48 protein-coding genes, 5 pseudogenes and 1 riboswitch (1 of these 54 only partly in view) are annotated in these 56,991 nt (G+C 72.6%); of the genes and pseudogenes, 21 read left to right on the plus strand and 32 right to left on the minus strand.

The genetic code is table 11. The features are described from left to right. The first annotated feature begins 19 nt into the window (after positions 1-19). The 4 genes from QMZ92_RS14565 (at position 20) to QMZ92_RS14580 (ending at position 3,871) form a co-directional block, all read left to right on the plus strand. On the plus strand, positions 20-607 hold the full coding sequence (locus QMZ92_RS14565; RefSeq protein WP_283297791.1) for a carboxymuconolactone decarboxylase family protein: 588 nt from the start codon (positions 20-22) through the stop codon (positions 605-607). Between the two features lie 65 nt (positions 608-672). Next, positions 673-1,872 carry a Glu/Leu/Phe/Val dehydrogenase dimerization domain-containing protein gene (locus QMZ92_RS14570; RefSeq protein WP_283297792.1) on the plus strand — a complete coding sequence of 400 codons (1,200 nt, stop codon included), beginning with the start codon at positions 673-675 and terminating at the stop codon, positions 1,870-1,872. 430 nt (positions 1,873-2,302) lie between these two features. After that, entirely contained in the window at positions 2,303-2,923 is a 621-nt protein-coding gene (locus tag QMZ92_RS14575; RefSeq protein WP_283297793.1) for a TetR/AcrR family transcriptional regulator, read from the plus strand. Positions 2,924-2,953: 30 nt separating this feature from the next. Continuing rightward, complete coding sequence (locus QMZ92_RS14580) at positions 2,954-3,871, plus strand: carbohydrate kinase family protein (protein ID WP_283297794.1); 918 nt, start codon at positions 2,954-2,956, stop codon at positions 3,869-3,871. On the opposite strand, the pseudogene QMZ92_RS36025 reads toward QMZ92_RS14580, so the two are convergent. Further along, a pseudogene (locus QMZ92_RS36025) lies at positions 3,862-4,019 on the minus strand (DUF6745 domain-containing protein); the annotation flags it as partial. The gene QMZ92_RS14580 and the pseudogene QMZ92_RS36025 sit on opposite strands and share 10 nt — an antisense overlap. A gap of 8 nt (positions 4,020-4,027) precedes the next feature. On the opposite strand from QMZ92_RS36025, the pseudogene QMZ92_RS14585 reads away from it, so the two are divergent. Next, positions 4,028-4,642: pseudogene (locus QMZ92_RS14585) on the plus strand (STM4011 family radical SAM protein); the annotation flags it as partial. Positions 4,643-4,670: 28 nt separating this feature from the next. Here the strand turns inward: QMZ92_RS14585 and QMZ92_RS14590 are convergent. Then, complete coding sequence (locus QMZ92_RS14590; RefSeq protein ID WP_283297795.1) at positions 4,671-5,462, minus strand: SGNH/GDSL hydrolase family protein; 792 nt, start codon at positions 5,460-5,462, stop codon at positions 4,671-4,673. Positions 5,463-5,685: 223 nt separating this feature from the next. Then, the gene (locus tag QMZ92_RS14595; protein WP_283297796.1) at positions 5,686-6,654 is read right to left on the minus strand and encodes a M23 family metallopeptidase; all 969 of its coding nucleotides are present in this window, start codon (positions 6,652-6,654) and stop codon (positions 5,686-5,688) included. Between the two features lie 4 nt (positions 6,655-6,658). Next, a riboswitch (cyclic di-AMP (ydaO/yuaA leader) is annotated at positions 6,659-6,819 on the minus strand. 844 nt (positions 6,820-7,663) lie between these two features. Between QMZ92_RS14595 and QMZ92_RS14600 the strand changes: the two genes are divergently transcribed. Then, positions 7,664-8,479, plus strand: coding sequence for a tyrosine-protein phosphatase (locus QMZ92_RS14600; RefSeq protein ID WP_283297797.1), 816 nt, complete (start codon positions 7,664-7,666; stop codon positions 8,477-8,479). Positions 8,480-8,616: 137 nt separating this feature from the next. On the opposite strand, the gene QMZ92_RS14605 is transcribed toward QMZ92_RS14600, so the two are convergent. The 16 genes and pseudogenes from QMZ92_RS14605 to QMZ92_RS14680 all read right to left on the minus strand — a co-directional run bounded on the left by QMZ92_RS14605 (position 8,617) and on the right by QMZ92_RS14680 (position 27,982). After that, positions 8,617-10,002 (minus strand): aspartate aminotransferase family protein, encoded by a 1,386-nt coding sequence (locus QMZ92_RS14605; protein WP_283297798.1) that lies wholly within the window; start codon positions 10,000-10,002, stop codon positions 8,617-8,619. Further along, positions 9,999-12,049 (minus strand): annotated as a pseudogene (dxs, locus tag QMZ92_RS14610) (1-deoxy-D-xylulose-5-phosphate synthase). The gene QMZ92_RS14605 and the pseudogene dxs overlap by 4 nt, the downstream one beginning before the upstream one ends. Before the next feature lie 71 nt (positions 12,050-12,120). Then, entirely contained in the window at positions 12,121-13,143 is a 1,023-nt protein-coding gene (hpnH, locus tag QMZ92_RS14615; protein ID WP_283297799.1) for an adenosyl-hopene transferase HpnH, read from the minus strand. Positions 13,144-13,148: 5 nt separating this feature from the next. Then, positions 13,149-13,838, minus strand: coding sequence for a phosphorylase family protein (locus QMZ92_RS14620; protein WP_283297800.1), 690 nt, complete (start codon positions 13,836-13,838; stop codon positions 13,149-13,151). Further along, a complete protein-coding gene (shc, locus tag QMZ92_RS14625; RefSeq protein WP_283297801.1) occupies positions 13,839-15,869 on the minus strand; it encodes a squalene--hopene cyclase in 2,031 nt (676 codons plus the stop codon). A 137-nt stretch (positions 15,870-16,006) separates the two neighbouring features. Then, positions 16,007-17,107, minus strand: a complete 1,101-nt coding sequence (locus QMZ92_RS14630) for a polyprenyl synthetase family protein (protein WP_283297802.1) — start codon at positions 17,105-17,107, stop codon at positions 16,007-16,009. Further along, positions 17,104-18,528: a hydroxysqualene dehydroxylase HpnE gene (gene hpnE / locus QMZ92_RS14635; RefSeq protein ID WP_283297803.1), complete on the minus strand. Its 1,425-nt coding sequence runs from the start codon at positions 18,526-18,528 to the stop codon at positions 17,104-17,106. Before hpnE ends, QMZ92_RS14630 begins: the two co-directional genes overlap by 4 nt. 103 nt (positions 18,529-18,631) lie before the next feature. Further along, complete coding sequence (gene hpnD, locus QMZ92_RS14640; RefSeq protein WP_283297804.1) at positions 18,632-19,573, minus strand: presqualene diphosphate synthase HpnD; 942 nt, start codon at positions 19,571-19,573, stop codon at positions 18,632-18,634. Positions 19,574-19,581: 8 nt separating this feature from the next. Beyond that, entirely contained in the window at positions 19,582-20,505 is a 924-nt protein-coding gene (hpnC, locus tag QMZ92_RS14645) for a squalene synthase HpnC (RefSeq protein WP_502962056.1), read from the minus strand. Between the two features lie 396 nt (positions 20,506-20,901). After that, positions 20,902-21,702: an ABC transporter ATP-binding protein gene (locus tag QMZ92_RS14650; protein ID WP_283297806.1), complete on the minus strand. Its 801-nt coding sequence runs from the start codon at positions 21,700-21,702 to the stop codon at positions 20,902-20,904. Then, complete coding sequence (locus QMZ92_RS14655) at positions 21,689-22,618, minus strand: ABC transporter permease (RefSeq protein ID WP_283297807.1); 930 nt, start codon at positions 22,616-22,618, stop codon at positions 21,689-21,691. Before QMZ92_RS14655 ends, QMZ92_RS14650 begins: the two co-directional genes overlap by 14 nt. 92 nt (positions 22,619-22,710) lie before the next feature. Then, entirely contained in the window at positions 22,711-23,583 is an 873-nt protein-coding gene (locus QMZ92_RS14660) for a glycosyltransferase family 2 protein (protein ID WP_283297808.1), read from the minus strand. A gap of 5 nt (positions 23,584-23,588) precedes the next feature. Continuing rightward, positions 23,589-24,368, minus strand: coding sequence for a CDP-alcohol phosphatidyltransferase family protein (locus QMZ92_RS14665; RefSeq protein ID WP_283297809.1), 780 nt, complete (start codon positions 24,366-24,368; stop codon positions 23,589-23,591). Continuing rightward, positions 24,346-25,410 (minus strand): iron-containing alcohol dehydrogenase family protein, encoded by a 1,065-nt coding sequence (locus QMZ92_RS14670; protein ID WP_283297810.1) that lies wholly within the window; start codon positions 25,408-25,410, stop codon positions 24,346-24,348. The genes QMZ92_RS14665 and QMZ92_RS14670 overlap by 23 nt, the downstream gene beginning before the upstream one ends. Further along, positions 25,398-26,135 carry a phosphocholine cytidylyltransferase family protein gene (locus tag QMZ92_RS14675; protein ID WP_283297811.1) on the minus strand — a complete coding sequence of 246 codons (738 nt, stop codon included), beginning with the start codon at positions 26,133-26,135 and terminating at the stop codon, positions 25,398-25,400. The genes QMZ92_RS14670 and QMZ92_RS14675 overlap by 13 nt, the downstream gene beginning before the upstream one ends. Then, positions 26,132-27,982 carry a DUF5941 domain-containing protein gene (locus tag QMZ92_RS14680; protein ID WP_283297862.1) on the minus strand — a complete coding sequence of 617 codons (1,851 nt, stop codon included), beginning with the start codon at positions 27,980-27,982 and terminating at the stop codon, positions 26,132-26,134. The genes QMZ92_RS14675 and QMZ92_RS14680 overlap by 4 nt, the downstream gene beginning before the upstream one ends. A gap of 301 nt (positions 27,983-28,283) precedes the next feature. On the opposite strand from QMZ92_RS14680, the gene galE reads away from it, so the two are divergent. From galE to idi, 4 genes and pseudogenes are all read left to right on the plus strand, one after another. Beyond that, positions 28,284-29,309, plus strand: a complete 1,026-nt coding sequence (gene galE / locus QMZ92_RS14685) for a UDP-glucose 4-epimerase GalE (RefSeq protein WP_283297812.1) — start codon at positions 28,284-28,286, stop codon at positions 29,307-29,309. Between the two features lie 115 nt (positions 29,310-29,424). Next, on the plus strand, positions 29,425-30,366 hold the full coding sequence (locus QMZ92_RS14690) for a cation diffusion facilitator family transporter (protein WP_283297813.1): 942 nt from the start codon (positions 29,425-29,427) through the stop codon (positions 30,364-30,366). 289 nt (positions 30,367-30,655) lie between these two features. Continuing rightward, a pseudogene (locus tag QMZ92_RS14695) lies at positions 30,656-30,847 on the plus strand (transferase); the annotation flags it as partial. Between the two features lie 187 nt (positions 30,848-31,034). Next, positions 31,035-31,628: an isopentenyl-diphosphate Delta-isomerase gene (gene idi / locus QMZ92_RS14700; protein WP_283297814.1), complete on the plus strand. Its 594-nt coding sequence runs from the start codon at positions 31,035-31,037 to the stop codon at positions 31,626-31,628. Positions 31,629-31,664: 36 nt separating this feature from the next. On the opposite strand, the gene QMZ92_RS14705 is transcribed toward idi, so the two are convergent. Both QMZ92_RS14705 and QMZ92_RS14710 read right to left on the minus strand, forming a co-directional pair. Then, complete coding sequence (locus tag QMZ92_RS14705) at positions 31,665-32,135, minus strand: ATP-binding protein (protein ID WP_283297815.1); 471 nt, start codon at positions 32,133-32,135, stop codon at positions 31,665-31,667. Positions 32,136-32,272: 137 nt separating this feature from the next. Next, positions 32,273-32,929, minus strand: coding sequence for an HdeD family acid-resistance protein (locus tag QMZ92_RS14710; protein ID WP_283297816.1), 657 nt, complete (start codon positions 32,927-32,929; stop codon positions 32,273-32,275). Positions 32,930-33,092: 163 nt separating this feature from the next. Here QMZ92_RS14710 and QMZ92_RS14715 point away from each other — a divergent pair, with 163 nt between their 5' ends. Continuing rightward, a complete protein-coding gene (locus QMZ92_RS14715) occupies positions 33,093-33,869 on the plus strand; it encodes an enoyl-CoA hydratase/isomerase family protein (protein WP_283297817.1) in 777 nt (258 codons plus the stop codon). Positions 33,870-34,007: 138 nt separating this feature from the next. On the opposite strand, the gene QMZ92_RS14720 is transcribed toward QMZ92_RS14715, so the two are convergent. Together QMZ92_RS14720 and QMZ92_RS14725 are read right to left on the minus strand one after the other, a co-directional pair. Beyond that, positions 34,008-34,652 carry a DJ-1/PfpI family protein gene (locus QMZ92_RS14720; protein ID WP_283297818.1) on the minus strand — a complete coding sequence of 215 codons (645 nt, stop codon included), beginning with the start codon at positions 34,650-34,652 and terminating at the stop codon, positions 34,008-34,010. A gap of 164 nt (positions 34,653-34,816) precedes the next feature. Next, positions 34,817-35,779: a GlxA family transcriptional regulator gene (locus tag QMZ92_RS14725; RefSeq protein WP_283297819.1), complete on the minus strand. Its 963-nt coding sequence runs from the start codon at positions 35,777-35,779 to the stop codon at positions 34,817-34,819. A gap of 190 nt (positions 35,780-35,969) precedes the next feature. Between QMZ92_RS14725 and QMZ92_RS14730 the strand changes: the two genes are divergently transcribed. From QMZ92_RS14730 to QMZ92_RS14745, 4 genes are all read left to right on the plus strand, one after another. Further along, complete coding sequence (locus QMZ92_RS14730) at positions 35,970-36,833, plus strand: SCO6745 family protein (RefSeq protein WP_283297820.1); 864 nt, start codon at positions 35,970-35,972, stop codon at positions 36,831-36,833. A 259-nt stretch (positions 36,834-37,092) separates the two neighbouring features. Beyond that, on the plus strand, positions 37,093-37,227 hold the full coding sequence (locus tag QMZ92_RS14735) for an LPFR motif small protein (RefSeq protein WP_283297821.1): 135 nt from the start codon (positions 37,093-37,095) through the stop codon (positions 37,225-37,227). Positions 37,228-37,343: 116 nt separating this feature from the next. Beyond that, positions 37,344-39,725, plus strand: coding sequence for a Tex family protein (locus tag QMZ92_RS14740; RefSeq protein WP_283297822.1), 2,382 nt, complete (start codon positions 37,344-37,346; stop codon positions 39,723-39,725). A gap of 333 nt (positions 39,726-40,058) precedes the next feature. Then, a complete protein-coding gene (locus QMZ92_RS14745; RefSeq protein ID WP_283297823.1) occupies positions 40,059-40,577 on the plus strand; it encodes a hypothetical protein in 519 nt (172 codons plus the stop codon). Positions 40,578-40,799: 222 nt separating this feature from the next. On the opposite strand, the gene QMZ92_RS14750 is transcribed toward QMZ92_RS14745, so the two are convergent. From QMZ92_RS14750 to QMZ92_RS14760, 3 genes are all read right to left on the minus strand, one after another. Next, positions 40,800-41,216 (minus strand): hypothetical protein, encoded by a 417-nt coding sequence (locus tag QMZ92_RS14750; RefSeq protein WP_283297824.1) that lies wholly within the window; start codon positions 41,214-41,216, stop codon positions 40,800-40,802. Positions 41,217-41,228: 12 nt separating this feature from the next. After that, the gene (locus tag QMZ92_RS14755) at positions 41,229-42,866 is read right to left on the minus strand and encodes an ABC-F family ATP-binding cassette domain-containing protein (RefSeq protein ID WP_283297825.1); all 1,638 of its coding nucleotides are present in this window, start codon (positions 42,864-42,866) and stop codon (positions 41,229-41,231) included. Positions 42,867-43,048: 182 nt separating this feature from the next. After that, complete coding sequence (locus QMZ92_RS14760; RefSeq protein WP_502962057.1) at positions 43,049-43,288, minus strand: hypothetical protein; 240 nt, start codon at positions 43,286-43,288, stop codon at positions 43,049-43,051. Between QMZ92_RS14760 and QMZ92_RS14765 the strand changes: the two genes are divergently transcribed. Further along, a complete protein-coding gene (locus QMZ92_RS14765; protein WP_283297826.1) occupies positions 43,287-44,243 on the plus strand; it encodes an FAD-dependent oxidoreductase in 957 nt (318 codons plus the stop codon). The two genes, QMZ92_RS14760 and QMZ92_RS14765, sit on opposite strands and share 2 nt — an antisense overlap. 158 nt (positions 44,244-44,401) lie before the next feature. Here QMZ92_RS14765 and QMZ92_RS14770 read toward each other — a convergent pair whose 3' ends face one another. The 3 genes from QMZ92_RS14770 to QMZ92_RS14780 form a co-directional block, all read right to left on the minus strand. After that, the gene (locus QMZ92_RS14770; RefSeq protein ID WP_283297827.1) at positions 44,402-46,054 is read right to left on the minus strand and encodes a BCCT family transporter; all 1,653 of its coding nucleotides are present in this window, start codon (positions 46,052-46,054) and stop codon (positions 44,402-44,404) included. Between the two features lie 140 nt (positions 46,055-46,194). Next, positions 46,195-47,484: a M14 family metallopeptidase gene (locus tag QMZ92_RS14775; RefSeq protein ID WP_283297829.1), complete on the minus strand. Its 1,290-nt coding sequence runs from the start codon at positions 47,482-47,484 to the stop codon at positions 46,195-46,197. A gap of 164 nt (positions 47,485-47,648) precedes the next feature. Continuing rightward, complete coding sequence (locus tag QMZ92_RS14780; RefSeq protein ID WP_283297830.1) at positions 47,649-48,242, minus strand: hypothetical protein; 594 nt, start codon at positions 48,240-48,242, stop codon at positions 47,649-47,651. Positions 48,243-48,461: 219 nt separating this feature from the next. Here QMZ92_RS14780 and QMZ92_RS14785 point away from each other — a divergent pair, with 219 nt between their 5' ends. Together QMZ92_RS14785 and QMZ92_RS14790 are read left to right on the plus strand one after the other, a co-directional pair. After that, a complete protein-coding gene (locus QMZ92_RS14785; RefSeq protein ID WP_283297831.1) occupies positions 48,462-50,045 on the plus strand; it encodes a M1 family metallopeptidase in 1,584 nt (527 codons plus the stop codon). 110 nt (positions 50,046-50,155) lie between these two features. Beyond that, entirely contained in the window at positions 50,156-51,199 is a 1,044-nt protein-coding gene (locus QMZ92_RS14790; protein ID WP_283297832.1) for a LacI family DNA-binding transcriptional regulator, read from the plus strand. A 412-nt stretch (positions 51,200-51,611) separates the two neighbouring features. Here the strand turns inward: QMZ92_RS14790 and QMZ92_RS14795 are convergent, their stop codons facing one another. Next, complete coding sequence (locus QMZ92_RS14795) at positions 51,612-52,529, minus strand: oxygenase MpaB family protein (RefSeq protein ID WP_283297833.1); 918 nt, start codon at positions 52,527-52,529, stop codon at positions 51,612-51,614. Positions 52,530-52,816: 287 nt separating this feature from the next. Between QMZ92_RS14795 and sph the strand changes: the two genes are divergently transcribed. Both sph and QMZ92_RS14805 read left to right on the plus strand, forming a co-directional pair. Beyond that, entirely contained in the window at positions 52,817-53,818 is a 1,002-nt protein-coding gene (gene sph, locus QMZ92_RS14800) for a sphingomyelin phosphodiesterase (protein ID WP_283297834.1), read from the plus strand. 92 nt (positions 53,819-53,910) lie between these two features. Next, the gene (locus QMZ92_RS14805) at positions 53,911-54,990 is read left to right on the plus strand and encodes a cation diffusion facilitator family transporter (RefSeq protein WP_283297835.1); all 1,080 of its coding nucleotides are present in this window, start codon (positions 53,911-53,913) and stop codon (positions 54,988-54,990) included. Positions 54,991-55,130: 140 nt separating this feature from the next. On the opposite strand, the gene QMZ92_RS14810 is transcribed toward QMZ92_RS14805, so the two are convergent. Together QMZ92_RS14810 and QMZ92_RS14815 are read right to left on the minus strand one after the other, a co-directional pair. Next, a complete protein-coding gene (locus QMZ92_RS14810; RefSeq protein ID WP_283297836.1) occupies positions 55,131-55,646 on the minus strand; it encodes a hypothetical protein in 516 nt (171 codons plus the stop codon). Between the two features lie 51 nt (positions 55,647-55,697). Further along, positions 55,698-56,201 (minus strand): annotated as a pseudogene (locus QMZ92_RS14815) (macro domain-containing protein). 119 nt (positions 56,202-56,320) lie between these two features. Here QMZ92_RS14815 and QMZ92_RS14820 point away from each other — a divergent pair. Continuing rightward, positions 56,321-56,991, plus strand: the 5' portion of a protein-coding gene (locus tag QMZ92_RS14820; protein ID WP_283297837.1) for a MerR family transcriptional regulator. It continues 148 nt past the right edge of the window; 671 of the gene's 819 nt are visible here — the first part of the coding sequence; its start codon is at positions 56,321-56,323; the stop codon falls past the right edge of the window.

Here is a 56,991-nt window from a genome sequence, read left to right on the forward strand (position 1 = left end):
TACGACCGAGGAGCCCGCCATGGCCCGCATCTCCCTCTCCCCGCCCCGCACGCTCTTCTACCGCGCGATGGAGTGGTACTCCAGGCGGACGTACGGGAAGATCCTCGACCCCGCGAAAGCACTCGGCCACAATCCGAAGGTGCTCCGCTCCGACCTGCGGTTCGAGCTCGCGGTCGCGAAGTGGGACCGGCTGGACGCCGATCTCAAGGCGCTGGCCGTGATGGCGTCGGCCGCCTCGATCGGCTGCAGCTGGTGCATGGACTTCGGGTACTGGGAGAACGAGCGGCGCGGCATGGACGTCCGCAAGGTGCGCGACGTGCCGGTGTGGCGGGAGAGCGACGCGTACACGCCGCTGGAGCGCGACGTGATGGAGTACGCGGAGGCCATGTCGGCCACTCCCCCGGTGGTCGCCGACGAGTCGGCCGCGCGGCTGCTGGCGGCCCTGGGCGAGGCCGCGTACGTGGAGCTCACGGCGATGGTCGCGGTGGAGAACCTGCGGTCGCGGATGAACTCCGCGCTCGGCCTGACCAGCCAGGGCTTCAAGGACCGATGCGAGGTGCCGGGGGCGGGGGCGGCCGGGGCGGGAGCCTCGGGTGAGGCGCGTTGACAGGTGACCGACGGCGTCCGGATACTGACCGACGGTTCAGTCCGTTGTCATGTCCGGAGGCCTTCGTGTCCGACTCCAGCCCGCTTGTCTCGCTCACCTGGACCGACCACGTCACCGGGCGGCGGGGGCACCTCGTGATCGACCGGCTCGTGCGCGGGGTGTGCAGTGGCGGGCTGCGGATGCGCGAGGGCTGCACCCTGGACGAGGTCGCGGGGCTGGCCCGGGGCATGACCATGAAGGAGGCCCTCCACTACGACCCGGAGGGCAGGTACGTCCCGCTCGGCGGCGCGAAGGGCGGGATCGACTGCGACCCGACGTCCCCGGAGGCGTACGGAGTGCTGGTCCGCTACCTGCGGGCGATGCGGCCGTACATCGAGCACATGTGGACCACCGGCGAGGACCTCGGACTCAACCAGGACCTCATCGACGCGGCCGCCACCGAGGCCGGGCTGGTCTCGACCGTGCAGGCCGTGTATCCGCTGCTCGACGACGAGACGGCGGCGCGCCGGCGGCTGGCCGACGCGTTCGCCCTCGACGTCGACGGAATCGGGCTCGACGAGCTGGTCGGGGGCTGCGGGGTCGCCGAGTCCGTGCTCACGGCCCTGGAACGCGCGGGGGTACCCCACGAGGGGGCCCGGGTCTCGGTGCAGGGCTTCGGCACGATGGGCGGGGCAACGGCACGCTTCCTCTCCCGCGCCGGTCTGCGGATCGTGGCCGTGGCCGACGTCAAGGGGACGATCGCCCACCCGGGCGGCCTCGACGTGGAAGCGCTGCTCACCGCGCGGGACTCCTTCGGAACGGTGGACCGCGCGGCGCTGCGCCCCGGCGACCTCGAACTGCCCGGTGACGCCTGGCTTTCGGCGGACGCGGAGGTCCTGGTGCCCGCGGCGGTCTCGTACGCCGTCGACTCGGCCAACCAGTCCGTGATCCGGGCGCGTTGGATCGCGGAGGCGGCCAACATGCCGGTACTCCCCGAGGCGGAGGAGCTGCTGCGGGCACGGGGAGTCACCGTGCTCCCGGACGTCGTCGTGAACTCGGGGACGAACGCCTGGTGGTGGTGGACCCTCTTCGGTGACATCGGCGCGGACGCGGACGAGGCGTTGGACCACACACGGCGGTCGATGTGCGCCCTGGTCGACCGGATGCTCGCACGTGCGGAAGCGGACGGCACGACCCCGCGCGCGGCGGCCCACGCGATCGTGGCCGACCGACTCCCGCGGATCGCGGAGCGCTTCGGGCCGTACGACCGGTGGAAGGGCTGCTGAGCCAAGACCACTTGCCCGGCGATCGTGCCGTGCGACGAGGCTCGCCTCCCCGTCCGAGGCTGCCGCCCGTGGGGCGCCGCCCCTTCCGGGAGGCTCCGGCCTCGTCAAGGGCCCCGGTTGCGCCGCCGGCAGGTCCTTCAGGGGCCCGGGGCGCATGGCTGGGACGTCGACCGGCGGGGTTCCCGCGAAGCGGTCGTCGTGCGTACCTCCCCCGGTCAGCGGGGCATGGCGCCCCAGCTCCCGTGCCTTCCCACGCAGTCCCGCGATCCGGGCTCCGCCTTCCGCCGCGGTGGACGTCCCGGTGATCCCGGAAACCTGCACGTCTTCGGACGGGCCGCCCGCAGCGGCTCCGAAGGTGTCGCAGCACCGACTCGAACCCTCCCGGGAAACCACCTCCTTCGACCCTGCCCGCAGCGACTAGGGTGACCGGGTGGCGAGAGTGCGGTTGAGCGTGGCGGAGCGGCGGGAGGAACTGCTGCGTGCCGCCGTGGAGCAGATCGAGGCACGTGGGGTGGCCGCCGTCCGGATCGCCGATGTCGCCTCCGCACTCGGTGTGAGCAACGCCCTGGTGCTGTACCACTTCTCGTCGAAGGAAAGACTTGTCGCCGCCGCCTTCGCCCACGCGGCCGAGGGCGATCTGGCGCATCTGCGCAAGATCCTCGGCCGCCGGACCTCGGCGGTGCGGCGGCTGCGCACCGCCGTCCGCTGGTACGCCCCGACCGGGCAGGCCAAGGGGTGGCGGCTGTGGATCGAGGGCTGGGCGGCCGCGCTGCGGGAGCCCGCCCTGCGCGATGTGGCGCGCGATCTCGACCGCCAGTGGAAGACCGAGCTCACGGCGGTCATCGCGCAGGGCGTGGCGGCCGGCGAGTTCCACTGCGCGGATCCGTCGTCGGCGGCCTGGCGACTGACGGCACTGCTCGACGGCCTCGCGGTGCAGACGACGTCGTATGCGGGCTCGTTCAGCCGGGCGGCCATGCTCGAGTGGGTCGAGGAGGCACTCGCCCGGGAACTGGGTCTCGACCGCGAGGCGTTGACCCGGCAGAGTGCTTAGCGCACGGGCAGGCGCGCGGAAAGGAACACGGTGTCGGCGCAGAGCACGGAACGGTCCGCCCTCGACGTACTCGTGGTCGGTGGCAGCGGGGTCGACACGGTCGTGCGGGTCGAATCGCTTCCGGTGCCCAGGGCTGACTCCGTCGGGGTGCCGCCGATCCGGGAGTGGGCGGGCCACACCGGCGGCAACGTCGCCCTCGGCTGCCGGGCGCTCGGACTCGGTGTGACCTTCCTGGACTTCATCGGCGACGACCTGCCGGGCGGACAGGTGCGGAAGCGGCTGGCCGACGGCGGTGTGGACTTCGAGCATCTGATCTCCCCCACCGGAACCCGGCGTGCGGTGAACCTGGTCGACGACACGGGCCGCAGGATGTCGTTCTACGACGCCCGCGACTCGGGTGAGCTGCGGATGCCGCGCGATTTCTACCTCCCTCATCTGCGGCGGGCCCGCCACGTCCATCTGTCGATCATGAACTTCGCCCGGTTCCTGTACGACGACATCTCGGCGCTCGGGGTGCCCGTGTCGACCGATCTCCACGACTGGGACGGAGTGGACGACCACCACCGGGAGTTCGCATTGCGCTCCGACGTGGTGTTCCTGAGCGCTGCCGGCGCCGGTGAGCGGATCGCCTCGGTCATGCGGGAGATCCTGCGCGAGGGCCGCGCGGAGGCGGTCGTGGCCACGGCCGGGGCCGGAGGCTCGTACCTGATGACCCGCGACGGCGGCCGCACGCCCCGCCCCATACCGGCGACGGTGCCGCCCGCACCGGTGGTGGACTCCAACGGCGCGGGCGACGCGTACGTCTCCGGCTTCCTCTACGGCCGACTGGCGGGCCGTCGGGTGGAGGACTGCGCACGGCTGGGCGCGGTCGCCGGAGCACACGCCTGTACGGGGCACGGCAGTTCGGCGCTGATCGGTCGCGAGGGTCTGGCGTCCGCTCAGGTCTGACGCACCGGAGCGTACGTCTCGGCGCCAGCCCGAAGGTCCAGGCGACTCCCTCCTTCGCGGTCCGGACCGTGGGCGGCACCCGCAGCCAGTAGGTCTTGTGCGTACCGTCCGGCTCGGGCGTGGAGTTGACCACTTCCACCATCGTGGCGTTCTCGCCAGACGCCGTACGGCCGCTTCCTCGGCAAGTGCCGGGACCTGGTGGCGCACGGCATCAGGTTCAGCGTCGGGATCGTCGGCCTCGAGGAGCATCCGGAGGCCGCGCGCCGGCTGCGGGCGGAACTCCCGGGTCACGTCTATCTGTGGGTCAACGCGGCGGAGGGGCACACGTACACGGACGAGGAGGCCGCCCGCTGGACGGCGCTCGACCCCCTCATCCCGTACAGCCGGTATCCGCACCGATCGGCCGGTCTACCGTGCCGCACCGGCGAGTCGGTCGTTTCGGTGGACGGCGACGGCACGGTGCGGCGCTGCCACTTCGTGCGGTCGCCGCTCGGCAACCTCTACGACGGCTCCTACCGCGCGGCGCTGGGGCCGAGGGCCTGCCCGCTCGCGGTGTGCGACTGCCACATCGGCTATGTCCATCTGGAGTCGCTCCCGCTGTACGACGTGTTCGCGGGCGGGGTCCTGGAGCGGGTCCCCGCCGGGTACCCGGACTCCGTCCCCGGCTTCGGGAGCGCCCGGAGCCCGGCACCGCGCGGCGCGGTGCCGGGCTCGCACTGGGTCCCGGACGCAGGCCCGGACGCGGAGTCGGCCCCGGACGCGGGCCCCTGAGCCGCCCCTTCCACAAGGTCTCGGGCGGTCAGAGCGGCAGAAGGTCCGGGCGCTTCGGCTCCACGTGATCACCGGACGACTCGCCCCGGAGGCGCCGTCCGATCCAGGGCACGAGGTGCTCCCGGGCCCATTGGATGTTGTCTCGGCGGACTTCGTGGCTGCCGCGCGGCGGCAACGGCGGCCACGGCTGGTCCGGGTCGGCGGGCACGTCCAGACCGAGCACCTGCGCCGCGCGCAGTGCCACGCGTGTGTGCCCCTCGGGCGAGAGGTGCAGCCGGTCGGCATCCCAGGCCCGTCTGTCCTGCACGGACTTGAGCGACCAGAGGTCGAGGACCGGGCAGTCGTAGCGGTCGGCGATGGCACGGACGTGTGCCGTGTACGTGGCGATCTTGCCCCGGAGGTGGCGGAGCACGGGCACCCCGCGGGTGTCGAAGCCGGTCGTCACCATCACCGTACCCACGGAGGCGGCGAGGTCGGCGACGGCCCGCTCGAAGCGTTCGGCGACGTCGTCGGGGTCGCTGCCGGGCCGGATGATGTCGTTCCCTCCGGCGCAGAACGTCACCAGGTCGGGGGCGAGTTCCCTGGCGCGCGGGACCTGCTCCTCGACGATCTGGTCGAGGAGCCTGCCGCGTACGGCGAGATTGGCGTAGCGGAAGGTGTGTTCCGGTAGACGGTCGTCCAGCAGGACCGCGAGACGGTCCGCCCAGCCGACGAACCGGCTGTCGGGTCCGGGGTCTCCGACGCCCTCGGTGAAGCTGTCACCGATCGCCGCGTACGACCCGAAGGAATCCTTTGCTCTTGATCGCGAATCATCTGCCACGTCGAGCCATCATTCACCTCTCGAAGTGACCTACGCCACCGTAGGGAGGGGTTGACGACGCGTGATATAGACCACCAGGTCAGTTTTCGGTAAAGCGGGAATAGCCGTCGGACCCACCCCGCCGCCTCTCACCGACACCGGCCGGGGCCGGGAACGAAGCCGTCCGCCGGCCCCCTGCGCGGGGCCGGCGGACGGGGACGCCGTGTGAGGTACCGACGCGACGTCAGATCGTGACCCCGTGCTGGCGCAGGTAGGCCAGCGGGTCGATGTCCGACCCGTAACCGGGGCTGGTGCGGATCTCGAAGTGCAGGTGCGGGCCCGTGGAGTTGCCGGTCGAGCCGGACAGGCCGATCTGCTGGCCGCCCGTGACGCTCTCGCCGGAGGAGACGGAGAGCCGGGCGAGGTGGGCGTACTGCGAGTAGGTGCCGTCGTGGTGCTTGATGACGACCTCGTTGCCGTACGCACCGCTCCAGCCCGCCGAGACAACGGTACCGGGGCCGACCGCCTTCACGGACGTGCCGGTGGGGGCGATGAAGTCCACACCGGTGTGGTAGCCACTGGACCACAGGGCACCGGCGGTCTTGTAGGCGGTGCTGACGCCGCCGACCACCGGGGCGAAGTAGCCCGAGGGGATGTTCGCGACGGCGGCGGCAGGAGCCTGGACGGGAGCGGCCGCGGGAGCCGAGGCGCCGCGGTCGGCGGTGCGGGAGGCGCGCTCGGCGGAGGCGGCCGGCTTCTCGGCTTCGGCCTTGGCCTTCGCCGGGGCGTCGGCCTTGCGCTCGGCCTTCACCTGCGGCTTCGCACCGGCAGCGGCCTTCGGCCCGGCATGGAGGCTGAGCTTCAGACCCGGGTGGATCAGCGAGGGGTTCTCACCGACGGCGGCACGGTTGTCGGCGTAGAGCTTCTTCCAGCCGCCCGCGACATCCTGCTCGGCGGCGATCTTCGACAGGTGGTCACCCGCCACTACGGTGTAGGCCTTGGCCGCCTTGCCGGCCTGCGGCGCCTGGGGGACGACGGCCTTGTGCACGGTCGGGGCGGCATGCCCGGCGGCGGGCGCGGACTGCCCGGCGGCGTTCGCGCCGGCGGCACCGATGAGCGGGATGGCGATGGCGGCTCCGCCCGTGCCGGCGGCGACGAATCCGCGCCTGAACGGGCTGGTCCTCGGACGGCGGTGCTTCCCCTTACCGGGCATGGCGCATTCCTCTCCGCCGCCTGCGAGGTGAGCTGTCGGGTTCGGGCTGGAGCTGCCCGGCCGCGCCGTGGGCGCAGCTTCACCCCGAGCCGTCCGGGGTCACGGAACGGCGCAGTACCTGGGTCCCCCGCTCCTGCCACATGTGGGTGGGTGCGATATTCCGGACGGCGGCAGGATTAGGCGTTCCGACCGGATTGCGGTGACCGTAAGGGAGTCGGGTCGGCACGAACAAGCCGTCATTTCGCCCGGGAATCGATCTGCCGGACATCAGACCACATTTCCCGGTCACGCTCCGTGGATTACGGATCTTCGCTTTCCGCGCAGGCAAGGGAGTTGGACCGTCGCACGCCCCACGGAACGTCACGGATATGATTCAGCTCACGGGTGACCACCGCCCCCATCCCCAACCAGGGCGCGTCACCCTAAAATATCCAATTCGGACACATGGCCCATTGTGGGCGCAATGTATTCAAGCGTGCGGGTGGCACAAAAAACAGCTTTCACTCGTCCGGGCGGAATTCCATTCCCGCAATCCGTGAATCGCCGTGGTCGATCCCGCCCGGCGAGCGGCCTCGGACCCGCGGGAAGCAGCCCGGGGTCGGGCCCAGCCCCACTCCGGCACGGTCGCCCGTCCGCCGCCCGAACCGGGCGCCGTCGACCACGGACACTCCACACCCGTCGCCGCCGCCCGCCGCCGGGTTCTCCGCGACCGCCTCGGCCGGCTCGGTGCGCGGCCCACCGGTGCGGACGGAGGAGCTCGTCCCGGTCGGTCGGGAACAGTGCGTGGCCGCTCCTCGCGCCGGGCAGAAGCCGGACCCGGCCGTCGCCGACCGCCTCGATCCAGACCTCTCGGACTCCAGCAACCCCGCACATCACCGAGGGGAGTTCGACGAGGGGCAACGGCCCGGCAGGCACGGGTCGAAATAATTGCCTCAGGAATCGATGTCGTAGTGTCAGCACCGCGCCATCGTCGGCGAGCAGCGCCGACCGCAGACACGGAGGAGCCCCCGTGACGCAGCAGCTGCCCCAGACCCCGTCGACCGAACCCGAACTGTCCGGTGTGCGCAACTTCCGGGACGTGGGCGGACTGCCGACCGTGGACGGACGGCGCGTTCGGTTCGGACGGCTGTTCCGCAGCGGCCATCTCGCGCACGCGACGGACACCGACGCGGCCTTCCTCTCCTCGCTCGGGCTCCACACGATCTTCGACTTCCGCAATTCCGCGGACCAGCGGCTGGAGGGCCCGGACGTCGAACTCGCCGGGGTGCGCAACGTCAACATCCCGCTGTCCGACCCGGCCGACGGGGCCGAGTTCTGGCGGATGGTCCGGGACGGCGACCTCGACCAGCTGAAGTCGATCCTCGCCGACGGCCAGGCGGCCGGACGGATGATCGCCTCGTACCGCCTGATCATCAAGGAGCGCACCACCGAGCACAGCCGCGTCCTGCACGCGCTGGCCGAGGACAGCACGCCGGCGCTGATGCACTGTGCGGCGGGCAAGGACCGGGCGGGTCTGTCCATCGCCGTCTCGTTGCTGGCCGTGGGGGTCGAGCGGGACGCCATCGAGGCGGACTACCTCAAGTCGAACGACCCGCACCGGCGCTACAAGGTGCGTCGCAGCGACAACTCCCCGGCCGGGATGTCACCCGAGGTGATGGAGTTGCTGAGCCCGCTGTTCGACGCCCGCGCCGAGTACCTGGCGGCGGCGTTCGAGACCATGGAGGAGGTCTGGGGCAGCACCGAGCGCTATCTCTCGGACGGCCTCGGCCTCACGAGCGCGACGCGGGAACGCCTCCGTGGGCGGCTGGTCGACGGGGCGGCCTGAGCGGCGGCGGGCAGTCCGGTCCGCAGCCGCACCGGGGCACCGGGGCACCGGCACGGCGGGAGTCGCCGGACGGGCACACGCCGCCCGGTGACCGTGCGGCACCCGGGACCGCGACCTCCGCGGCCGGGCCAGGCCGCTCAGCGGCCGGCGACCGCCTGCTTCACGAGGGTCCTGCCGAAGTCCCACATCAGCCCGCTGCCGCCGTGCGCGTCGTCCATGACGGCGGTGAATGCCTCGACGAACCGGTCGACCTCCGGCTCGCCGATGATCAGCGGCGGAATCAGCTTGATCACTTCCAGCCGGTCGCCGGAGACCTGGGTGAGGATGCGGTGCCGCTGCAGCAGGGGCACGACCACCATCTGGGCGAACAGCCCCTTGCGGGCCGCCTGCAGCATCGTCCAGCGGCTGCGGAGTCTCAGCGACGACGGTCTGCCGAACTCGATCCCGATCATCAGTCCGCGCCCGCGGACCTCGTGGAGCAGTTCGTAGCGGCCGACGAGCGCGGCGAGCCGTGTCCGCAGCAGGTCCCCGGTGGCCCTGGCGTTCGCGACGACCTGCTCGTCCTCGATCACCGACAGCACGGCGAGACCGGCCGCCATGGCCTGGGCGTTGGAACCGAAACTCGCCGAGTGCACCAACACCCGTTCCATCGACGAGTAGACCTTCTTGAAGATCCAGTCCTTGCCCAGGGTCGCGCCGACCGGCACGTAGCCGCCCGACAGGGCCTTGGCGACGCAGACCAGGTCCGGCTCGACGCCGTCCTCGTGCTGGTGGGCGTAGAAGTCCCCGGTCCTGCCCAGCCCGGTCTGCACCTCGTCGGCGATCAGCAGCGCCCCGTGCCGGCGCAGCAGTTCCTGCGCGGCGCTCAGAAACCCCGGCGGTGCCTCGTGCACGCCCTTGCCCTGGATCGGCTCCACGACGAACCCGGCCACGTCGCCGCGTGCCAGTTCCCGCTCCAGAGCCGCCAGGTCCCCGAGCTCCACCGCGGTGTCCGGGAGCAAGGGGGCGAAACCGTCGCGGAATGCCGCCTCACCGTTGACCGACAGCGAGCCGGCCGTCAGCCCGTGGAAGGCGTGGCCGCAGTACAGGATCCGAGGCCGACCGGTCGCGTACCGGGCGAACTTCAGGGCTGTCTCGACCGCCTCCGTACCGCTGTTGCAGAAGAAGGCGCGGTCCAGGTGGGGGCTGTGGGCCAGCAGCTTCTCGGCGAGCAGCCCGGGCAGGGGCGGACAGTCGAAGCGGGTCAGATCGGCGAGGGAGGCGTCCAGGACGTCGTGGAGCGCCTTGCGGACGACCGGGTGGTTCCGGCCGAGGCCCATGACGCCGAACCCCGAGAGCATGTCGAGGTAGTCGTTGCCCTCCTCGTCCCAGAAGTGGGCGCCCTCCCCTCGCTCGTACACCTTGTCGAAGCCGATGGTGCGGAGCATACGGGGCAGTTGGTGGTTGAGATAACGACTGTGCAGCCCGTACCGTTCGCCGCCGCGCTCCGCGAGCAGCTTCGTGAGGTCGAACTCCTTGCTCATCCGCCGCGCTCCTCGAACTCCGGGGTGTCGGGGGAAGACCCGGCCGGCCGGGTCGACGGGGACGGGGGTGCCGTCCGGGCGTCCGGGGACGGGGATGCCTCCGCCTGCCCGCCCCGGGCGAGGGCAGCGGCGACGGCCCCGGCGATGTCGACCGGGGTCAGCCCGATGTCGGCCAGCGCCTCGGCCCGCCTGCCGTGGGCGAGGAACTCGTCGGGGATGCCGAAGGTCCGCAGGGGCACGTCCACGCCGGCGTCGCGCAGTGCCTGTCCCACGGCGGAGCCGACCCCGCCGGCGCGGCTGTTGTCCTCCACGACCGCGACGATCCGGTGCCGCGCGGCCAGGGGGGCCAATTGCTCGTCGACGGGTTTGACCCAGCGCGGGTCGACGACGGTGCAGCGCGCTCCCCGGGCCTCCAGCAGTCCGGCCGCCCGCAGACAGACCGGAGCCAGCGCCCCGACCGAGACGATCAGCACCTCGGGGTCCGCGTCGCGGCGCAGCACGTCCATCCCGCCGACCCGCTCCAGCGCGGGCAGCGGCTCTCCCACGGACTCCTTGGGGAAGCGCAGCACGGTGGGCGCGTCGGCGACGTCCACGGCCTCGCGGAGCTGGGCCCGCAGTTGCTCGGCGTCGCGCGGCGCGGCGATCCGGAGTCCGGGGACGACCTGGAGCACCGACATGTCCCACATCCCGTTGTGGGAAGGGCCGTCGGTGCCGGTGACGCCGGCGCGGTCCAGGACGAACGTGACCCCGCACCCGTGCAGGGCCACGTCCATCAGCACCTGGTCGAAGGCGCGGTTGAGGAAGGTGGCGTAGACGGCGACGACGGGGTGCAGCCCGCCGGTCGCGAGCCCGGCGGCGGAGACGGCCGCGTGCTGCTCGGCGATGCCCACGTCCCACACGCGGTCCGGGAAGCGCTCGGCGAACGCGGTCAGTCCCACCGGGTGGAGCATCGCCGCGGTGATCGCCACGACATCGGGCCGCTCCGTGCCGATCGCCGCCAGCTCGTCCCCGAACACCGAGGTCCAGGAAGGGGCATCCGCCGGGGCGAGCGGCCGGCAGGTCGCCGGGTCCATCGCGCCGACGGTGTGGAAGCGGTCGGCCTCGTCCTCGAGCGCCGGGCGGTAGCCCCGCCCCTTCTCCGTGAGGCAGTGGACGAGCACCGGCCCGTGGAAGCGCTTGGCCCGGCGCAGTGCCGACTCCACGGCGGCGATGTCGTGGCCGTCGACGGGACCGACGTACTTGAGTCCCAGGTCCTCGAACATGCCCTGGGGCGCGACGACGTCCTTCAGGCCCCTCTTGGCGCCGTGCAGGGTCTCGTACAGGGGCCTCCCGACGACGGGGGTGCGCTCCAGGACGTCCTTGCCACGGGCGAGGAGGCGCTCGTAGCCGTCGGTGGTGCGCAGCGTCGCCAGATGGCCGGCGAGGCCGCCTATGGTCGGGGCGTAGGAGCGCTCGTTGTCGTTGACGACGATGACCAGCGGGCGGTCCTTGGCGTCCGCGATGTTGTTCAGCGCCTCCCAGGCCATCCCGCCGGTCAGGGCCCCGTCACCGGTGACCGCGACGACGTGGTCGTCCCTCCCCAGGAGTGCGTTGGCCTTGGCGAGGCCGTCCGCCCAGCCGAGGACCGTCGAGGCGTGCGAGTTCTCGATGACGTCGTGCTCGGACTCGGCGCGCGAGGGGTAGCCGGACAGGCCGCCCCTGCCGCGCAGTTTGGAGAAGTCCTGGCGCCCGGTCAGCAGCTTGTGGACATAGCTCTGGTGCCCGGTGTCCCAGAGGACCTTGTCGTTCGGTGAGTCGAAGACCCGGTGCAGGGCGATGGTCAGCTCCACCACGCCGAGGNCCAGAGGACCTTGTCGTTCGGTGAGTCGAAGACCCGGTGCAGGGCGATGGTCAGCTCCACCACGCCGAGGTTGGGTCCCAGATGGCCGCCGGTCCTGGCCACGGACCGGACGAGGAACTCCCTGATCTCCTCGGCCAGTTCGTCGAGCTCTGCTTCCGTCAGCGCCGTGAGGTCGCGCGGCCCCCGGATGTGCTCGAGAATCGTCACGCTCGTGCCCCCTCTCTGATCCGTCGGACTCCGGCAGGCGGCGGTCGGCGTCCGCCGGCCGCCGCCTGCGCTCAGCTCCCGCTACCCGACACGGTTTCCCGCGCGGCGCGCAACGACTCCTTCAGCGAGCCCATGGTCGCCAGGACGGCGGTCGGCTCGTAGCCGCAGTGCGCCATGCAGTTGGCGCAGCGTGGGTCCCTGCCGCGGCCGTACTTGCTCCAGTCCGTGTCCTCGACGAGCTCCCTGTACGTGGGGACGTAACCGTCGCTCATCAGGTAGCAGGGGCGCTGCCACCCGAACAGCGAGTAGTTCGGAATCGCCCAGGCCGTGCAGGGGAAGTCGACCTTGCCCTCGAGGAAGTCCAGGAAGAGCGGGGAGTGGTTCAGCCGCCAGCGCCGCCGGTTGCCGTCGGCGAAGGCTTTCCGGAACAGCTCGCGCGTCTGCTCGACACCGAGGAAGTGCTCCTGGTCGGGCGCCTTCTCGTAGGCGTACGCGGGAGAGATCATCATCTCGTCGACCTCGAGGTCGTCGTTGAGGAAGTTCAGCACCTCGACGACCGTCTGCGGGGTGTCGGTGTTGAAGAACGTGGAGTTGGTGGTGACCCGGAAACCGCGCCGCTTGGCCTCCTTGATCGCCTCCACCGCCTCGTCGAAGACGCCCTCCTTGGCGACCGACTCGTCGTGCCGCTCGCGCAGCCCGTCGATGTGGACGGCGAAGGCGAAGTACCTCGACGGGGTGAACCGATCCATCTTCTTCCGCAGCAGCAGGGCGTTGGTGCAGAGGAAGACGTACTTCTTCCTCGCCACCAGCTGCCGCACGATCTCCTCGATCTGAGGGTGCATCAAGGGCTCGCCGCCCGCGATCGAGACCATCGGGGCACCGGACTCCAGAACGGCGCCCACGGCCTGGGCGACCGGCATCCGCTGTTTGAGGATCCCGGCCGGGTGCTGGATCTTCCCGCAGCCCTCGCACTTCAGATTGCACGCGAACAACGGCTCCAGCTCCACGATCAGCGGGAACTTCTCACGCCTGCGGAGCTTCTGTTCGAAGAGATAGGTCCCGACCCGGACGGTCTGGCGGAGCGGCATGGCCATCTGGCTCACCTCCTGGGGAGCAGCAAAGAACGGTGCCATTCGTAGAAAGCGGGCAGTACGGCACGCAGAACGCGGAAAGCCGATATTCCACCGCGTACCGTGCCGATACGGACCAGCTCATGCTCTGGAGCGTCCACGACCACCCGGACGGCCGCAACCGGGCGCACCCCGGCTCTCCGGGCGCTGCGCAGCGTCGCGGCGGACTCCATGTCCACCGCGATCGCGCCGGTCGCCGCCAGCCCGGTCCGCTCCTGTCCGCGCACCACGTGGTCGGAGGCGGTGAGCGGGCCGGTGTGCACGGTGCGCCCCGGCACAGCCCTGGCCAGGGCCTCCGTCAGCACGTCCGTGGCCGTGCAGGGCGTGGCGCCCCAGGCCCCCCGGGTCTCGTCGGCCACCACCACGTCGCCGGGGTGCATTCCCGGGGCGAGCCCCGCGCAGAAGCCGGAGGCGATGACCCCGGCCGCCCGGACGACCCCGGCACGGCGATCGCGACCCTCCGCTCCGTCACCCAGGGCCTCGGTGAGGGCACGCTCCGCGTTCTTCGGGCCCATGCCCGTTCGGAGCAGGGTCACCGGCCCCGGCGCGCCGCTGCGGCCGCCCGCGCGCAGGGCGAGCCGCTCGATGCCGAGGGCGCAGGCGATCAGCAGCGGAGGGACCGGTTCATCGGCGGGCGGCGTACCCGGGGCGGCGGACACTCAGCCCCCGTTCCGGCCGGTGGACGGCTCCCCGTGGACGTACCGGCCGAGGGCCATCAGCGGGAAGACCTGCCGGTAGATGTGGTAGTTGATGGAGAAGTCCCAGGGGAAGCCGGTCCCGGTGAAGTAGGGCTCGTCCCAGGAGCCGTCCTCGCGCTGTGCGGCGGCGAGGAACGCGATGCCCCGCCCGACGGCCTTCCCGTCCCGCTCCCCCGCCGCCAGCAGCGCCAGCAGCGCCCAGCCGGTCTGGGAGGGGGTGGAGAAGCCGCGGCCGATCCACGACTCCTCCCGGTACGAGCGCAGGTCCTCGCCCCAGCCGCCGTCGTCGTTCTGGACGGACTCCAGCCAGCCGACGGCCCGGCGGATCGCGGGGTGCGAGCCGGGCACCCCGGCCGCGACGAGCGCCGGAACGACCGCTCCCGTGCCGTAGAGGTGGTTGACGCCCCACCGCCCGAACCAGGCGCCGTTCGGCTCCTGTTCACGCAGCAGCCATTCGACTCCCCGGCGGGTGCGTGGGTGGTGTGCCCGGCCCTCGTGGGCCAGCATCTCCACGACGTGCGCGGTGACGTCGGCGGACGGCGGGTCGACGACCTCCCCGAAGTCGCAGAAGGGCAGCCGGTTCGGGAAGGTGCCGGTGTTGTCGGCGTCGAACGCGCCCCAGGCCCCGTTCCTCGACTGCATCCCCAGCGTCCAGTTGCCCGCCCGCGCGACCGCCTCGTCGACGCGGAGCGGGTCCGGGTGCTTCACGCGGCGCAAAGCGAGGACGACCTCGGCCGTGTCGTCGACGTCCGGGTAGTTGTCGTTGTGGAACTCGAACGCCCAGCCGCCGGGCGCGAGGCGCGGCCTGCGCACGGCCCAGTCACCGGGCCGGGTGATCTGCTCGCCGAGCATCCAGTCGGCTGCCCTGACCAGTGCCGGGTGGTCCGCGGGCACCCCGGCGTCGGAGAGCGCGACGACGGTCAGGCAGGTGTCCCACACGGGCGACTGGCAGGCCTCGACCATCCTGGCCGGGCCCTCCGGACGGCCGCCCGGCCCGGTGGACTCGTCCCGCCACACGGCGAAGCGGTCCAGCGACTCCAGTCCGGCGCGCATCACGGGGTGGTCGATGTCGTAGCCGAGCAGATGGAGGGCGATCACTGAGTAGACGGCCGGCGGCTGGATGCCGCCCCAGCAGCCGTCGTTCTCCTGCCGCTCGATGATCCAGCGGGCGGCGCTGTTCATCGCCGCGCGGCGCAGCGGGCGCAGGGCCACCTTGTGATAGCGGTGCAGCAGCCGGTCGAGGCGCTGGAAGACCCCGTCCCAACTGGCCGCCGGAGCCAGAGGACGGGGCGGGCTGGGGTTGCGGCGGTCCGTGTGCAGCTCGTCGAGCGCGAACGGCGCGGGCCGTACGGGCCGCTTCGCCGAGACGACGGTGAGCGGCACGATGGTCTGGCGGGCCCAGCAGCCGAAGTCGTAGATGTTGAGCGGGAACCACGAGGGCAGATAGATGAGTTCGGGCGGCAGCTGGGGCAGGTCCTCCCACTTCCACCAGCCGAAGAGCGCCAGCCAGATGCGGGTGAAGACGCGGCTGGCGGCGATGCCGCCCTGCGCCCGGACCCAGGCGGCGGCTCGTTCCATGTGCGGATCGTCGGGGCGGTCGCCGGCGAGGCGCAGGGCGACGTACGCCTCGACGGTGGTGGAGAGTTCGCCGGGGCCGCCGTAGAAGGTGGCCCAGGTGCCGTCGGCGCGCTGCTCGCCGCGGATGAAGACGGCGGCGGCGGCGGTGGTCTTCTCGTCCTGGATCCCGAGGAACTGACGGAGCAGCAGGTCCTCGGCGTCCATGGTGACGTTGGTCTCGAGGTCGGCCTTCCACCAGCCCTGCGGGTCCTGCCTGCCGAGCAGGTGCTCGACGGAGCGCTGCGCCGCCAGCAGCGCGGTGGTGCCGAGGTTTCCGGAGTCCTCCGGAGCCGGTCGGTGATCGGTCGTGCGGTCGCTGGCCGAGGCTGCGCGGGACGCCGGGGGCCCGCCGCTTCCGTCGGTCGTCGCTGTCATGGCTTCCCCTTCGTGCAGTCGGACGTGCTGCGTCGGGTCTGCCGTCGGCCGGTGCCGGGAGGGCACCGGCCGGCGACTGCGAACTCATATGCGATTGATCGTGACCGTCTCCGTGGGTGCCGTCCGCGGCCCGGTGCTCATCTCTTGCGCACGACGACGAAGTCGGCGAGGGCGACGAGCTGTGCCCTGACGTGCTCGGGCATGTCGACCCGGTCCAGCGCCTCCACGGCGACGGCGTGCTGCCTGCGGGCCTCCTGCGAGGTCCAGTCGCGACCGCCCGCCTCCTCGATCAGCGCCGCCCGGGCGGCGAACTCCTCCTCGGAGAAGCTGTCGAAGTCATTGCTCTTGGCGTCGGCGGCGAGCAGTTCCCCGAGCCGCTGCGACGCGGGACCGCCCGCGGCGAGCGCGGCGACGACCGGCAGGGACTTCTTGCGCTGGCGCAGGTCGCTCCAGGTCTGCTTGCCGGTGGCCTCTGGGTCGCCCCAGATGCCGAGCAGGTCGTCCACGGCCTGGAAGGCGAGGCCCAGGTGGTGGCCGTACGCCTCCAGGGTGTCGGCGGTACGGTCGTCGGCGCCGCCGAGGACCGCGCCGATGGACACGGCGCAGGCGAGCAGGGCGCCCGTCTTGTTGCCCTCCATCTCCAGGCACTCCTCGACGGTGACCCGCTCGCGGTGCTCGTAGGAGATGTCCTGGGCCTGGCCGTCGATGAGCTTGCGGGTGGCGGTGGTGAGCCGGCGGGTGGCGCGGCCGGCCTCCACGGTGCCGAGCTCGAGCAGGATCTCGTTGGCGAGGGCGAAGAGCGCGTCGCCGACGAGGATGGCCTGCGCGGGCCCGTGCACCTTCCACACCGTGTCGCGGTGGCGGCGCTGCTCGTCACCGTCCATCAGGTCGTCGTGGAGCAGTGAGAAGTTGTGCACCAGCTCGACGGCGACGGCACCGGGGACGCCCACCTCGGGCGGCGCCCCGGCGGCCTCGGCGGACAGCAGCGCCAGCGCCGGGCGCACGGCCTTGCCGCCGTCGCCGTCCGCGGGACGGCCGTGGGCGTCGATCCAGCCGAAGTGGTAGGCGGCGACGGTGTCCATGGGGGGCGCGAGCCTGTCAACGGCAGCGCGCAGCACCGGGGTGGACATCGTCCGCCCGCGCTCGAGCAGCGCGGTGACGGCCTCGGTGTCGACAGCCGGGTTCGCCGAAGGCGCAGTCGGCACTTTCTCTCCTCTGGTTCCGGACGTGGTTCTCATGCCGCCTCCTCGAGCGGATGTTCGTGGCGGCGGCCGAGTGCTGCGAGCGCCGCACCGGCGGCGCTCAGTCCGCTGCGCACAGCGCCCTCCATGGTCGCGGGCCAGCCGGTGGCGGTCCACGACCCGGCCAGGCAGAGGCCGGGGGCGTTGGTACGGGCGGCGGGCCGGAGCCTACCGACACCGGGGGCGGGGGCGAAGGTCGCCGTGCGTTCCCTGGTGACGAAGAAGTCCCGCACCTGCGCCCGGCGGGCGGCGGGCAGCAGCCGTTCCAGCTCGGGAAGGTAGCGCTCGCGCAGCACGGAGACGGGGGTGTCGATCTCGTCCTCGGCGGCGGACTGGGACAGCGCGAGGTACTGTCCGGTGCTTCGCGCGCCGCCGTCGCCCCCGGGCCCGCCCGCCGCCAGGCCGGAGGCGTCGGTGCGGTCGAAGACCCACTGGACGGGGCTGCCCAGCGCCGCGAAGAAGGGCCGGCGCAGCACCCGGCGGTCGTAGACCACGTGCAGGTTGAGGATCGGTGCGGTCCCGATGCCGAGCAGCCGGTCCGGGTCGTCCAGGGCGCCCTCGGGGAGCAGTGCGTGCGCCTCGCGCTGCGGCACTGCGAGGACGACGGCGTCCGCGGCCAGCCGGCCGGTGCCTGCCGTGACGTTCCAGCGCCCGTCGTCCGCCCGGGTGACCTCGCTGACGCGCGTGCGCAGTTCGGTGCGGACGCCGGCCGTGTCGAGGGCCTTGCGGGCCAGGGTGTCGTGCAGTTCGCCGAGGGGGACCCGGGCCCAGCCGATGTCGGCGGCACCGGGGTCGGAGAGCAGCCCGGTCCTGAAGACGGTCGCGGCGAGGGCCATGGAGGCGTTCGGCGCGGTCGCGTTGAGGGTGGCGACGCCGACCAGGTCCCAGAGGGCCTCGACGGCACGCGGGGACTGGCCGTGGCGCCGCAGCCAGGTGGCGAAGTCGATGCCGTCGAGGGCGGGGTCGGCGGGGTCGAGTCCCTTCAGCGCGAACGCGGCGCGCCCGACGGCGACCCGCTCGGCCAGGGAGAGGTGGGGGTAGCCCGCGAGACTCGCGGCGAGGTGCAGGGGCACGGGCAGGGCGGTGCGGCGCAGCCGCCCGAGGCGGGGGCCCCTGGGGTGGGCCACGTCGAGGACGGGCACGTCGAGGCGCCGCTGGAGCGGTGCGAGCCGGGCGCCGTCGACGCGGTCGAGGAACCAGCGGTACGCGGTGCAGCAGCGCAGGTAGACGTGCTGGCCGTTGTCGACGGTCAGCTCGCCGCGCCGGAACGAGAAGGCGAGTCCGCCGAGCCGGGGCCGGTTCTCCAGGAGCGTGACGCGCAGACCGGCGTCGGCCAGGCGGAGTGCGGCGGTCACGCCTGCGAGCCCGCCCCCGACGACGACGGCGTGCCGCTCGGAGGTGCTGTCCCGGTACGTCACGGGCCCTCCCCGCCGGCGGGGAGGACGCCCGGAACCGCCGCGGCGCGCCGTACCGTACCGCGAGGCCCGGCGGCCGTACGGCGTCGGGGAGGCCTCAGCCGGGTCATCGGACGCGCCTCCTGACGGCCTTGCGGGAGATGTTCCGCGCGTCGAGGCCGGAGAGGCCGCGCACGGCGACGTAGGCCTTCTCCCGGCCTGGCAGGGAGACACGGCCGCGCAGGACGGCCATGGGATCGCGCTCGATGCGGTCGAGCAGCCGGCGGTAGATCCCGGCCATGGCGGCCACGCAGGCTCCGCTGCGCCGGTCCAGCATCGGCAGCAGCCGGTAGCCTTCGGCGAACAGCCCCCGGGCGCGCCGCACCTCGAAGTGGACGAGTCCGGTGAAGTCGGCCCCGGACGGCGGGATCGCGCGCTGGAATCCGTCGGTGCAGCCGAACTTGGCGAGGTCGTCGGTCGGCAGGTACGTCCGGCCGCTGCTCGCGTCCTCGCGGACGTCGCGCAGGATGTTGGTGAGCTGGAGGGCGAGTCCGAGGGTGTCGGCGTACTCGGAGGCCCGTTCGCCGCCGCATGCGCCGGGCAGGGTGCCGAAGACGCCGAGGGAGAGCCGTCCGATGGCGCCCGCGACACACCGGCAGTAGACCTTGAGGTCGTCCCAGGTCTCGTAGGTCTCGCCGCGGACGTCCATGAGGACACCGTCGATGAGCTCGTCGAGGGCGTCGAGGGGGATGGGGAAGCGGTGCGCGGCGTCCGCGAGAGCCACGGCGACCGGGTCCGTGTCGTCCTCGTCCACCGCCCCGTCGCGGATCCTGCCGAGGAGCTCGCGGGTCCCTTCGAGCCGGTCCCGCTTGGCGGCCTCCCCGAGGAGTCCGTCGCCGATGTCGTCGACGCGCCGCGAGAAGGCGTAGAGCGCGGACATGGCCTGGCGCTTGTCGGCGGGCAGGAGCCTGATGCCGTACGCGAAGTTGCGCGCCTGCGTCCCGGTGACGGCCTCGCAGTAGCTGTACGCGGCCCGGACAGGCGCGGACGTGTGTGTGAACTCCTCCATGTTCCGGCTCACCCCTCTCTACGCGCTCTGTGCAGGACGGCTGCCACTTCACGCATCAGCCGGGGCTTGGTGGGCCGGGGCGGACCGGGGAGGACGTCGTGGCCGGCGGCCTCGATCGCGGCGAGGGCGGCGCGTCCCCCGGCGACGAAGCCGGCGAGCAGCAGTCTGAGCCTGCCGTGGACGCTGCCCACGAGCGGGATGCCCTCCTCCAGCAGCAGTGCGGCCCGCGCGGCCTCGTGGGCGATGAGGGCGCGTACGGACGAGCTCGCGGTGGGGGCCGCCAGGTCGTCCTCGGTGACGCGGAACCGCTTCATGTCGTCGGCGGGCAGGTAGACCCGGTCCGCGGCCAGGTCCTCGGCGACGTCCTGGAGGTGCTCGACGATCTGCAGGGCGGTGCACACGGCGTCGGACCGGCGGATGCGCTCGGGACCGGCCGCACCGGTGATGGCCAGGACGAGTCGGCCGACGGGGTTGGCGGAGAGCTCGCAGTAGCGCGTGAGGTCGCCCCAGGTCTGGTAGCGGCGGACGAGCTGGTCCTGGCGGTTGGCCTCGATCAGGCCGAGGAACGGCTCCGGGGTGAGCGCGCGGCGGCGCACGGTCGGCACCAGTGCCCGCAGCAGGGGATGGCGCGGACCGCCGCCGCCGCCGCCGGGAAAGACCCGCCGCAGATCGGCCTCGAAGGCGTCGAGCATCGCGAGCCGGTCGTCGCTCCGGGAGGGGTCGAGGCCGAGCCGCCGGGCGTCCGCTCCGCCCGGGGCGAGGTCGCCGTCGCCGATGTCGTCGACGAGCCGGGCGTAGCCGTAGACGGCCATGAGGTCGCCGCGCCAGGCGCGCGGCAGGAAGAAGGGGGCCACGGGGAAGTTCTCGTCCGCGGCCTTGGCGAGGGTGGTGCGCGTGGAGGCGTCGGGGCGCACCTGCCGGGTACCTGTCACTGCGGGCTGCCAGTTGCGGGGACGGCACTGCCCACGCGGAGCTGGAGATCTTCCGTCATGGCCGTCACATCTCCCGTTCTACACTGCCGACCGAATACATCCTATTTCGGACACGCCGCCGGTCCCCACGAGGGGCTTGGCCGTCCGGCAGCCGGGATGCCTCAGGGTGCACAGCCCACTTGCCGTGAATCAGCGCCGGTACAGCTTACGTTCCGCATCGTCCCCGACCTCGGCGGGGACCCGCCGCGTCGCGGGAGCAGAGCCGCGCGTCGCCAACCTCCGCAGGGGGAACGGCGGGTGGCGGCTGGTCGCGGCCGCACGGCCCGCCGCCCCTCCCCGTGCCGCGGGCCCCGCCCATCGGTCCGGCAGGACCCTCGGCCCACCGCGGGAGACGGTCTACTTCCCGGTCTCCTTCTCGTACGCCCTGATGACCTCGTCGGTCGGGCCGTCCATCAGGAGCTCGCCCTTCTCCAGCCAGAGCACACGGTCGCAGGTGTCCCTGATCGACTTGTTGCTGTGGCTGACCAGGAAGACCGTTCCCGCCTCCTTCCGCAGCTCCCGGATGCGCTCCTCGGAGCGGATCTGGAACTTGCGGTCACCGGTGGCCAGCGCCTCGTCGATCATCAGGACGTCGTGGTTCTTGGCCGCGGCGATCGCGAACCGGAGCCGGGCGCCCATACCGGAGGAGTACGTGCGCATCGGCAGGGTGATGAAGTCGCCCTTCTCGTTGATGCCGGAGAAGTCCACGATGTCCTGGTAGCGGCTGCGGATCTCCTCGCGCGGCATGCCCATGGCCAGTCCACCGAGGATGACGTTCCGCTCACCGGTCAGATCGCCCATGAGGGCCGCGTTGACACCCAGCAGGGACGGCTGGCCGTCGGTGTAGACCTTGCCGCTCTCGGTGGGCAGCAGGCCCGCGATCGCACGCAGCAGGGTCGACTTCCCGGAGCCGTTCGTGCCGATCAGCCCGATGGCCTCGCCGCGGTAGGCGGTGAAGGAGACGCCCCGGACGGCGTGGACCTTGCGGACGCCGCGGGACTCCCCGCGGTCGCGCCGCAGGATCCGGCTCAGCGCGGCGGTCGCGCTGCCCTTGCCGCCGCTGCCTCCGTTGACGCGGTACACGATGTGCACGTCGTCGGCGACGACGGTGGGCACCCGGGCGGCACGCGGGTCCTCGAGGTGGTCAGCCACGGCCATAGCGCTCCTCCGCCTTCCAGAAGTACACGAACCCGGCGACTCCCAGCAGCAGCGCCCACAGCCCGCCGGCCAGCCACACGTGCGCGGGCAGGTTCGACGAGTCGTACCCGTCGATCAGGGCGAAGCGGATCAGGTCCATGTAGATCGCGGCGGGGTTGTACATGAGGACCTCGGCGATCCACGCGGGCTTGTCCGCGAGCATCACCTTGATCGAGAACATGACGCCCGAGCCGTACATCCAGGTCCGCATGATGAACGGCATCAGCTGGGCGAGGTCGGGCGTCTTGCTGCCCATCCGCGCCATGATCAGCGCCAGGCCGACGTTGAAGACGAACTGCAGTCCCAGGGCAGGCAGTACCAGCAGCCAGCTCAGCGAGGGGTAGCTGCCGAACGCGACCACGATCAGCACGAGGACGACCATCGAGAACAGCAGCTGCTGGAGCTGCTGCAGCGCAAAGGAGATCGGCAGCGAGGCGCGCGGGAAGTGCAGGGCCCGCACCAGTCCCAGGTTGCCGGAGATCGCCCGGACACCGGCCATGACCGACGTCTGCGTGAACGTGAACACGAACACGCCCGTCACCAGGAACGGGATGTAGACCTCCTTCTCCATCCCGCGGCCCGCGCCGAGGATGAGGCCGAAGATCAGGTAGTACACGAGAGCGTTCAGCAGCGGCGTCGCGACCTGCCACAGCTGGCCGAGCTTCGCCTGGCTGTACTGGGCGGTCAGCTTCGCCTGGGAGAACGCCAGGATGAAGTGCCGGCGGCCCCAGAGCTGCCTGACGTATTCGACCAGCCCGGGGCGGGCACCGCTCACCGACAGGCCGTACTTGGCGGCCAGCTCCGCCGGTGCCAGACCGTCGTCGGGAGACGGGCGAGCGCTCGTGGCGATCGCGCCGTCGTGGGTTGTGTCACTCACAAGTCGAGACTTTCGTGTTCAAGATGCGCGGCTTGGGCCTCAGGTGGCGGCCAGGTCCCGGAGTACGCCCGATGCTCTCAGATCCCGGACCGTCAGACGACAGGCGGTCGGCCCAGACGCGTCAGTCGCCACACGGTACGCCACTTCATGGGACGGCGGGGCCCGCACGGGGCGGTCCAGCCCTCCTTGAAGCCGCCGAACCAGGCCTTGAGCGCCGCGACCGAGGGCCGCCTGAGGAGCGTGAGCAGGATCCACACCCCGAGGTAGACGGGCACCAGGGGGGCGGGCAGGTTACGACGGGCCAGCCACACCCTGTTGCGGGCCACCATGCGGTGGTAGACCGCATGCCGGGAGGGCGGCGTCGTCGGGTGGTGCAGCACCATGTCGGACCGGTAGTCGATCATCCAGCCCGCGTCGAGGGCCCGCCAGGCGAGGTCGGTCTCCTCGTGGGCGTAGAAGAACTCGTCCGGCAGCCCGCCAACCTGTTCCAGCACCTTCGTGCGGACGGCGTTGGCGCCGCCGAGGAAGGTCGTCACGCGCGAGGAACGCATCGGGTCGGACGCACGTAGTCGCGGGACGTGCCGCCGCTGGGTGAGGCCGGTGTCCGGGTCGGCGATCCGGAAGCTGACGATCCCGAGGGCGGGGTCCTCCTCGAACGCCCGGCGTACCAGCTCGGCGGTGTCGCTGTTCGGCAGCAGGCCGTCGTCGTCGAGGAAGAGCAGTACGTCGACGTCGCCGCCGCCCGGCCCGAACGCCTCGATGCCGACGTTGCGGCCGCCGGGGATGCCGAGGTTCTCGGGCAGGTCGACCGTGCGCACGCCGTCGGGCACGCCCGTGACGGGGGCGCCGTTGCCGACGACGACCACCTCGACGGGGTCGCCGTCCTGCTTGGCGACCGAGTCGATGAGGGCGCGCAGGTCGTCGGGCCGGTTGCCCATGGTGATGATGACGGCACCGAGCTTCATACGGCTCACCTCAGCCTGCTGGAGACGAGGATGGACACCAGGTGCAGCACCGTCTGCAGCAGTGCGATGCCGGCCAGCACCGCCACACCGAGGCGGGAGAAGAACAGGTCGCCCCGCATCTGGTCCGCGACCGCCAGCACCAGGATGAGCAGCGACGCCTCGATACCGAGGACCAGCCGGTGGAACTTCAGCGCGGCGGCGGCCCGGCGGGCGAGCGCCATGCCGGACGAGCGCGGCTCGGCCGCCGCGTCCTTGACCGGCTCCATCCCGGCCTGGTGCCGGGCGACGCCGACCAGGTCGGTCTCGGCCTTGATCAGGATCGCGCCGAGCGCGGCGAGCGTGCCGAGGAAGGCCCAGAGCCAGTCGATCCGGCCGCCGCCCCACAGGTCCGCGGCGCGCAGGCCGAAGCCGACGAGCACGGCCGCGTCGCACAGGTAGGCACCGACCCGGTCCAGGTACACGCCGGACAGGGAGTACTGCTTCTTCCAGCGGGCGACCTCGCCGTCCACGCAGTCCAGCAGCAGGTAGAGCTGGACCATCACCACGCCGAGGACGGCGCCCCAGACGCCCGGGACGAGCAGGGCCGGCAGGGCCAGGACCCCGGCCAGCGTCATCAGGTACGTCAGCTGGTTCGGCGTGACCTTGGTGCCGACCAGGACGCGGGTGATGCGCAGGGAGATCTCGCGCATGTACAGGCGGCCGCCCCAGTGCTCGCCACTGCGCCGGTCCTTCACACCCGCGGGGTGGACGACCGGACGGAGCTCAGCTACGGATGGTCTTGGCATAGTCGGCGTACGCGTCCCTGATCTGGTCGGTGGACAGGTCGAGGTGCTCGAGGATGGTGAACCGGCCGGGCCGGGTCTGCGGTGCGTACTCCACGGCCCTGACGAACTCGTCGGCGGAGAAGCCGATGTCCTCGGGGAGGACCGGCAGCCCGTGCTTGCGCAGGACCTCGGCGAACAGCCCGGACTCCTCCCCGGCGCCGCGCAGGTGCATCGCGAAGGCGGCGCCCAGGCCGACCTGCTCGCCGTGGCTGGCGGCGCGCTTGGGGTAGAGCAGGTCGAAGGCGTGGCTGATCTCGTGGCAGGCGCCGGAGGACGGCCGGGAGTCACCGCTGATCGACATGGCGATACCGGAGAGCACCAGCGCCTCCGCGAGCACCGTCAGGAACTCGTCGTCGCCGACGCCCCCGGGGTGGCGGAGCACGGCCTCGCCGGCGGTGCGGGCCATCGCGGCGGCCAGGCCGTCGACGGACTCCCCGGTGACCTTGCGGGACAGCTCCCAGTCGGCGATCGCGGAGATGTTGGAGATCGCGTCGCCGATCCCGGAGCGGACGAACCGGACCGGGGCCGCACGCACCACGTCGAGGTCGATCACCATGGCGATCGGCGCGGGGACGCCGTAGGAGCCGCGGCCGTTGTCGTTGTCCAGGATGGAGATCGGCGAGCACAGACCGTCGTGCGCCAGGTTGGTGGCGACGGCGACCATGGGCAGCCCGACCCGCGCCGCGGCGTACTTCGCCACGTCGATGATCTTGCCGCCACCGAGGCCGACGACCGCGTCGTAGCGGCGCTTGCCCTTGATGTCGTCGGCCAGTTTGACCGCCGAGTCGATGGTGCCGTCCGCGACCTCGTACCAGTCGGCGCCGGGCAGCACCGGTGCCAGCCGCTCGCGCAGGGCCTGGCCCGAGCCGTTGCTGATCGCGAACGCCAGCTCGCCGGACGCGGAGATGCGCTGGTCGGCCAGCAGGCCGGCCAGATCGTCCATCGCGCCGCAGCTGACGTCGACGACGACCGGCGACGGAATGAGCCGGGTCAGTACTGGCACGCGATCTCCCGGCCCTTCGCGAGGTCGTCGTGGTTGTCGATCTCGACCCAGCTGATGTCGCCGATGGCGGCCACGTCGATCCGGAAGCCGCGGTTCACCAGCTCCTGGTAGCCGTCCTCGTAGTAGAGGTCGGGGTCGCGCTCGAAGGTGGCCTTGAGCGCGTCGGCGAGCTCCTCCGCGGCCTCGGGCTCGATGAGGGTGACGCCGATGTACTCACCGGTGGCACCCGCCGGGTCCATCAGCTTGGTGATCTGCCGGACGCCCAGGCCGTCGGCGGTGATGACCTTCATCTCCTCGTCGGCCAGCTGCTTCACCGTGTCGAGGGCGAGGATGATCTGCCGACCGTCACCACGGGCGGCGAGCAGGGTCTTCTCGACGGAGACCGGGTGCACGGTGTCGCCGTTGGCGAGGATCACGCCCCGCCCGAGCACGTCGCGGGCGCACCACAGGGAGTAGGCGTTGTTCCACTCCTCGGCCTTGTCGTTGTCGATCAGGGTGAGCTTCAGGCCGTACGTGGCCTCCAGCTCGTCCTTGCGCGCGTACACGGCCTCCTTGCGGTAGCCGACGACGACGGCGACCTCGGTGAGGCCGATCTCGCTGAAGTTCCTCAGCGTCAGGTCGAGGACCGAGAGGTCCCCGTTCACGGGCACGAGGGCCTTCGGAAGCGTGTCGGTGTAGGGGCGCAGACGCCGTCCGGCACCGGCAGCCAGAACAAGGCCGATCATGCGGGTTCTCCTTCGTCGTGTACGGCGGGTGCTCCGGAGGAGACCCAGAAGCGGACGGACTCCGCGACCACCACCAGTGCCACGGCGACCGCGAGGACCGTCAGCGCGATCGTGAACTGCGGGGCGCCGAGCAGGGTGGCCAGCAGCGCGACCGCCAGGGTCCGCCCCTCGTGCCCGCCTACCGCCCGGACCAGCCAGTGCGGGGGCGCGCCGGTGCCCCCGCGGATGCGGTACACCGTGTCGTAGTGATGGTAGGCGACCGCGGCCACCAGGCCGAATGCCGCGGGAAGGGCCCCGCTCACGTCCGCGCGGTCGGCGAGGATCAGGATCGTGCCGTACTCCGCGGCGCGGAAGACCGGGGGCACCAGCCAGTCGAGGGAGCCCTTGAGCGGGCGCGCGACGGCGAGGCCGGAGGTGAGGGCGTAGGCCAGGGCGGCGACGGCCGTCCAGGGGCTGCCGTAGGGGGCGAGCCACGCGGTGAGGGTGACCACCGCGGCGCCGGTCACGGCGATCGCCGGCGGAGCGAGCGCTGGCAGCCGGCGGGCCGCGCCCTGGAACGCGGCGGCGAAGCCCTCCGCCAGGGGACCGGAGTCCGCGAGGTCGGCGAGCGCCTGTGCGGCGCGGTCGGTCCTTCGGGCCTTGCGGGTGAGCGAGCGCAGCACGCGGCCGGCGGTGGTGTACACGGCGGCGAAGGCACAGCCGATCAGCAGGGCGTAGAAGACGATCCGCGGGGTGGTGACGGCGGTCAGCACCGCGATCATGGCCCAGCGCTCGCCGATCGGCAGCACGATCATGCGCCGGACCCAGACCGTCCAGCCGACGCTGTCGAGCCGGTCGGAGAGGGCGGCGGTGGGGCTGGTGTTGCCGGTGGCGTCGTGGTTGGCCTCGTTGAAGGAGAAGTCGACCACGTGGCGGCAGGTCTGCAGCACCATGGCGCCGAGCGCCAGGGCCCAGACGTCGTCCCCGCCGCGTGCGGCACCGAGGGCGAGGCCCGCGTAGTAGGCGTACTCCTTGGCCCGGTCGAAGGTGGCGTCGAGCCAGGCGCCGAGCGTCGAGTACTGCAGGGAGTAGCGGGCGAGCTGCCCGTCGGTGCAGTCGAGGACGAAGGAGAGGATCAGCAGCACGCCGGCGGCGACGAAGCCGCCCCGGGTGCCGGTGGCCGCGGCTGCGGCCGCTATGAGCGCGGTGATCAGCGAGGCCGTGGTGACCTGGTTCGGGGTCAGTCCGCGCCGTGCGCACCAGCGGGCGAGGTAGCGCGAGTACGGGCTGATGCAGAAGGTCGTGAAGAATCCGTCACGCGCCTTCACCGCGGACCGCAGCCGGACGTCCTCGTCGTCGACGGCCGCCACGGCCCGCCGGGCGTCGTCGCGGGCCTGGGGGTCGCCGGGCACGGTCGCCACCAAGGTCCCCAGCTCGGGGCGGTGCGGAGCGGCGCCCTCGGATGCGAGAGCGCCCGCGACGAGGTCCGGGAGCACATCGCCGGGGGCGGGGTGGGCGTCCGTGGCGCCGGAGGACGTGCCGTCCTGGGACGACTGCGCGGTGGGCCGCCCGGCCGCCTCCCGCAGGGCCGCCAGCAGGGCGGCGCGTGCCTCGGGCCGGGCCGTGGCCGCGCCGGGGATCGCGGCGGCCGGGAAGCGGGGGTCCGTCAGGCCGAGGCGGAGCGCGTGGACGTGGCCGACGAAGCGCGGGTCGACGAGCGCGGCCCGCTCGGCGGCCGGGACCGCGGCGAGCAGCTCGGCCGCCTCGTCGGCCCCGGAGGCGACGCGTACGTCGAAGCCCAGCGACCGCAGATCGCCCTCGAGCGGCGATCCGGGTACCGGCGGACCGGTGAGGATGGCGGTCGACAGACGGACTCACTCCCTGGCGCTGATCAGATGGGTGGGCACGGCGGCTCGGCCCGGGACCGGGCGGCGGCATGTCGGCTGAGGCTATCGGATGGACGGAAGCGCGAGTTCACTGAGGTTTCCCGGTGAGGACGCTCCCGCTCGTCCCGCCGGCCACGTCCTCGGTCCGGGCATCCCTTGCCCTGAACGGGGACCGGCCGCCGGTGCCGCGACCGAGATCATCATCGTCGATCAGTGGCCGACCCCACAAACCGCCCCTGCCGGCACCGGTGCCCCCTGACACCGCGTGGTTAGGGTGGCCTGCATGACTTGGCTGATCACAGGCGGGGCGGGGTACATCGGAGCGCACGTGGCACACGCCATGACCGGCGCCGGCGAGCGGGTCGTCGTGCTCGACGACGTCTCGACGGGCAACGCTGCCCGGCTGCCCGAGGGGGTGCCCCTGGTCAGGGGCACCCTGCTGGACGGGGAGCTGCTGGACCGCGTCCTCTCCGAGTACGCGGTCACGGGGGTGGTGCACCTGGCGGCGCGGAAGCAGGTCGGCGAATCGGTGGAGCAGCCGCTGCGCTACTACCGGGAGAACGTTCACGGGCTGACGGTGCTGCTGGAGGCCGTCGTCGACGCGGGAGTGAAGCGGTTCCTCTTCTCCTCGTCGGCGGCGGTGTACGGGATGACCGACGTGGACCCGATCACGGAGGACACCCCCACCGTGCCGATCAGCCCGTACGGAGAGACCAAGCTCGCCGGCGAGTGGCTGGTGCGGGCGGCGGGCCGGGCCCACGGCATCGCCACCGGCTGTCTTCGCTACTTCAACGTCGCCGGCGCGGCCCGGCCGGAGCTCGCGGACACCGGGGTGTTCAACGTGATCCCGATGTTCTTCGACCGGATCACCCGGGGTGACGCACCGAGGATCTTCGGCGACGACTACCCGACGCCCGACGGCACCTGCGTCCGCGACTACATCCACGTCGCCGATCTCGCCGACGCCCATCTGACGGTGGCCCGCCGACTGGCGGGCCAGGACGGGGCCGGCGACCTGACGGTGAACGTCGGCCGCGGCGAGGGCGTCTCCGTGCTCGCACTGGCCCGTGTCGTCGCCGAGGTCACGGGCCACGGCACGCCGGCGGTCGTCGAGCCGCGCCGTCCAGGTGACGCGGCACGAGCCGTCGCTTCGGTCGAACGCATCGGCAGGGAGCTCGGCTGGACGGCCTCGCGCGGGGTACGCGAGATGGTCGAGTCCGCGTGGGCCGGCTGGCTGCTGCACCGCCCCGAGGCAGCCCTGCGGAGAGCTGCCCCGGTGGATTCCCGACACCCTGACCAGCGGACGTAACCGCAGGTCAGAGTATATGACAACGGTGTTCAGCGTCGGGTTGCCCGGTATCGCCGGCCCGTAGTTCACTGGCCACTCGGACAGATCGTTCACCGTGATCCGGGAGGCTTCTCGCATGGGGGCAGGGCACGACCACGGACACGCGCACGGCGGACGCCCGCCGACGGGGACCGCGGCCGCCGCCTACCGGGGGCGGCTGCGGGTCGCCCTGGCGATCACGCTGAGTGTGATGCTCCTGGAGATCGCCGGCGGTGTGCTGGCGGACTCGCTCGCCCTGATCGCCGACGCCGCCCACATGGCCACCGACGGTCTGGGCCTCGCCATGGCGCTGCTCGCGATCCACTTCGCCGGCCGCCCGCCCGACGCGAAGCGCACCTTCGGCCTGGCCAGGGCCGAGATCCTGGCCGCGCTCGCGAACTGCGTGCTGCTGCTCGGCGTCGGCGGTTTCCTGCTGTACGAGGCGATCCAGCGCTTCATCACCCCGGCCGAGACCAAGGGCGGTGTCGCCATCCTCTTCGCCCTCGTCGGTCTGGCCGCGAACGCGGTGTCGCTGTTCCTGCTGATGCGGGGGCAGAAGGAGAGCCTCAACGTGCGCGGCGCGTATCTGGAGGTCCTCGCGGACGCGCTGGGCTCGGTGGCGGTGCTGATCTCCTCGGCCGTCATCCTGGCGACCGGCTGGCAGGCGGCCGACCCGATCGCCTCGCTGCTCATCGGCCTGATGATCGTGCCGCGGACGCTGAAGCTGCTGAGGGAGACGCTGAACGTGCTGCTGGAGGCGGCGCCGAAGGACGTCGACATGGCCGAGGTGCGCGAGCACATCCAGGCCCTCCCCGGCGTCGTGGACGTGCACGACCTGCATGCCTGGACCATCACCTCCGGGATACCGGTCCTCTCCGCCCACGTGGTGGTGGCGCCCGGCTTCCTTGACGCGGTGGGCCACGAGAAGATGCTGCACGAACTGCAGAGCTGCCTCGGGTCGCACTTCGACGTGGAGCACTGCACGTTCCAGCTGGAGCCCGGCGGTCATGCCGAGCACGAGGCGGGCTACTGCCACTGAGGGCTGCTGGACTGACAGTGAGGATTTGTGGTGGCTTCTCCGCCGGGTCTGACTCACGGACTGACCGACGCCGACTGGCTGTCTTCTAGGCGATTCGTCGGCCCGGGCGGGAGCGGGAGGAGCCGAGGTTGATGACGGTCGCAGTCGACGCTGCCCTGTGCAGCGCCCGGTCCACCATCGGCCTCCGGGTTCCCGGCCGCTCACCTTCCGTACGCCGGCCTGATCCGTACGTCGGCCGGAGCCCGTCCCGTCCAAGGGTTCTTCACGTGCCGAGTACGATCACACCGGCCATGTGCTGCGACCCACCGACCCCCGCTGGCGGGTCCGCCCGGAGACGGACGCCGACCTCCCGGCCGTGCACGCCGTCAACGCGACGGCCTTCCCCACGGCCGGCGAGGCGGAGCTCGTGGACGCACTCCGCCGGGACCCTTCGGCGTGGCTGCCGGGGCGCTCCTGGGTGGCCGAGGCGCCGGACGGTTCCGACACGGCGCCGCAGGGCATGATCACGTACCCGGAGGCGTTCGGGGTCTGAGCCGCCGTCCGTGCCCGTCGTGCTCCCCGCACGACGGGCACGGACATGCCCAGGGGCGGTGAAGTGCGGACAAGCCGCTTTTGTACGGCAGACTGGGTGCGCCCCTCAGGGCCGAGGACCGAAGCGAAGGATGGCTATGCCGATCACACCCGCCACCGCGCCGAACAGCTCGCCGAACGGCACCACGCAACAGATCCTGCTGGAACTGGTCGACGAGACCGGCCGAACCATCGGCACCGCGGAGAAACTCTCCGCCCATCAGGCGCCGGGACAACTGCACCGGGCGTTCTCCGTGTTCCTCTTCGACGAGCGCGGGCGGCTGCTCCTGCAGCGGCGGGCGCTCGGCAAGTACCACTCCCCCGGAGTCTGGTCGAACACCTGCTGCGGGCACCCCTATCCGGGCGAGGCCCCGTTCACGGCGGCGGCCCGGCGGACCCACGAGGAGCTGGGCGTCTCGCCTTCGCTGCTCGCCGAGGCCGGGACCGTCCGCTACAACCATCCGGACCCGGCCTCGGGCCTGGTCGAGCAGGAGTTCAACCACCTCTTCGTGGGCCTGGTGCAGTCGCCGCTGCGGCCGGACCCGGAGGAGGTCGGGGAGACGGTGTTCGTGACGGCGGCCGAACTCGCGGAACGCCACGCCCGGGACACGTTCTCGGCCTGGTTCATGACGGTGCTGGACGCGGCGCGCCCGGCGGTCAGGGAGCTCACGGGCCCGGCCGGAGGCTGGTGACCCGCCGGGGCGCGAAGTCTCTCCGGCGCGGCGGCCCTACAGGGGCGCCGCGCCGCTCACGGGGACGAACGGCAGAGCCGCCCAGATGATCTTTCCACCGCTCGACGTGTGCTCGACGTCGCACTCGCCGCCCGCCTCCCGGGTGATCTCCTTGACGAGGAGCAGTCCCCGGCCGCCCGTGCGGGCGGAGTCGCTCTCCAGGGCCTTGGGCCGGTAGGGGTGGTTGTCCTCGACGGCCACCCGGATCCACTGCGGACCGACCGCGACCTCGATGGCCACCTCCGGCGAGAGCAGGGCGGCGTGCCGGACGGCGTTGGTGACGAGTTCGGACACGATCAGCAGCAGTCCCTGCAGCACCTCGTCGTGGACCGGTACGCCCTGGTGTCGGACCAGATCGCGAACGGCATGCCGGGCCTGCGGTACGGACACGTCGAGTGCGGGAGCGGTGAACCGCCAGACGCCTTCGTACGACAGTGGCCGGGCCGGGACGCTCCCGGGGCTCTCCATAGTCCCGCACCCACCCTCGTGAAACGTCGCTGGGAACCGATGTGTACACGAGTGTTGGGAATGCGCTGGTCCATACCGGGCTGCTGACCAGAAGTCAGCTCCTATCGACGGCTCCGGACCGGGTCATTGCGTTCCGGTCAGTTCTTCGATCGGTCCGGACCCTCTTCTGATGACCTCTCGGACGGACCGGTGGACGCCGGACCCAACGCCTCCCCGGCTCCCCCGCCCTGTCCGCCGTCCGCGACCATCTCGACGATACGGCGACCGCCCACGCCGATCGCGATCAGCCCCAGCCCGTCGAAGAGCAGGGCGAGGGAGAAGAACACGCCGAGGACGTAGCGGCTGCTCTCGGGCCAGTTCGCCAGCACCAGGATGCCCAGCAGCAGGCCGAACGCGCCCTGGAGCAGGGTCCAGCCGAACTGCGGCCCCCGCACCACGAGCGACCCCACCAGCCGGAAGAGCCCGCCGGTGAGGAACAGCAGCGCGGCGAACATGGTCAGTGCCTCCGCGCTGCCCTCCGGGTGGCGGATGACGACCACACCGGCCGCGATGTTCAGGGCGGCGACGACCACACTGAGCCAGAAGGAGCTGCTGCCGCGGGACTCGATCGCCTGGAGCAGTCCGACCAGCCCGCCGACGAGCAGCAGCCAGCCGAACAGGAGCATCGAGGTGAGGGTCGCGAGGCCGGTGTAGACGAGGCCCACGATCCCGGCGATCACGAGGAGCACACCGAGGGCCGCCAGCCAGCCGAAGCTGCGACGGAGCTTTCTGCCCTCCTGGGCGGGACCGGTCATGGGGTGCCTCCTCGTCGTGCCCTCCCCGGTCGCTGTCGTCCTCGCCGGCTGCGCGGTCCCGGCCGGTGTCGCCGTCTCCGTCGTCACTGCCGTCGGTGCCGGTGTCGGCGCCGACACCCCCGTCCCGATCATAGGTAGGGGCCCGGCGGATAGCATCCGGCGCATGGACCGGACGAACGAGGCGCACGAGGCGGAGCCGGAGGTCCGGCACACGGTGGCGGACGGGGTGGCGACCGTCGTGATCAGCCATCCCGCCAGGCGCAACGCGATGACCGCCGCGATGTGGCGGGAGCTGCCGGCGCTGCTGGACGGACTGGGCCGCGACCCCGCCGTACGGGTGCTGGTGCTCACCGGCGACGGAGGCACCTTCTGCGCGGGCGCCGACATCACCTCCCTGAGCACGCCCGCTCCGGAGGAGTCACCGCAGGAGCTGGCCGTACGGGCCGAGGAGGCGCTCGCGGCGTTCCCCAAGCCGTCGCTGGCGGCGGTCCGCGGCTACTGCGTGGGCGGCGGCTGCCAGCTGGCGGCCGCCTGCGATCTGAGGTTCGCCGAGGAGGGCGCCTCCTTCGGGATCACCCCGGCGAAGCTCGGCATCGTGTACCCCGCGTCCTCGACCCGGCGGCTGGTCTCGCTCGTGGGTCCGGCCACCGCGAAGTACCTGCTGTTCTCGGGCGAGTTGATCGACACGGAGCGGGCCCTGCGCACCGGCCTGGTGGACGAGGTGCTGCCCTCGGGCGAACTGGGCAAGCGGGTGGCCGAGTTCGCCCGTGTACTGGCGGCCCGCTCGCAGCTGACGCAGGCCGCCGCCAAGGAGTTCGCCGCGGGACGCACCGACCGCGACGCCCACTGGGCGGAGCAGGCCCGCGGCAGCGGCGACACCGTGGAGGGGATCGCCGCCTTCCTGGAGCGCAGACCGCCTCGCTTCACGTGGAGCGTGTGAGGCGGGGCGGCCGCGTCCCGCGGGGTGAACGGCGGCCCGGACCGCGCGGAGGCTCGGACGGGGGTGCGGCCGGGTCGGGCGAGGACTCGGGGCTCGGGGGAACGGACCGCGCGGGGCTCGCCGGAGGACCGGGAGTGCTCAGCCGCCCACCCCCAGGACCAGCCCTGCGTGGGTGCGCCACTGCGCCACCATCCGCTCCGGGGCCTTCTCGGGCGATCCCGCGTCGTAGGGCGGCTGCGGGTCGTACTCGGTGAGGAGCTGGACCGTCTGGGCGACCTCGTCGCCGGCGATGCGGCCGAGCAGGTGGAGCGCCATGTCGATCCCGGAGGAGACGCCCGCGGCGGTGACGTACTTGCCGTCGAAGACCACGCGCTCCCCCGTCGGCTCCGCGCCGAAGGGCACCACGTCCTCCAGGGCGAGCCAGTGGGACGTGGCGCGACGCCCTTCGAGCAGTCCGGCCGCGGCCAGCAGGTGCGAGCCGGTGCACACGGACGTGGTCCAGGTGCTGGAGGCGTCGGCCGTGCGGAGCCAGCCGAGGATCGTCTCGTCGAGCATGGCGCGCCGTGAGCCGGGGCCGCCGGGGACGAGCACGATGTCCGGCGTGGTCACCTCGTGGAGCGCCCGCTCGGCGGCCACGACGAGGGAGCCCTGGTCGTTCCGCACGGGGCCGGCCTCCTTGGCGACGAACACGGTCTCCGCCCCGGGCAGCCGGGACAGCAGCTCGTAGGGGCCGATGGCGTCGAGGCTGGTGAAACCGTCGTAGAGCACGATGGCGATCTGCATGGCGGGTCCTGTCCCTTTCGGTGGCCGCTCTCGCGGTGGTTGCGGCGGTCGGTCTCGCAGTGGGTCCCGCGGTTCTTCCGGTGTCGCTGCCGCGGTTGCTCCGGCGGCGCTCCCGCGGCCGGTCCGGCGGTCCTCCTGCGGTCGTTCGGGCCTTACCGGGTCGTTCAGCGCGCGGGTGCGTGGAAGCGGCGCCGGTACTCGGCGGGCGCCGTGCCGAGAGCCTTCACGAAGGCGCGGCGCATCGCCTCGGGTGTCCCGTAACCGCAGGCCCGGGAGACCTCCTCGACCCCGTGGCCGGTGTCCTCCAGCAGCCGTCGGGCGTGCTCCAGGCGCACCTGGTCGACGTACCTCCCCGGCGTGACCCCCGTCTCGGCACGGAACGCGCGGGCGAACTGGCGGGGCGACAGGGCGGCGAGCCCCGCCAGCGCCTCGACGGACAGGTCGCCGTCCGGGTGGTCGGTGATGTACTGCTGCACGTCGCGCAGCGGTTCACGCCGGGCGCTCTGGGCGGCGAGCTGGGCGCTGAACTGCGACTGGTTGCCGGGCCGGCGCAGGAACACCACCAGATGGCGGGCGATGGTCAGAGCCGTCCGGCGTCCCAGATCCTCCTCGACCAGTGCCAGCGCCAGGTCGATGCCCGCGGTGACCCCGGCCGAGGTGGCGAGCGAACCGTCGCGTACGAAGATCGGCTCCGGGTCCACCTCCACCTCCGGGTGGGTGCGGGCGAGTTGGTCGCAGACGGACCAGTGGGTGGTCACCCTGTGGCCGTCGAGCAGCCCGGCCTCGGCGAGCAGCAGGGCACCGGTGCACACCGAGACGAGACGGGTCGCGGTCCCGGCGTTGGCACGCAGCCAGTCGACCAGCGGGGGATCCGGCCGGCGCGTGCCCTCCCCGCCCGGCACGATCAGCGTGTGCGGCGGGCCGCCGGCACCGAGGGTCGCGTCCGGGACGACCGTGAGCCCGCTGGAGGTGCGCACGGGCCCGCCGTCGAGCGAAGCGGTGCGCACGGCGTACCGGAACGGAGCGTGCGGTGCCTGGTTGGCGCCGGTGAAGACCTCGACCGGGCCGGTGACGTCGAGGCTCTGCACTCCGTCGAAGAGCACCACGAGCACGGTTCGCTCCTGCATGCGTCCATCGTCCCGGCCGCCGACACATGACCGCAATGACGAGAAACCCACCATTCCTGCCATCGCGGGCGGAGACCGTCCCTGCGGGAGGGCCGGACGCCGCCCCTTCGGGAGGGGAGGGAGATCCTCCGCGGGTGGAGAGGGAGACCTTCGTCTTCACGTCGTACCGACCAGTCGGTAACGTGCGGGCATGAGTTCTCTGCACCCGCGCGCGGGACGCCGCTGCCACAACGCCGTCAATCCGCTCCACTCCACCGTGTACTTCTCGCCCGACTACGCGAAGGAGCTCGCGGGGATCGGTGTCGAGGACAACAGCGCCGCCTACTTCGCGGGGCGCGCCGCCGCCCTGGGCGCGGTCGGGCCGGGCACGGTCGCGGCGGCCTTCTACAACTTCAGCCACGATCTGATCGCCCGGCACCTCCCGGCCGTCTGGGACACCGCGTCTCCCGCCACGGTGCTGGACGCCCGGATGCGGGCGGTGGACGCGACGCTGCGACGGCTGCTCGGCGACGACACCGTCACCTCGCCGGAGATGGCCGAGGCCGCCCGCCTGGCGCTGCGCGCCACCGAGGCCTGTACCCGGCCCGCCCGCCCGCTGTACGCCGCACACGCCGACCTGCCGGTGCCCGAGGAACCGCACCTCGCCTTCTGGCACGCGGCGACCCTGCTGCGCGAGCACCGCGGCGACGGCCATCTCGCCGCACTGCTGTCCGCCGGACTCGACCCGCTGGAGGCGCTGGTCAGCCACACCGCGACCGGCAAGGGCATGTCACCGCGCTGGATCCTCGCCAGCCGCGGCTGGCGGCGCACCGACTGGGAGGCGGCCTCCGACCGGCTGCGCGAGCGCGGACTGCTCGACGCCGACGGCGAGTTGACCGAGGCGGGCACGGCGCTCCGCGCCGAGCTGGAGGAGCACACCGACCGGCTCGACCTCGCCCCGTACGAGCACCTGGGCGCGGCGGGCGTCGAACGCCTCACCGAGCTGGGCCGCGGATTCCTCATGGCGGCCGCGGCGGCCGGCGCCTTCCCCTCGGACCTCACCGGCAAGGGCTGACCGGCAGAGGCCGACTGCCGGGGGCAGGCCGGCAGAGGGTCACCGGTACGGGCCGCCCGCCAGGGCCGGCCGGCCGGAGCCGGCGGTCCGAGGCGCGCCACCGCCGCAGACCGGGGACGGGACGGTACGGGCAGACCGGCGGAACCTCGCCGGACCGGCCGGCCGGCGTTCGGCCCCGGCGGCCGGGTGGGTTTGGCGGCACGGGGCACGGCAACCCGGTACCGAGCACGACAACGTGTCCGAACCGAGGAGGCAAACCGTGTTCCGTGCCGTCGCCGACGCGCTCAGGACCCTCGGTGGCATCGCCGCCGCCGTCGTCACCTTCCCGTTCCGCCTGCTGGCCCGTCTCTTCGGCGGCGCGGCGGGACACGGGCGACGTACGCGCCGCGCGTAGGGGGGACGCGCGACACGGCCCCCGCCCACCCGGCAGAATGCAGCCGAAGAGATCGCGCGGGCACCGGTCCGCGCGGCCTCCAGGCACAGCCGGTATCGGAAGGCGAGTCGGGAACCGTGACGACGTCCATCGAAGGCAGGATCGCCGAGGAGCTCGGCGTACGGGAGCGGCAGGTGAAGGCGGCCGTCGAGCTGCTCGACGGCGGGTCCACCGTCCCGTTCATCGCGCGCTACCGCAAGGAAGCGACCGAGATGCTCGACGACGCGCAGCTGCGCACGCTCGAGGAGCGGCTGCGCTATCTACGGGAACTGGAGGAGCGGCGGACGTCGGTGCTCGAGTCCGTACGCGAACAGGGCAAGCTCACCGACGAGCTCGAGGCGCAGATCCGGGCCGCCGACACCAAGGCCCGCCTGGAGGACATCTATCTCCCCTTCAAGCCCAAGCGGCGCACCAAGGCGCAGATCGCCCGAGAGGCCGGGCTGGAGCCGCTCGCCGAGGGGCTGCTCGGCGACCCGGCGGTCGAACCCCTCGCGGCCGCCGCCGCGTTCGTCGACGCCGGCAAGGGCGTCGCCGACGCCGCGGCCGCGTTGGAGGGCGCCCGGGCGATCCTCACCGAGCGCTTCTCCGAGGACGCCGACCTCATCGGCGAACTGCGGGAGCGGATGTGGACCCGGGGCCGGCTGGCGGCGAGGGTCCGCGACGGCAAGGAGGAGGCCGGCGCGAAGTTCGCCGACTACTTCGACTTCGCCGAGCCGTTCACCGAACTCCCCTCGCACCGCGTGCTCGCGATGCTGCGCGGCGAGAAGGAGGACGTGCTCAGCCTGGAGCTGGAACCCGAGGAGCCCACGGACGGTCCTTCGACGTACGAGGGCATGGTCGCCCGGCGCTTCGACGTGGCCGACCGGGGCCGACCGGCGGACAAGTGGCTGCTGGACACGGTGCGCTGGGCGTGGCGGACCCGGATCCTGGTGCACCTCGGGATCGATCTGCGGCTGAGGCTGCGGACGGCGGCCGAGGACGAGGCCGTACGGGTCTTCGCCGCCAACCTGCGGGACCTGCTGCTCGCCGCCCCCGCCGGCACGCGCGCGACGCTGGGCCTCGACCCAGGCTTCCGCACGGGGGTGAAGGTGGCGGTGGTGGACGCCACCGGCAAGGTCGTCGCCACCGACACGATCTACCCGCACGTACCCGCGAACAAGTGGGACGAGTCGCTGGCGAAGCTGGCCCGGCTGGCCAAGGAGCACGCCGTCGAGCTGGTCGCCATCGGCAACGGCACGGCGTCCCGCGAGACGGACAAGCTGGCCGCCGACCTCATCGCGAAGCACCCGGAGCTGAAGCTCACCAAGGTGATGGTGTCGGAGGCGGGCGCGTCGGTGTACTCCGCGTCCGCGTTCGCCTCGCAGGAACTGCCGGGCCTCGACGTCTCGCTGCGCGGCGCGGTGTCCATCGCCCGCAGGCTGCAGGACCCCCTCGCCGAGTTGGTGAAGATCGACCCCAAGTCGATCGGCGTGGGCCAGTACCAGCACGACCTCTCCGAGGTGAAGCTCTCGCGTTCGCTGGACGCGGTCGTCGAGGACTGTGTGAACGGCGTCGGCGTCGACGTGAACACCGCCTCCGCGCCGCTGCTCTCCCGGGTCTCGGGCATCGGGACGGGCCTCGCCGAGAACATCGTGGCCCACCGCGACCAGAACGGCCCGTTCCACTCCCGCCGGGAGCTCAGGAACGTGGCGCGGCTCGGCCCGAAGGCGTACGAGCAGTGCGCTGGCTTCCTGCGGATCCGCGGCGGCGACGACCCGCTCGACTCGTCCAGCGTGCACCCCGAGGCGTACCCGGTGGTGCGGCGCATGGTGAAGACGACCGGCAGCGAGGTCGCGGCGCTCATCGGCAACACCGGCGTGCTGCGGTCGCTGCGCGCGGACGACTTCGTCGACGAGACCTTCGGTCTGCCGACGGTGACGGACATCCTGCGGGAGCTGGAGAAGCCTGGACGCGACCCGCGTCCCGCGTTCCGGACGGCGACCTTCAAGGACGGCGTCGAGAAGATCTCCGACCTGGCGTCCGGGATGGTGCTGGAGGGCGTCGTCACCAACGTCGCGGCGTTCGGTGCGTTCGTGGACGTCGGCGTCCACCAGGACGGACTCGTGCACGTCTCCGCGATGTCGCGCACGTTCGTCAAGGACCCGCGGGACGTGGTGAAGCCGGGTGACGTGGTCAAGGTGAAGGTCCTCGACGTCGACATCCCCCGCAAGCGGATCTCGCTGACCCTGCGGCTGGACGACGAGGCCGCGGCGCAGTCGGGCGGCGGTGGCGGCCAGCGCCGCGACCGGGGCCAGGGCGGCGGACGGCCGCCGCAGCAGCGCCAGGGCGGCCGAGAGCGCAGGGCGGGCACCGGCTCGGGCTCGTCGGACCGCCGGGCAGCCGCGCCCGCCAACAGCGCGATGGCGGACGCACTGCGCCGGGCCGGTCTCCTCGGCGACGAGCGGCGCGGCGGGCGCTGACCCCGCCCCGGCCGCGCGGTCCCGTTCCGCGCGGCCGGGGGCCGCACGGCCGTCGGTGCGCTCCCTCGTCCGATCGCCGCCGTGCTCGCGCGGCGGTGCGTGCCGCCCGGGCGCCCGGTACGCGCCGACGGGACCCGACACCCGCGCCCACCCGGCACGACCCGACCGCGGTATGTGTTCGCACGGGCACGGAAAGCCGTTGTGACCTGCGTCCTGTCGTCGTGCGGACCTCCGCTCCTACGCTTGCCTGCCACTCGCACGCCTTGGCGCGGAGGCACTCGCCCGCTCCGGCACGACCACGGCGAGCACACGTCGAGGATGGTTCCGCCCCACATGCCCAGTGACCTGTCGCCCGTCATCGCAGCCGCCACCCGCTGGCTCCTCTCGGCGTTCCCGCCGGAGGCCGGTGCGCTCGACCGTGCGCTGGCCGAGGCCCAGGCCGGACACGCGGCGACCATCGCCGCCGCCCTGCGCTACCCGACCGAGCTGGACGCGGAGCTGCTGCATCTCCTCGGCCCCGGGGACACCGCGCGACTGGATGCGGTCAGCGGTGCCGGCGAGGCGCCGGAGGGACCTGAACACGTCTGGCGCACCTGGGTGGACGAGACCGTCGTCAGCTGGGCGGCATGTCTGCTCGCCGACGCGGAACTCGCGACCGTGGCGGCGGCCTGCGCCTCCGCGACCCACCACGGTACCGGCTCCGTGGGTACCGCGCGCCGGCTCACCATTCCCAGCCCTCGCGACCACCGCGCGGCGCCGCTGCTGCGCCACCCCGACCTGGTCGGCCCCGTCGCCGAACTCCACCGGGGCACCCTGTGCCGGCTGCTCGCCGCCACGAGCCCGAGCGCGTAGCCCGCCTGCCCCGCCGACGCGCCGTGGGACCGCGGCGCGTCGGCGGGGCAGGCGCCGGTCCGGGCCCCACTTCACTTCGCGCTGCGGCCCCCGCGGTCGTCCGGCTGCCCGAGGCGGCCGGAGTCACCCGGGCACGTGGTCGCGCGCCGCACGGTGCCCCGCCACACCGCCCGGCCGGCGGCCGGGACTCCCGACGCCGGGCGGAGCCTCCGTGACGCTCGCTCAGGCCCGCGGAGGCCCCGGCAGAAAACGCAGCGCCCATGCCGCACGCTCGGCGACGACCGGGTCCGCGTCCTTCGTCAGCGCTTCCAGCAGGGTGCGGGCCCCGTCCGGGTCGGACTGGACCAGGTCGACGATCTCCGTCGCCAGGCCGTCCTGGTCGTCGCCGAGGTCGACGGCCGAGGCGCGGAGCAGCAGCGGGAGCGTGCCGGTGCCACCGAGTGACGCGATCACACCGCCGAGTATCTCTCGGGCGTAGAAGTTCCCTTCGCCGAGGAAACGGCCCATCGCCGCCTCCAGGCGCGGCAGGAGGGAGCGATCACCGGAAGCCGCGACGGCGTCGGCGAGACCGATCGCCTCGTCGACGGAGCCGAGGCTGTCGACAAGTTCGAACAGCCGGTTCAGGGGGTCGGTCGTCATGCTCGGTCTTCTTCAGGACTCGGTGACCTTGCCGTGCGCCACTTCCAGGCGCCGGGTCGTGCGGACGGTGTCCAGCATCCGCCGGTCGTGGGTGACCAGGAGCAGCGTGCCCGTGTACGAGGCGAGCGCGGACTCCAGCTGTTCGATGGCCGGCAGGTCGAGGTGGTTCGTGGGCTCGTCGAGGACGAGCAGATTGACGCCCCGGCCCTGCAGCAGCGCGAGAGCCGCCCGGGTCCGTTCCCCCGGGGACAGGCTGATCGCCGGGCGCAGGACGTGATCCGACTTGAGGCCGAACTTGGCGAGCAGGGTGCGGACGTCGGCGGGCTCGGTGTCGGGAACCGCCGCGCAGAACGCGTCCAGCAACGAGTCCGTGCCGTGGAACAGCCGACGGGCCTGATCGACCTCGCCGACGACGACCCCGGAACCGACGGCCGAGTGCCCGGAGTCCAGCGTGAGGCGGCCGAGGAGGGCGGCGAGCAGCGTCGACTTGCCGGCGCCGTTGGCACCGGTGACGGCGACGCGGTCGGCCCAGTCGATCCGCAGCGACACCGGTCCGAACCGGAAGTCGCCCCGCCGCAGCTCCGCGTCGCGGAGGGTCGCCACGACCGACCCCGAGCGGGGCGCGGCCGCGATCTCCATCCGCAGCTCCCACTCCTTGCGGGGCTCCTCGACCGCGTCGAGCCGTTCGATCATGCGCTGGGTCTGGCGGGCCTTCGCGGCCTGCTTCTCGCTCGCCTCGCTACGGAACTTTCGGCCGATCTTGTCGTTGTCACCCGCCTTGCGACGGGCGTTCTTGACGCCCTTGTCCATCCAGGACCGCTGCATCCGGGCCCGGCCCTCGAGGGCGGCCTTCTTGTCGGCGTACTCCTCGTAGTCCTCGCGGGCGTGCCGCCGCGCGGTCTCCCGTTCCTCCAGATAGCCCGCGTAGCCGCCGCCGTAGAGGGTGATCTGCTGCTGGGCGAGGTCGAGCTCGAGGACCTTGGTGACCGTGCGGTCGAGGAACTCGCGGTCGTGGCTGACGACGACCGTCCCGGCGCGTAGGCCGGTGACGAACTCCTCCAGCCGCTCCAGGCCGTCCAGATCGAGGTCGTTGGTCGGTTCGTCGAGGAGGAAGACGTCGTAGCGGGAGAGGAGCAGGGATGCGAGCCCGGCCCGGGCGGCCTGGCCGCCGGAGAGCGAGGTCATCGGCTGGTCGAGGCCGACGGCGAGGCCGAGCGAGCCTGCGACCTCCTCGGCGCGATCGTCCAGGTCGGCACCACCGAGCGCGAGCCAGCGCTCGAGGCTCGCCGCGTAGGCGTCGTCGGCGCCCGGCGTGCCGTCGACGAGGCCCTGGGTGGCCTCGTCCATCGCGCGCTGGGCCGCGTCGACCCCGGTCCGGCGGGCGAGGAACTCCCGTACGGTTTCGCCGTCCCGCCGTTCCGGCTCCTGCGGGAGGTGGCCCACCGAGGCGGCCGGCGGGGAGAGCCGCAGCTCACCGCGTTCCGGTGTGTCGAGGCCGGCGAGCAGCCGGAGCAGGGTGGACTTGCCCGCGCCGTTGACGCCGACGAGGCCGATCACGTCGCCGGGGGCGACGACGAGGTCGAGCCCGGCGAACAGGGTGCGGGCGCCGTGTCCGGCGGCGAGGTCCTTGGCGACGAGGGTTGCGGTCATCAGGGGACAGATCCTAAGGGCAGTACCGGCGGCGGCGCTGAGCCCGGGCGAACCGGTGGGTGACCCGAGACGCACCGTGACACCCGTGCGCCCAGGACGTCCCGCCGCACACCGGTGCCCGGAGCCACCCGCCCGGCCCTCGGCGGAGCAGCGCCGTGACCGGGACGTCCGGCTCGTACCGATCAGGATGTCCCGACCGGGGCGCCCGGCTCAGCGCGCCACGGCTGCGACCAGGACTCCCCCGGCCGCGCGGGCCACGCCCGACCCTTCACGGCGTTGCCGTCGAGCGGGATCCGGTGGGTGCCGGACTCCAGGGCGCCGTCGAAGGCCTCGTGGGTGCGGGTGCGGTGGAGCCGGTCGAGGCGGTAGGCGACCAGCCGGACGGCACGGTGGCGGTGATTGACGCTGTACGGTCCCGCCATGAGCGGCGAAGTGATCGTGGTGGGCGGCGGGATCATCGGGCTGACGACGGCGGTGGAACTCGCCCAGCGGGGGCGGCGGGTGCGGTTGTGGACCCGTGAGCCCGCCGGGGCGACCACGTCCGCGGTGGCGGGCGCCCTGTGGTGGCCGTACCGGATCGAACCGGAGGCGCTCGTCGGCGCATGGTCGCTCACGTCGCTCCGGGTGTACGAGGAGTTGGCGGAGCGGCCGGAGGAGACCGGGGTGCGGCTGGTGCCGGGAGTGCAGCCGGGCCTGTCGCCCGCCGCGCTCGGGCCCTGGGCCCGGGAACTCACGGGAATGGTGCGCGAACTGGCGCCCGAGGAGCGGCCGGCGGGGGTCGCGTCCGGGCTGTGGGCGCGGCTGCCGCTGATCGACATGCCCGCTCATCTGGGCTGGCTGCGGGCCAGGTTCGAGGCGGCGGGCGGAAACGTGGAGCTCCGCACGGCCGGCTCGCTCGACGAGGCCGCGGCCGGGGCCCCGGTCGTGGTCAACTGCACGGGGCTCGGCGCGCGCGAGCTGGTTCCGGACCCGGAACTCACTCCGGTGCGGGGCCAGTTGGTACTGGTGGAGAACCCCGGGATCGACACCTGGTACGCGGCCGCGGACGAGGCGTCGAGCGAGCTGACGTACTTCTTCCCGCAACCGGGCCGGCTCGTCCTCGGCGGTACGGCGGTCGAGGGGTCCTGGTCACTGGAGCCGGACCCGGCGACGGCCGAGGCGATCGTCCGCCGCTGCGCCCGGGTGCGCCCCGAGATCGCCGGGGCAGCGGTCCTCGCCCACCGCGTCGGACTGCGCCCGGCGCGCTCGGGTGGGGTGCGGCTGGCCGCCGTTGCGGGCCCGTACGGCACCCGTCTGGTCCACAACTACGGGCACGGAGGAGCGGGGGTGACGGTGGCCTGGGGCTGCGCGAGGGCGGCTGCGGACCTGGCGGGCTGACCGATGGGTCCGCGCCGGACCGCGGCGGCCGCGCGGCGGGGCGCCGGCGCCGAAGCGGACGGCCGCCGTCGTCGCCGGCCGTCCTCGTCACCGGTCACACCGCGACGGCGACCGCCCGGCAAGGGCCGTCGGCCGGCACCGCCCCCGGAAGCCGGAGTTCACTTCTCCGGCGGTGTGGGCCCGATACGGAGCTCGAAGTCCCCGTCGTACCTCTCGTGGCCCGCGATGACGGCGAGATCGACGACCTCCTCGCCCCGTTCACCGCGCACGATGATCGGATCGTGGCGCAGATCGCGCATCAGCGCGAAGCACATCGCGATCATCACGACGAGGAACGGGGCCGCGACCAGGATCGTGAGGTTCTGCAGCCCGGCCAGGGCGTCGCCCTTCCCGCCGCCGATCAGCAGCATGACGGCCGCGACGGCGCCGGTGACGGTGCCCCAGAACACCACGACGAACCGTCCCGGCTCCAGGGCACCCTTCTGCGAGAGTGTCCCCATCACGAGGGACGCCGCGTCCGCTCCGGAGACGAAGAAGATGCCGACCAGGACCATCACGAGCATGCTCGTCACGGTGGCGGCGGGGTACTGCTGGAGCACGGCGAACAACTGGCCCTCGGGCGTGGTCTCGTCGCCCAGCCGGCCCTGCTCCTGGAGCGTCATCGCCGTGCCGCCGAAGATCGCGAACCAGCAGAGGCTGACCGTGCTGGGCACGAGGATCACTCCGCCGACGAACTGGCGGATCGTCCGGCCCCGGCTGATGCGGGCGATGAACATGCCCACGAACGGTGTCCAGGAGATCCACCAGGCCCAGTAGAAGACCGTCCAGCTGCCGAGCCAGTCGGCGACCCCGGCACCGCCGGCCGCCTCGGTCCGGCCGATCAGCTGCGGCAGTTCGCCGAAGTAGGTGGCGATAGAGGTGGGGAGGAGGTCGAGCACGATGACGGTCGGTCCGGCGACGAACAGGAACACGGCGAGCAGCAGTGCCAGCACCATGTTGGTGTTGGACAGCCACTGGATGCCCTTCTCGATGCCGGACACGGCGGAGAGGACGAAGGCGAGCGTCAGCACCGCGATGATGGCGACGAGGAGCGCCGTGCTGACCTTCGTCATCCAGCCCAGCTCGCTGACTCCGCTGCCGATCTGGAGGGCGCCCAGTCCGAGGGACGCGGCCGAACCGAACAGCGTGGCGAAGATGGCCAGGATGTCGATGAGCCGCCCGCCCCACCCGAAGGCGTGCTTCCTGCCGATCAGCGGCTCGAAGACGGCGCTGACGGTCTGGCGGCGCCGGCGCCGGAAGGTGCTGTACGCGATGGCGAGCCCGACCACGGCGTAGATGGCCCACGGATGCAGCGTCCAGTGGAACAGGGTCGTGGCCATCGCGGTCTCCATGGCCTGGGCCGCGTCGGCGGGATCGGTACCCGGCGGCGGGTCGGTGAAGTGTGCCAGGGGCTCGCTGACTCCGTAGAACATCAGCCCGATGCCCATGCCCGCGCTGAACATCATCGCGATCCAGGAGACGGTGCGGAACTCGGGTTCCTCGCCCTCCCTGCCGAGCGGGATGCGTCCGTAGCGGCTCATGGCGAGCCAGAGGGCGAAGATGACGAAGCCGGAGGCGGCCAGGACGAACGCCCAGCCGCCGTTGTGGATGAGGCCCGCGAGCATGCCGCTGGAGACGCGCTCGAGGTCGTCCGTGGCGACGGAGCCCCAGACCACGAACGCGACCGTGAGGACGGCGGTTACCCCGAAGACGACCCGGTCCGTGACGTTGCCGTACCTCGTCACGTCCGGACGGCCGGGAACGTCCGTCACCGGTGGATCCCCCCGGTCGTCCGGTCGTTCTGCGTCATGCGACTCGTCATGCGGCACTGAAGGCCCCTTTCGCGGGTAAACGGAGCCGGGCTTCGTTCTCCGTAGGCCCTCCTACCACATACGACGTGGTTCATACGGAATCAGCAGCGGATGATCGGGCTCCCGACCGTGAGGCGGTAGGCGGCCCGCTCGTCGAGCAGCAGGGGGACGAGCGCCCGCAGCGGCTGCCGCAGCGGTACCACCGCGCCGTCCGCGGTGGGCCTGGAGACCACTCCGTGCAGGGCGAGTTCGTCCCTGACCTCGGAGAACTGCGCGGCCGTGAGCCGGTAGCCGCAGGGCGGGTCCTGGATGGTCTCGTCCGCGGTCGCGGGGTCGTTGTCGGCGCCGCCGGTCCACACCGGGCCGCGATCGGCGAATCCGGCGAGCCGGGCCGCTGTGGTCGCGGCCTCGATCCGGTCGCGCCGCTCGCGGGCGAAGGCGAACGCGCCGCCCAGGGCGGCGAGCTGGGAAGCGACACGACGCCGGTTGTTCAGGGCGGGGTCCGCCGTCTCGGCGTCGGTGAGGGCGTCGACCCGGGTCTCGACGAGCAGGCCGACGGAGTGCTTCACCCCCGCCGTGTTCCGCAGGATGCGCTCCTGGCCGTCGCCAGCGACCTGCCGGACGGGCTCACCGGTGACGGGATCGGTCCAGATGCCGTAGATGCCGCTGCTGAAGCCCGCGCCGGCGGCGGCAGGGCGGACGTAGGTCTCGGAGAGGGTGCGGGCCTCGCGGCGCACATCGGGGGCGGTGTTGAGGTTGCGCGGCCAGAGGGCGAGCAGGTCCTTGTCGTAGTAGCGGGGTGTGGCGCCGTATTCGTGCAGGTCGTAGACGATGTCGGGGCGGCGGTCGCGGATGACGGCGGCAATGGCGCGGCCTTCGGCGGTCCTCAGCGCGATGTGGTCGCGATTGACGTCCACTCCGTCGGCGTTGCCGCGGGTGCCGGCCGCGCGTCCGTCGGGGTTGGCGGTCGGTATGGCGAGCACGGTCGTACGGGCCAGGAGGCGGCGGGTCCCCGCGTCCCCGGCCCGGGCCAGGTCCCGGACCGTGGTGAGACACGCCTCGCGGCCGGACGGCTCGTCGCCGTGCTGACTGCAGATCAGCAGCACGGTGTTCGCGGTGGGCCGGTCGCCGCCGATGCGCACGAGTTGGAGCGGGCGGCCCTGTCCGGTCCTGCCGACGGTGCTCAGCGACACGCGGTCGCTCGACCGGTCGACGGCGTCCAGGAACGCCCACTCCTCTGGCTGGGTGGTCCAGCGGGCACCACCGGAGGCCTCGAATCCGGTGCGCGGCACGTCAGCGTGCGCGGCGGCTGCCCGGACGGGTGCCGGTGCGGCGACCGCGGCGGCGAGTGCGCAGGCCACCGCGGCGAAAGTGCGGATACGAGGGTGCATCGGTTGCTGCCTCCGGGACGGGTCGGATCGGACGTGGTGCGCTCACTCCGTCGAGCCGGGCGCCGAGGACCGGACGCGGCCGGTGGGCCACTGTCCGGGGGCGCGTTCGATGCCGGCCATGGGCCCGCGTCCGTCGGCGACGGCGGCGTCCCGGCTCCTGCCGTTCACCCCCGCGTTCCCGGTGCTCCTGGGGCGGCGCCCTGAGTCCCGGTGCGGGTGGTGAAGGCACGGGTGTGGCCGTTCAGCCGGCCGACGGCGGCCTCGGCGGACTGGACGTCGGAGCGGCTCCCGACGTCGGCCGCAGCCGTCGAGCGGCTGGAGCCGGCGAGGTCGACCGCGACGAAGCCGCAGCCGCACTGCACGAAGCAGTGGTCGCCGTACGGCGGGAAGGCGACGGGATTCCCGTGTGCGCCGCGGGTTCTCCGCCGGCTCTCGTTGCCGCGCCCGCAGCAGGAGTAATTCGGGCCGGCGTCCATGGCGACGGGTAGTTTCCGGCCATGTTGCGCCGGATCCCGTGTCCGGACGGTGTCGACGTCGACGCGGTCGCTGCGACCGCCCCCGCCGCCGTCGCCGTCGAGCCGGGTGCCGACCCGGTCGGACTCCCGTATCGCGTCGTCGTAGGAGTGGACGGGTCCGCCCTCCCGGGGCGCGGCGCCGTGTGCGCCGCTCTGCGGGACGAGGACGGACATCAGAGCGGCTGCGACCGCCGCGGCGAGGGTTCTGCCGGTGAGTCGGACGTGCGGCACACGTATCGGCATGGGCGGACGGTACTCCCGTCAACTTCCGTGCGACAGAGGGCAGTAGTGGGCCGTTCGAGGACAGGAGCGACGAATGGGAGACCGGGCGCCAGGTCGGCCGAATGGCGCTCGTGCGACGGAAGGCGCCATGGACATGCCGGAGCGCCGGACGCGTGAATAGGGTCCGAAAAGATCAACACCCCGTGATGTGATCAGCACCCCCTGATGTTGGGAGCATTCGTGCAGCGCAGAATTCTCGTCCCGAGCGCGGTTGCGGCATCTCTTCTGCTGGCGATCCCGGCTTCCGCCGCTGCCGGGGTTCCCGGGAAGTCCCCCGGGCAGGGCGTGCCCGGGGCCCCGGGCATCGGCGACCCCTACTATCCGTCCAGCGGCAACGGCGGATACGACGTGGCGCATTACGACCTCCGGCTGAAGTACCAGCCGGAAACGGATCTCCTGGAGGGCACGGCGACCATTCTCGCCACCACCCGGCAGGACCTCTCCCGGTTCAACCTCGATTTCGGCCTGACGGTCAGTGAGGTACGGGTGAACGGCCGCACGGCGGCGTTCACCCGGAGCGGAGGCCAGGAACTGGAGATCACTCCGGCCGCACCGCTGGAGGAGAACCGCCCGGTCACGGTGGTCGTCAGGTACTCCGGAAAACCCTCGGAACTGAAGATCGACGGCTGGACCGCCTGGCACCGCACCCCTGACGGCGGGGTCGCCGCCCAGGAGCCCGCCTCGGCCGTGTGGTGGTTCCCGTCCAACGACCATCCGCTCGACAAGGCCACCTTCGACATCTCCGTCGCGGTCCCGGACGGCACCCAGGCGATCAGCAACGGCGTGCTGCGCTCCCGCTCGTCGCGGCTGGGCTGGACCCGCTACAACTGGCGGTCCGACAAGCCGCAGGCCACGTATCTCGCCACGCTCGCCGTCGGGAAGTTCGACATCACCACCGACACGACCGCGAACGGACTGCCGGTCCTCAACGCCTACAGCAAGGACCTCGGGGGCAACGCGGGCGCGGCACGGGCCAGCGTCGAGCGGACCGCCGAGGTCGCGGAGTGGCTGGAGGGGGTCTTCGGGCCGTACCCGTTCAACGCGCTCGGCGGCTACGTCCCCAACGTGCCCAGCGGGTACGCCCTGGAGACCCAGACCCGGCCGTTCTACAGCCCGCGGCAGTTCGCCAACGGCGCGAACGTCTCGGTCGTCGTGCACGAGCTGGCCCACCAGTGGTACGGGGACAGCGTCTCCGTGAAGGGCTGGAAGGACATCTGGGTCAACGAGGGCTTCGCCCGCTACAGCCAGTGGCTGTGGTCGGAGAAGGAGGGCGAGGGCACGGCACAGGAGCTGGCCGACTACGTCTACGCCCTGCACCCGGCCGACGATCCCTTCTGGACGGTGAAGCCGGGCGACCCGGGGCCGGACAGGCAGTTCGACATCGCCGTGTACGACCGCGGCGCGCTCGCCCTGCAGGCGCTGCGCAACACGATCGGCGACGAGGACTTCTTCGCGGTCCTGAAGGGCTGGCCGGCCGCGCACGCCGACGGCAACGCCAGCGTCGGCGACTTCGTGCAGTACGCCGAGGAGGTCTCCGGGAGACCGCTCGCGGACCTCTTCGGCACCTGGCTGTACGAGCCGTCCAAGCCGGCCGCGCCCGCTGCGGCGGCGAGCGGGGCCTCGAAGGCACCCGGCGTCACGCGGTCCGATGCCCGGCCCGCCGAGCCCAGGTCGTACCGGAGGATCGCCGCCACCGACACGGTGCACGGCCACGACGGCGGTCACGGTCACGACCGCGGTCACGGCCGGGACCACCGCGACTGACCCGTGGCACCGGATGCCGCCGCCCCGCTCCGGGGCCGCGGCACCTGCGGCTACGCTGGCCCCGCACGACCTGTGCCACCCGTACGGACACCGCCGGTGAGGAGCGTCCCGTGCCCGATCGGAGCAGTGGGCCCAGACCCACCCTGGAAGCCGTCGCCGCACGGGCCGGGGTCTCCCGGGCCACCGTGTCCCGGGTCGTCAACGGCGGGGCGGGGGTGCGCGCCCCGGTGGCCGACCGGGTGCGGGAAGCGGTCGCCGAGCTCGGCTACGTACCCAACCAGGCGGCCCGCAGTCTGGTCACCCGGCGAAGCGGCGCGGTCGCCGTGATCATCGCGGAGCCGGAGTTCCGGGTGTTCTCCGATCCCTTCTTCGAACGCCAGGTGCGCGGCATCAGCCGTGAACTGAGCGCCAACGACTCGCAGTTGGTACTGCTGTGGGTCGAGGGCCCGGACGACCACGACCGGATAGCCCGCTATCTCGGCGGCGGCCACGTCGACGGCGCGCTCGCCTTCTCGCTCCACGAGAGCGACGAACTCCCCTCGGTGGTACGGGGGTCGGGGGTGCCGGCGGTGTTCGGCGGCCGCCCCGGCGGCCCGGGCGCCGGCTCCGAGCACGCCGTGCCGTACGTCGACTGCGACAACAGGGGCGGGGCCCGTGCGGCGGTGCGCCATCTCGTCGGTCTCGGCCGCACCCGGATCGCCCATATCGCCGGCCCCCGGGACCAGACGTCGGCGCTCGACCGACTCCACGGCTACCGGGACGTGCTGCCGGACGCAGCACCGGGGCTCACCGCCCAGGGCGACTTCACGGCGCGCAGCGGGGAGTCGGCGATGGCCGCGCTGCTCGACGCGGGTACGGGGGCGCCGGACGCGGTGTTCGCCTCGAACGACCTGATGGCCTCGGGGGCGCTGAGGCTGCTGCACGAGCGGGGGCTGCGGGTGCCGGAGGACATCGCGGTCGTCGGCTTCGACGACATGACGTCGGTGGCGGAGACCACCGATCCGCCACTGACGACGGTCCGCCAGGACATCGAGGGCAACGGGCGGCTGATGGTACGGCTGCTGATGGCCCTGCTCGACGGTCGGGACACGGAGGCCGCTCCCCCGGCCTCGGTGATCACACCGACCTTGCTGGTACGGCGAGCCACCGCCTGAACCGTCCCACGGCTGCGGGGCCCGCGCATGCGCCGGCACGAGCGTCACGCCCCCGGGCCTCTGCGGGAGTCCCGACGCGAGCGCCCTGCGACCCGGCAGGACACGAGTCCGGGCGCGGCGTTCCGCTGACCCGGCCAGGACGTGGGCCCCGGCGCGGGCGTCACGCCACCCGGCGGACCTGAGTCCGGGGCCGGCGTCCGGTCCCGGGCCCGCGCCCCCGCGCGAGGGTCCCGCTCCCCGGTAGGGCCTGGCCCCTGGGCCGGCGACCCGAGCCCCTCCTCCGTGAGGACGTCGGCCTGCCGGGGCGGACGACGGCGGCGCGCCGGCTCGCCGTGACGCGGTGAACCGGCGTCGGCGACCCGCGATCGTCCCCGCCCGGGCGGCAGACCGTCGGCCGCCCGGGCGGGAGCCGTCACCTCGCGCGCGCCGTCGGCAGCCGGCCCTCGGCCCGGGCCCGGCGGCGGGCCTGTCTGGCCTGCGGCAGATAGCGCAGCCGCTCCGGAAGCAGGGGCACGACGATCCTGACGGCCCGGCCGAAGCGCCGCAGCCGCCGCTCCTGTCCGGCGGTCCACGACAGTCCGATCGCCTCGCGGGCGTCCGGCGGCATCAGCCCGACGGTGAGGAAGCGCCTCAGCCGGAGGAACCGGGGCAGGATCAGCGGCCAGCACAGGCGCAGCAGCAGTCTCAGCGGCAGGGGTCCGAGGGCGGGCGGCGGCAGACCGCGGTCGGTGGCGAGGAGATCCCGGACGACGGCGGTGGCTTCGACCTCGTCGGCGAGGACCTTGCGGTAGTAGGGCCAGAACTCCTCGACGGTGCCCGGCATGTCGCGGTCCCGGATGCCGAGCACCCGGCCGACCCGAAGCCATTCCTCGTAGAGCCGTCGCTCCTGGGCCTCGGTGAACGGGCGGTACAGATAGCGGATCGCGTGGTGGTGGACGGGGAAACCGGTGGCGTGGACCCACGCGTAGTACCCGGGAGTGAGCGCGTGGTAGCGGCGGCCCCTGCTGTCGGTGCCCTGGATGCCCCGGTGCAGCCGGCGCAGACGACGACCCTCCTCGGCGGCGGCGGCCCCGCCGTACACCCACAGCTGGAGCGAGCGCAGTGAGCGCTCGCCGCGACCCCAGGGGTCGGTGCGGAAGACGGAGTGCTCGTCGACGCCCGCGCCGACGGCCGGGTGCGCGACCTGCAGGGCGAGCGCGGCGGGAAGCATGAGCAGCCCGCGCACGTCGCCGACCAGGGTCCACAGGACGCCGCCGGGCGGCGGGGGCAGGGGGTCCGGCCCGCCCGTGCCGTCCGTCTTCCACGGCGGGGGCTCCTGCGGCCTGGTCATCGGTGTGCTCCCGGAGGCAGGCGGGCGCGGTGCGACGCGCGCTCTCTCACACCTCCAGTATGCGATCACGGCCGGACGAGAGGCGGTGGGGGACCGATCCGTCCCGGGAAGTCCCCTTGGAGAACCCCCGGACGCGAGCTGTCCGCAAACGTTCCCAGGAACGTGGAACTCCGGCAAGGAACCCGGCACCTGACGGTTACCCGAAGGTAACTGCCGCTGCTTTGATGTGCGCCGGTATCACCCGCACCCCACCCCCACCCCCACCCCCACCAGAAACGGGAGTTCCAGTGCCGCAATCCGTGCTCCGCCGCGCGTCCGGCGCAGCCCTCTCCACGGCGGTCGCCGCCGCCACCCTGGCGGTCGCCGCGCCGTCGGCGTCCGCCTCCCCCGCCGGGCAGACCGCCGCGGCGACGCCCTCGCTGAAGGTCCTGACGTACAACGTCTTCCTCTTCAGCAGGACCCTGTACCCCAACTGGGGCCAGGACCACAGGGCCGCCGAGATCCCGAAGGCCCCGTACTTCCAGGGCAACGACGTCGTCGTGCTCCAGGAGGCGTTCGACAACTCCTCGTCCGACGCGCTGCAGCGCAACGCCCGGACCCAGTACCCGTACCAGACTCCCGTGATGGGCCGCAGCAAGAGCGGCTGGGACGCGACGGGCGGCGCGTACTCGGCGACGGTGCCGGAGGACGGCGGGGTCACGGTCCTCAGCAAGTGGCCCATCGTGCGCAAGGAGCAGTACGTCTACAAGGACGCCTGCGGCTCCGACTGGTGGTCCAACAAGGGCTTCGTGTACGCGGTCCTGGACGTGAACGGCAGCCGGGTGCACGTGGTGGGGACCCATGCGCAGTCGACCGACCCGGGCTGCGCGGCGGGTGAGGCGGCGCGGATGCGCAGCCGCCAGTTCAAGGCGCTCGACGCGTTCCTCGACGCCAAGAACATCCCGGCCTCCGAGCAGGTGCTGGTGGCGGGCGACTTCAATGTCGACTCGCGCACGCCCGAGTACGCGACCATGCTGGCGGACGGTGGGCTCGCCGACGCGGACAGCCGCACCGGGCACCCGTATTCCTTCGACCCCCGGGACAACTCGATCGCGGCCGACCGCTATCCGGGCGAGCCGCGCGAGGACCTCGACCACGTCCTGCACCGGGCCGGGCACGTCCGCCCGAGCGGCTGGCGGAACGACGTGGTCAAGGAGCAGAGCGAGCCCTGGACGGTGACCAGTTGGGGCACCGACTACACCTACACCAACCTCTCGGACCACTACCCGGTCGCCGCCTTCGGGCAGTAGCCGCCCAGGCGTAGCCGCAAGGCTTTTGCAGCTGGTCAGGGGCCGCTCTTCGGCAGTGGCTGCAGGCCTCTCCGGCTGTCATGGTGGTGTCCATGACGGGTCAGGGGCACACGCACGGGCACGCGGAGGGCCACACGGCCGGCGGTCCCGGCGGGCCCGCGGGCGACCGCGGGCACGAACACGGGAACCGGCACGGGCGGCGTCAGGGCCACGGCCGTGGACACCATCACCATCACCATCACGGCGAGCGCATCGACGCGGCACTCGAAGGCTCGGTCGAAGGGCTGCGCACCCTCTGGCTCTCCTTCGCCGTCCTGACCGCGACCACCGCTGTCCAGGCGGTCATCGCTGCGCTGTCGGGGTCGGTCGCGCTGCTGGGCGACACCGTCCACAACGCGACCGACGCGCTCACCGCGCTGCCGCTCGCCCTGGCCTTCGTACTGGGCCGGCGCGCCGCCACCCGGCGCTACACCTACGGTTTCGGCCGTGCCGAGGACCTGGCGGGGGTCTTCGTCGTCCTGGTGATCGCAGCCTCCGCCGCCTTCGCCGGGTACGAGGCGGTCCGGCGGCTGCTGGACCCCCAGGACATCACGCACCTCCCTGCGGTCGCGGCGGCCGGGCTCGTGGGGTTCGCGGGCAACGAGTGGGTGGCGAGGGCCCGCATCCGCACGGGGCGCCGCATCGGCTCCGCCGCGCTCGTCGCCGACGGACTGCATGCCCGCACCGACGGGTTCACCTCCCTCGCCGTGCTGCTCGGCGCCGGGGGCGCGGCACTGGGCTGGCGGTACGCGGACCCCCTCATCGGCCTCGTCATCACCGGGGCGATCCTCCTGGTGTTGCGTGGCGCGGCTCGCGAGATCTGGCACCGACTGATGGACGCCGTGGATCCGGCCCTGGTCGACGCGGCCGAGCACGCGCTTGCCCACGTGGAGGGCGTAGGGGCCGTGGGGGCCGTGCGGATGCGGTGGATCGGGCACACCCTGCGCGCGGAGACGTCGGTCGAAGTCGACCCGGGGCTCACGGTCGTACAGGCCCACGCCGTGGCCGTCGCCGCCGAACACGCCCTGCTCCACACGGTGCCCCGGCTGGCGGGCGCGACCGTCCACATCGACCACGCGGGCACGGCCGGCCAGGACCCGCACGCCGCGCTGGACCACCACTTCACCCGGTGACCGCCCGGATCGGCCACCTGCCCGCTCGGTGGTGTGACCGCCTCACCCCCGGCGACCGCTCGGCGCGGTGACGGCCCGGTCCGGTGACCGTCCGGCGCCCTTGGTGCTGTGCCGGTGCCCCACCCGGCGGCGGCCCCCTCCTACCGGTACCAGGCGGCGGCGCTCCAGGCGTACAGCGCGATGGTCGCGGCCACGCACAGGATGACCACCCAGGATCCGAAGCCCGTGTGCCGTCCGGTACGCGGAGTCCGCTTGCGACCGGCACGTGCGGACCGGGCCGGCCGCGGCGAGCCCCCGGAGCGTACGGAGAACCGCCTGGTCCGCGCTGCGGGCGCGAGGGCCGGGGGGACCACGCGCGGCGAAGGGTCCGCGGCGGCCTCGGCGAGCAGCCGGCGGCAGACGGCGGCCAGTTCGGCCGTCCCGGCCCCGACGTGCATCACCGCCTCCGAGCGCGCGGGAGCCGTCGTACCGCCGTCGAGTATGCGGCCGGCGCGCAGGAGGATCTCGTCGCGGCCGCCGCTCGGCGCCAGGCTGATCCAGCGCCGGACGTGCTCGCCCCGGATGACCACGCCTCCCGCGTGGTCCCGGTAGACGGTGTGTTCACGCCACAGGAGATCCGCCAACTCTACGGCGGTCTCCCTCAGTTGCGCACTCACGCTCTCCCCCGCTCTGCCGTGCGCCGCTCGAACAAGCACCGCACTCTAGCGTCAGGCGCGGACCGGGCCGCACGCGGGCTCCGGACCGTGGTCGTACACCGTCACCGGTATGCCCTGCTCGACGAGCCGGACCCGCACGAGCGGCTCCACCCGGGACCGGGTGCCACCCTCCGGCCCGCAGCCGATCCTCGGCATGTGGACGGAGGCTCCGAGCTCGGCGGCCTTCGCGGCGACCGCTCCGAGCGCCCGCGTCGATGGCCTCGTACCGCACGGGAACCCCCTTGCTTCCCCTGCGCGTTCCGCGCCGGCCCACCGTGTCGGCCACCCAGACGTACGGCCCGGCACACACGAACCGGACCGCGCCGAGACCGAAGTCGTTGCGGGCTCGCTCCCGGTGCCGGCGCCGGTACTCCTTCTCCGGCTCGGCCCAGCGGCGCGAGACGGCGGCGAAGCCCTTGCCCCAGCCGCCCAGATCGCTGCAGACATGCACGATCAGCTTGACGCCCCTGCCCCGTGGAGCGGTGGCGTCCCCCGTACGTATGCGATCCCCGTCATGGCTCCACGCTACGGGGCGCCTCCGACAATCGGCCCCTGCTCTCCCCCGGGTTTCACAACTCTGGTGAGACAGCAATACTGTTGCACCAGACGGGTGTACGCAGGGAGCGAGGAAGACGATGGCGACCGAAACCGAGGGGCCGACGCTGACCGTCGACGAGCTGGCCGCCCGCGCGGGCGTCACGGTCCGCACCATCCGGTTCTACAGCACCCGTGGTCTGCTGCCGCCGCCGCAGATCGGCCCGCGCCGCGTCGGCCACTACGGCGCCGAGCACCTCTCCCGACTGGCCCTGATCGAGGAGCTTCAGCACCAGGGAATGACGCTCGCCGCCATCGAACGCTACCTGGAGCAGTTGCCTCCGGGGCTGAGCGCGCAGGACCTGGCGATCCACCGGGCCCTGGTGGCCTCCTGGGCGCCCGAATCCGCCGAGGAGACCGGTCTGGAGGAGTTGGTGCGCCGGGCCGGGCGGCCGCTGTCCGAGCAGGACGTCGACCGGCTCGCGGCCATGGGCGTGCTGGACCGCACCGCCGCGCCGGACGTGTTCCGGCTCGACGGCGGGCTGCTGCGACTCGGCGTCGAACTGCTCGACGTCCCCATCGCCCACGAGACGATCCTGGCCTCCCGCACGGTCCTGCTGGAGCACGCCCGCGCCGCCGCCCAGGAGCTGACCAGGCTGTTCCGGGACGAGGTGTGGGGCCCCTACCGCGAGCGCGAGTCCGATCCGGACCATGTCGCCGCGATGAAGTCCCTCTCGGCCCATATGCAACCGATGGTGATCCAGGCCCTGGT

The sequence above is a fragment of the Streptomyces sp. HNM0645 genome (genome assembly GCF_030056615.1).
GTDB lineage: Bacteria > Actinomycetota > Actinomycetes > Streptomycetales > Streptomycetaceae > Streptomyces > Streptomyces marianii.

Bases quoted from the DNA above. Each gene is read 5' to 3' on its own strand.
- QMZ92_RS14650 (WP_283297806.1), bottom strand. From the start codon at position 21,702: ATGGCCGTGGCTGACCACCTCGAGGACCCGCGTGCCGCCCGGGTGCCC.
- QMZ92_RS14745 (WP_283297823.1), top strand. From the start codon at position 40,059: ATGCCCAGTGACCTGTCGCCCGTCATCGCAGCCGCCACCCGCTGGCTC.
- QMZ92_RS14710 (WP_283297816.1), bottom strand. From the start codon at position 32,929: ATGACCGGTCCCGCCCAGGAGGGCAGAAAGCTCCGTCGCAGCTTCGGC.
- galE (WP_283297812.1), top strand. From the start codon at position 28,284: ATGACTTGGCTGATCACAGGCGGGGCGGGGTACATCGGAGCGCACGTG.
- QMZ92_RS14565 (WP_283297791.1), top strand. From the start codon at position 20: ATGGCCCGCATCTCCCTCTCCCCGCCCCGCACGCTCTTCTACCGCGCG.
- QMZ92_RS14665 (WP_283297809.1), bottom strand. From the start codon at position 24,368: ATGCCAAGACCATCCGTAGCTGAGCTCCGTCCGGTCGTCCACCCCGCG.
- QMZ92_RS14720 (WP_283297818.1), bottom strand. From the start codon at position 34,652: ATGCAGATCGCCATCGTGCTCTACGACGGTTTCACCAGCCTCGACGCC.
- shc (WP_283297801.1), bottom strand. From the start codon at position 15,869: ATGACAGCGACGACCGACGGAAGCGGCGGGCCCCCGGCGTCCCGCGCA.
- QMZ92_RS14795 (WP_283297833.1), bottom strand. From the start codon at position 52,529: ATGACCAGGCCGCAGGAGCCCCCGCCGTGGAAGACGGACGGCACGGGC.
- QMZ92_RS14775 (WP_283297829.1), bottom strand. From the start codon at position 47,484: ATGCACCCTCGTATCCGCACTTTCGCCGCGGTGGCCTGCGCACTCGCC.
- QMZ92_RS14805 (WP_283297835.1), top strand. From the start codon at position 53,911: ATGACGGGTCAGGGGCACACGCACGGGCACGCGGAGGGCCACACGGCC.
- QMZ92_RS14630 (WP_283297802.1), bottom strand. From the start codon at position 17,107: ATGAGAACCACGTCCGGAACCAGAGGAGAGAAAGTGCCGACTGCGCCT.
- QMZ92_RS14705 (WP_283297815.1), bottom strand. From the start codon at position 32,135: ATGGAGAGCCCCGGGAGCGTCCCGGCCCGGCCACTGTCGTACGAAGGC.
- QMZ92_RS14595 (WP_283297796.1), bottom strand. From the start codon at position 6,654: ATGCCCGGTAAGGGGAAGCACCGCCGTCCGAGGACCAGCCCGTTCAGG.
- QMZ92_RS14725 (WP_283297819.1), bottom strand. From the start codon at position 35,779: ATGCAGGAGCGAACCGTGCTCGTGGTGCTCTTCGACGGAGTGCAGAGC.
- QMZ92_RS14605 (WP_283297798.1), bottom strand. From the start codon at position 10,002: ATGAGCAAGGAGTTCGACCTCACGAAGCTGCTCGCGGAGCGCGGCGGC.
- hpnD (WP_283297804.1), bottom strand. From the start codon at position 19,573: ATGGAGGAGTTCACACACACGTCCGCGCCTGTCCGGGCCGCGTACAGC.
- QMZ92_RS14730 (WP_283297820.1), top strand. From the start codon at position 35,970: ATGAGTTCTCTGCACCCGCGCGCGGGACGCCGCTGCCACAACGCCGTC.
- QMZ92_RS14660 (WP_283297808.1), bottom strand. From the start codon at position 23,583: ATGAAGCTCGGTGCCGTCATCATCACCATGGGCAACCGGCCCGACGAC.
- QMZ92_RS14760 (WP_502962057.1), bottom strand. From the start codon at position 43,288: ATGGCGGGACCGTACAGCGTCAATCACCGCCACCGTGCCGTCCGGCTG.
- QMZ92_RS14780 (WP_283297830.1), bottom strand. From the start codon at position 48,242: ATGCCGATACGTGTGCCGCACGTCCGACTCACCGGCAGAACCCTCGCC.
- QMZ92_RS14765 (WP_283297826.1), top strand. From the start codon at position 43,287: ATGAGCGGCGAAGTGATCGTGGTGGGCGGCGGGATCATCGGGCTGACG.
- QMZ92_RS14690 (WP_283297813.1), top strand. From the start codon at position 29,425: ATGGGGGCAGGGCACGACCACGGACACGCGCACGGCGGACGCCCGCCG.
- QMZ92_RS14750 (WP_283297824.1), bottom strand. From the start codon at position 41,216: ATGACGACCGACCCCCTGAACCGGCTGTTCGAACTTGTCGACAGCCTC.
- QMZ92_RS14675 (WP_283297811.1), bottom strand. From the start codon at position 26,135: ATGATCGGCCTTGTTCTGGCTGCCGGTGCCGGACGGCGTCTGCGCCCC.
- hpnH (WP_283297799.1), bottom strand. From the start codon at position 13,143: ATGGCCATGCCGCTCCGCCAGACCGTCCGGGTCGGGACCTATCTCTTC.
- QMZ92_RS14755 (WP_283297825.1), bottom strand. From the start codon at position 42,866: ATGACCGCAACCCTCGTCGCCAAGGACCTCGCCGCCGGACACGGCGCC.
- QMZ92_RS14715 (WP_283297817.1), top strand. From the start codon at position 33,093: ATGGACCGGACGAACGAGGCGCACGAGGCGGAGCCGGAGGTCCGGCAC.
- idi (WP_283297814.1), top strand. From the start codon at position 31,035: ATGCCGATCACACCCGCCACCGCGCCGAACAGCTCGCCGAACGGCACC.